61 protein-coding genes and 2 pseudogenes are annotated in these 57,579 nt (G+C 33.5%); 26 read left to right on the top strand and 37 right to left on the bottom strand.

Annotated features, from left to right (window positions below; translation table 11 throughout):
• Positions 1-484 (top strand): hypothetical protein (locus tag OQH62_RS06055; protein ID WP_323053621.1); only part of this gene is annotated, 484 nt, incomplete at its 5' end.
• Between the two features lie 5 nt (positions 485-489).
• Positions 490-1,314, top strand: coding sequence for a hypothetical protein (locus OQH62_RS06050; RefSeq protein WP_266015247.1), 825 nt, complete (start codon positions 490-492; stop codon positions 1,312-1,314).
• A 577-nt stretch (positions 1,315-1,891) separates the two neighbouring features.
• Here OQH62_RS06050 and OQH62_RS06045 read toward each other — a convergent pair.
• Positions 1,892-3,768, bottom strand: a pseudogene (locus OQH62_RS06045) (mechanosensitive ion channel family protein); the annotation flags it as partial.
• Positions 3,765-4,400: a carbonic anhydrase gene (locus OQH62_RS06040; protein WP_266015242.1), complete on the bottom strand. Its 636-nt coding sequence runs from the start codon at positions 4,398-4,400 to the stop codon at positions 3,765-3,767. The pseudogene OQH62_RS06045 and the gene OQH62_RS06040, both read right to left, overlap by 4 nt.
• 160 nt (positions 4,401-4,560) lie before the next feature.
• On the opposite strand from OQH62_RS06040, the gene OQH62_RS06035 reads away from it, so the two are divergent.
• From OQH62_RS06035 to OQH62_RS06005, 7 genes are all read left to right on the top strand, one after another.
• The gene (locus OQH62_RS06035; RefSeq protein WP_266015239.1) at positions 4,561-5,256 is read left to right on the top strand and encodes a Bax inhibitor-1/YccA family protein; all 696 of its coding nucleotides are present in this window, start codon (positions 4,561-4,563) and stop codon (positions 5,254-5,256) included.
• A 108-nt stretch (positions 5,257-5,364) separates the two neighbouring features.
• On the top strand, positions 5,365-5,733 hold the full coding sequence (secG, locus tag OQH62_RS06030; RefSeq protein ID WP_266015236.1) for a preprotein translocase subunit SecG: 369 nt from the start codon (positions 5,365-5,367) through the stop codon (positions 5,731-5,733).
• Positions 5,723-6,280, top strand: a complete 558-nt coding sequence (gene frr, locus OQH62_RS06025; RefSeq protein WP_266015233.1) for a ribosome recycling factor — start codon at positions 5,723-5,725, stop codon at positions 6,278-6,280. The genes secG and frr overlap by 11 nt, the downstream gene beginning before the upstream one ends.
• Before the next feature lie 2 nt (positions 6,281-6,282).
• Positions 6,283-6,894, top strand: a complete 612-nt coding sequence (pyrE, locus tag OQH62_RS06020; RefSeq protein WP_266015230.1) for an orotate phosphoribosyltransferase — start codon at positions 6,283-6,285, stop codon at positions 6,892-6,894.
• On the top strand, positions 6,894-7,301 hold the full coding sequence (locus tag OQH62_RS06015; RefSeq protein ID WP_266015227.1) for an RDD family protein: 408 nt from the start codon (positions 6,894-6,896) through the stop codon (positions 7,299-7,301). Before pyrE ends, OQH62_RS06015 begins: the two co-directional genes overlap by 1 nt.
• 26 nt (positions 7,302-7,327) lie before the next feature.
• Positions 7,328-8,350, top strand: coding sequence for a ribonucleotide-diphosphate reductase subunit beta (locus OQH62_RS06010; protein WP_266015224.1), 1,023 nt, complete (start codon positions 7,328-7,330; stop codon positions 8,348-8,350).
• On the top strand, positions 8,340-9,743 hold the full coding sequence (locus OQH62_RS06005) for a nicotinate phosphoribosyltransferase (protein WP_266015221.1): 1,404 nt from the start codon (positions 8,340-8,342) through the stop codon (positions 9,741-9,743). Before OQH62_RS06010 ends, OQH62_RS06005 begins: the two co-directional genes overlap by 11 nt.
• Positions 9,744-10,656: 913 nt before the next feature.
• Here the strand turns inward: OQH62_RS06005 and OQH62_RS06000 are convergent.
• From OQH62_RS06000 to OQH62_RS05985, 4 genes are all read right to left on the bottom strand, one after another.
• The gene (locus OQH62_RS06000) at positions 10,657-11,586 is read right to left on the bottom strand and encodes an Abi family protein (protein ID WP_266015193.1); all 930 of its coding nucleotides are present in this window, start codon (positions 11,584-11,586) and stop codon (positions 10,657-10,659) included.
• 10 nt (positions 11,587-11,596) lie between these two features.
• Entirely contained in the window at positions 11,597-14,335 is a 2,739-nt protein-coding gene (locus OQH62_RS05995; RefSeq protein WP_266015191.1) for an Eco57I restriction-modification methylase domain-containing protein, read from the bottom strand.
• Positions 14,336-14,625: 290 nt separating this feature from the next.
• Positions 14,626-15,261 carry a hypothetical protein gene (locus OQH62_RS05990; RefSeq protein WP_266015189.1) on the bottom strand — a complete coding sequence of 212 codons (636 nt, stop codon included), beginning with the start codon at positions 15,259-15,261 and terminating at the stop codon, positions 14,626-14,628.
• A 311-nt stretch (positions 15,262-15,572) separates the two neighbouring features.
• Positions 15,573-16,133, bottom strand: coding sequence for a gamma carbonic anhydrase family protein (locus OQH62_RS05985; protein WP_266015187.1), 561 nt, complete (start codon positions 16,131-16,133; stop codon positions 15,573-15,575).
• Positions 16,134-16,225: 92 nt separating this feature from the next.
• On the opposite strand from OQH62_RS05985, the gene OQH62_RS05980 reads away from it, so the two are divergent.
• Positions 16,226-16,855, top strand: coding sequence for a protein-L-isoaspartate(D-aspartate) O-methyltransferase (locus tag OQH62_RS05980; protein ID WP_266015185.1), 630 nt, complete (start codon positions 16,226-16,228; stop codon positions 16,853-16,855).
• 7 nt (positions 16,856-16,862) lie between these two features.
• Here OQH62_RS05980 and OQH62_RS05975 read toward each other — a convergent pair whose 3' ends face one another.
• The 3 genes from OQH62_RS05975 to OQH62_RS05965 are packed head-to-tail and all read right to left on the bottom strand — an operon-like array spanning position 16,863 to position 19,308.
• Positions 16,863-18,074 carry an aspartate aminotransferase family protein gene (locus OQH62_RS05975; RefSeq protein ID WP_266015184.1) on the bottom strand — a complete coding sequence of 404 codons (1,212 nt, stop codon included), beginning with the start codon at positions 18,072-18,074 and terminating at the stop codon, positions 16,863-16,865.
• A complete protein-coding gene (gene argB, locus OQH62_RS05970) occupies positions 18,071-18,922 on the bottom strand; it encodes an acetylglutamate kinase (RefSeq protein WP_266015182.1) in 852 nt (283 codons plus the stop codon). Before argB ends, OQH62_RS05975 begins: the two co-directional genes overlap by 4 nt.
• Before the next feature lie 29 nt (positions 18,923-18,951).
• Positions 18,952-19,308 (bottom strand): hypothetical protein, encoded by a 357-nt coding sequence (locus OQH62_RS05965; protein WP_266015181.1) that lies wholly within the window; start codon positions 19,306-19,308, stop codon positions 18,952-18,954.
• A 532-nt stretch (positions 19,309-19,840) separates the two neighbouring features.
• Between OQH62_RS05965 and OQH62_RS05960 the strand changes: the two genes are divergently transcribed.
• Positions 19,841-21,244, top strand: coding sequence for an alanine/glycine:cation symporter family protein (locus OQH62_RS05960; protein WP_416333348.1), 1,404 nt, complete (start codon positions 19,841-19,843; stop codon positions 21,242-21,244).
• A 671-nt stretch (positions 21,245-21,915) separates the two neighbouring features.
• On the opposite strand, the gene OQH62_RS05955 is transcribed toward OQH62_RS05960, so the two are convergent.
• Both OQH62_RS05955 and argC read right to left on the bottom strand, forming a co-directional pair.
• Positions 21,916-22,386, bottom strand: coding sequence for a GNAT family N-acetyltransferase (locus OQH62_RS05955; protein ID WP_266015177.1), 471 nt, complete (start codon positions 22,384-22,386; stop codon positions 21,916-21,918).
• Between the two features lie 9 nt (positions 22,387-22,395).
• On the bottom strand, positions 22,396-23,427 hold the full coding sequence (argC, locus tag OQH62_RS05950) for an N-acetyl-gamma-glutamyl-phosphate reductase (protein WP_266015176.1): 1,032 nt from the start codon (positions 23,425-23,427) through the stop codon (positions 22,396-22,398).
• Between the two features lie 92 nt (positions 23,428-23,519).
• On the opposite strand from argC, the gene OQH62_RS05945 reads away from it, so the two are divergent.
• The 4 genes from OQH62_RS05945 (at position 23,520) to OQH62_RS05930 (ending at position 24,906) form a co-directional block, all read left to right on the top strand.
• Positions 23,520-23,786, top strand: a complete 267-nt coding sequence (locus OQH62_RS05945) for a hypothetical protein (protein ID WP_323053622.1) — start codon at positions 23,520-23,522, stop codon at positions 23,784-23,786.
• 41 nt (positions 23,787-23,827) lie between these two features.
• Positions 23,828-24,076, top strand: coding sequence for a type ISP restriction/modification enzyme (locus OQH62_RS05940; protein WP_266015175.1), 249 nt, complete (start codon positions 23,828-23,830; stop codon positions 24,074-24,076).
• 96 nt (positions 24,077-24,172) lie between these two features.
• Complete coding sequence (locus OQH62_RS05935) at positions 24,173-24,751, top strand: NAD(P)H-dependent oxidoreductase (protein ID WP_266015174.1); 579 nt, start codon at positions 24,173-24,175, stop codon at positions 24,749-24,751.
• Positions 24,752-24,804: 53 nt separating this feature from the next.
• Positions 24,805-24,906: a twin-arginine translocation signal domain-containing protein gene (locus OQH62_RS05930; protein ID WP_266015172.1), complete on the top strand. Its 102-nt coding sequence runs from the start codon at positions 24,805-24,807 to the stop codon at positions 24,904-24,906.
• A gap of 20 nt (positions 24,907-24,926) precedes the next feature.
• On the opposite strand, the gene OQH62_RS05925 is transcribed toward OQH62_RS05930, so the two are convergent.
• The 14 genes and pseudogenes from OQH62_RS05925 to OQH62_RS05865 form a co-directional block, all read right to left on the bottom strand.
• A complete protein-coding gene (locus OQH62_RS05925; RefSeq protein WP_323053625.1) occupies positions 24,927-26,309 on the bottom strand; it encodes an N-6 DNA methylase in 1,383 nt (460 codons plus the stop codon).
• Between the two features lie 131 nt (positions 26,310-26,440).
• Positions 26,441-27,511, bottom strand: a complete 1,071-nt coding sequence (locus OQH62_RS05920) for a Fic family protein (RefSeq protein WP_266015169.1) — start codon at positions 27,509-27,511, stop codon at positions 26,441-26,443.
• 106 nt (positions 27,512-27,617) lie between these two features.
• Positions 27,618-27,953 carry an endoribonuclease MazF gene (gene mazF / locus OQH62_RS05915; protein WP_266015167.1) on the bottom strand — a complete coding sequence of 112 codons (336 nt, stop codon included), beginning with the start codon at positions 27,951-27,953 and terminating at the stop codon, positions 27,618-27,620.
• Positions 27,953-28,189, bottom strand: a complete 237-nt coding sequence (locus OQH62_RS05910; protein WP_266015165.1) for an AbrB/MazE/SpoVT family DNA-binding domain-containing protein — start codon at positions 28,187-28,189, stop codon at positions 27,953-27,955. The genes mazF and OQH62_RS05910 overlap by 1 nt, the downstream gene beginning before the upstream one ends.
• 46 nt (positions 28,190-28,235) lie before the next feature.
• A pseudogene (locus OQH62_RS05905) lies at positions 28,236-28,919 on the bottom strand (restriction endonuclease subunit S).
• A gap of 97 nt (positions 28,920-29,016) precedes the next feature.
• A complete protein-coding gene (locus OQH62_RS05900) occupies positions 29,017-29,559 on the bottom strand; it encodes a restriction endonuclease subunit S (RefSeq protein ID WP_266015163.1) in 543 nt (180 codons plus the stop codon).
• Between the two features lie 118 nt (positions 29,560-29,677).
• Positions 29,678-30,124, bottom strand: coding sequence for a TIR domain-containing protein (locus OQH62_RS05895; protein WP_266015162.1), 447 nt, complete (start codon positions 30,122-30,124; stop codon positions 29,678-29,680).
• Positions 30,121-30,522, bottom strand: coding sequence for a hypothetical protein (locus tag OQH62_RS05890; RefSeq protein WP_266015161.1), 402 nt, complete (start codon positions 30,520-30,522; stop codon positions 30,121-30,123). Before OQH62_RS05890 ends, OQH62_RS05895 begins: the two co-directional genes overlap by 4 nt.
• 10 nt (positions 30,523-30,532) lie before the next feature.
• Positions 30,533-31,126 (bottom strand): DUF6037 family protein, encoded by a 594-nt coding sequence (locus tag OQH62_RS05885; protein ID WP_266015160.1) that lies wholly within the window; start codon positions 31,124-31,126, stop codon positions 30,533-30,535.
• Between the two features lie 148 nt (positions 31,127-31,274).
• Positions 31,275-31,622, bottom strand: a complete 348-nt coding sequence (locus OQH62_RS05880; RefSeq protein WP_266015159.1) for a hypothetical protein — start codon at positions 31,620-31,622, stop codon at positions 31,275-31,277.
• On the bottom strand, positions 31,597-31,752 hold the full coding sequence (locus tag OQH62_RS05875) for a hypothetical protein (protein WP_266015158.1): 156 nt from the start codon (positions 31,750-31,752) through the stop codon (positions 31,597-31,599). Before OQH62_RS05875 ends, OQH62_RS05880 begins: the two co-directional genes overlap by 26 nt.
• Positions 31,753-31,799: 47 nt before the next feature.
• Entirely contained in the window at positions 31,800-31,994 is a 195-nt protein-coding gene (locus OQH62_RS08825; protein WP_416333347.1) for a DUF3037 domain-containing protein, read from the bottom strand.
• Entirely contained in the window at positions 31,936-32,790 is an 855-nt protein-coding gene (locus tag OQH62_RS05870) for a hypothetical protein (RefSeq protein WP_266015157.1), read from the bottom strand. Before OQH62_RS05870 ends, OQH62_RS08825 begins: the two co-directional genes overlap by 59 nt.
• Positions 32,791-32,846: 56 nt before the next feature.
• Positions 32,847-33,269: a type I restriction-modification enzyme R subunit C-terminal domain-containing protein gene (locus OQH62_RS05865; protein WP_266015253.1), complete on the bottom strand. Its 423-nt coding sequence runs from the start codon at positions 33,267-33,269 to the stop codon at positions 32,847-32,849.
• Between the two features lie 221 nt (positions 33,270-33,490).
• Between OQH62_RS05865 and OQH62_RS05860 the strand changes: the two genes are divergently transcribed.
• Genes OQH62_RS05860 through OQH62_RS05850 form a run of 3 tightly spaced genes read left to right on the top strand, consistent with a single transcriptional unit; the run spans position 33,491 to position 36,311 of the window.
• Positions 33,491-34,276: a DNA-methyltransferase gene (locus OQH62_RS05860; protein WP_266015250.1), complete on the top strand. Its 786-nt coding sequence runs from the start codon at positions 33,491-33,493 to the stop codon at positions 34,274-34,276.
• Positions 34,273-35,055, top strand: coding sequence for a DNA-methyltransferase (locus OQH62_RS05855; protein ID WP_266015155.1), 783 nt, complete (start codon positions 34,273-34,275; stop codon positions 35,053-35,055). Before OQH62_RS05860 ends, OQH62_RS05855 begins: the two co-directional genes overlap by 4 nt.
• The gene (locus tag OQH62_RS05850; protein ID WP_266015153.1) at positions 35,052-36,311 is read left to right on the top strand and encodes a hypothetical protein; all 1,260 of its coding nucleotides are present in this window, start codon (positions 35,052-35,054) and stop codon (positions 36,309-36,311) included. Before OQH62_RS05855 ends, OQH62_RS05850 begins: the two co-directional genes overlap by 4 nt.
• A 9-nt stretch (positions 36,312-36,320) precedes the next feature.
• Here OQH62_RS05850 and OQH62_RS05845 read toward each other — a convergent pair whose 3' ends face one another.
• Entirely contained in the window at positions 36,321-37,988 is a 1,668-nt protein-coding gene (locus OQH62_RS05845) for a DEAD/DEAH box helicase family protein (protein ID WP_266015151.1), read from the bottom strand.
• Positions 37,989-38,134: 146 nt separating this feature from the next.
• On the opposite strand from OQH62_RS05845, the gene OQH62_RS05840 reads away from it, so the two are divergent.
• From OQH62_RS05840 to OQH62_RS05830, 3 genes are all read left to right on the top strand, one after another.
• Positions 38,135-39,139 carry a lysozyme inhibitor LprI family protein gene (locus tag OQH62_RS05840; protein WP_266015149.1) on the top strand — a complete coding sequence of 335 codons (1,005 nt, stop codon included), beginning with the start codon at positions 38,135-38,137 and terminating at the stop codon, positions 39,137-39,139.
• Between the two features lie 7 nt (positions 39,140-39,146).
• Positions 39,147-39,506 (top strand): methionine-R-sulfoxide reductase, encoded by a 360-nt coding sequence (locus OQH62_RS05835; protein WP_266015249.1) that lies wholly within the window; start codon positions 39,147-39,149, stop codon positions 39,504-39,506.
• 233 nt (positions 39,507-39,739) lie between these two features.
• The gene (locus OQH62_RS05830; protein ID WP_266015147.1) at positions 39,740-40,021 is read left to right on the top strand and encodes a hypothetical protein; all 282 of its coding nucleotides are present in this window, start codon (positions 39,740-39,742) and stop codon (positions 40,019-40,021) included.
• A 104-nt stretch (positions 40,022-40,125) separates the two neighbouring features.
• Here the strand turns inward: OQH62_RS05830 and OQH62_RS05825 are convergent, their stop codons facing one another.
• The 4 genes from OQH62_RS05825 to OQH62_RS05810 are packed head-to-tail and all read right to left on the bottom strand — an operon-like array spanning position 40,126 to position 43,893.
• Positions 40,126-41,688 carry a M48 family metalloprotease gene (locus OQH62_RS05825; RefSeq protein WP_266015145.1) on the bottom strand — a complete coding sequence of 521 codons (1,563 nt, stop codon included), beginning with the start codon at positions 41,686-41,688 and terminating at the stop codon, positions 40,126-40,128.
• Positions 41,689-41,718: 30 nt separating this feature from the next.
• The gene (locus OQH62_RS05820; protein WP_266015143.1) at positions 41,719-42,324 is read right to left on the bottom strand and encodes a LemA family protein; all 606 of its coding nucleotides are present in this window, start codon (positions 42,322-42,324) and stop codon (positions 41,719-41,721) included.
• 57 nt (positions 42,325-42,381) lie between these two features.
• The gene (locus OQH62_RS05815) at positions 42,382-43,713 is read right to left on the bottom strand and encodes an MFS transporter (protein WP_323053626.1); all 1,332 of its coding nucleotides are present in this window, start codon (positions 43,711-43,713) and stop codon (positions 42,382-42,384) included.
• Positions 43,714-43,719: 6 nt separating this feature from the next.
• Positions 43,720-43,893 (bottom strand): hypothetical protein, encoded by a 174-nt coding sequence (locus OQH62_RS05810; protein WP_266015139.1) that lies wholly within the window; start codon positions 43,891-43,893, stop codon positions 43,720-43,722.
• A 159-nt stretch (positions 43,894-44,052) separates the two neighbouring features.
• Between OQH62_RS05810 and OQH62_RS05805 the strand changes: the two genes are divergently transcribed.
• The 5 genes from OQH62_RS05805 to OQH62_RS05785 all read left to right on the top strand — a co-directional run bounded on the left by OQH62_RS05805 (position 44,053) and on the right by OQH62_RS05785 (position 49,167).
• Positions 44,053-44,520 carry an Rrf2 family transcriptional regulator gene (locus tag OQH62_RS05805; protein ID WP_266015136.1) on the top strand — a complete coding sequence of 156 codons (468 nt, stop codon included), beginning with the start codon at positions 44,053-44,055 and terminating at the stop codon, positions 44,518-44,520.
• 80 nt (positions 44,521-44,600) lie between these two features.
• On the top strand, positions 44,601-46,016 hold the full coding sequence (locus OQH62_RS05800; RefSeq protein ID WP_266015132.1) for a hypothetical protein: 1,416 nt from the start codon (positions 44,601-44,603) through the stop codon (positions 46,014-46,016).
• Positions 46,013-46,960, top strand: a complete 948-nt coding sequence (locus OQH62_RS05795; protein ID WP_266015130.1) for a DNA adenine methylase — start codon at positions 46,013-46,015, stop codon at positions 46,958-46,960. The genes OQH62_RS05800 and OQH62_RS05795 overlap by 4 nt, the downstream gene beginning before the upstream one ends.
• Entirely contained in the window at positions 46,941-48,029 is a 1,089-nt protein-coding gene (locus OQH62_RS05790; RefSeq protein WP_266015128.1) for a DNA adenine methylase, read from the top strand. Before OQH62_RS05795 ends, OQH62_RS05790 begins: the two co-directional genes overlap by 20 nt.
• Before the next feature lie 100 nt (positions 48,030-48,129).
• On the top strand, positions 48,130-49,167 hold the full coding sequence (locus tag OQH62_RS05785) for an alpha/beta hydrolase (RefSeq protein ID WP_266015127.1): 1,038 nt from the start codon (positions 48,130-48,132) through the stop codon (positions 49,165-49,167).
• 1,311 nt (positions 49,168-50,478) lie between these two features.
• On the opposite strand, the gene OQH62_RS05780 is transcribed toward OQH62_RS05785, so the two are convergent.
• The 7 genes from OQH62_RS05780 to OQH62_RS05750 form a co-directional block, all read right to left on the bottom strand.
• Entirely contained in the window at positions 50,479-50,898 is a 420-nt protein-coding gene (locus OQH62_RS05780) for a hypothetical protein (protein ID WP_266015124.1), read from the bottom strand.
• Between the two features lie 557 nt (positions 50,899-51,455).
• Positions 51,456-51,857: a hypothetical protein gene (locus OQH62_RS05775; protein ID WP_266015122.1), complete on the bottom strand. Its 402-nt coding sequence runs from the start codon at positions 51,855-51,857 to the stop codon at positions 51,456-51,458.
• A complete protein-coding gene (locus tag OQH62_RS05770) occupies positions 51,854-52,324 on the bottom strand; it encodes a TIGR02594 family protein (RefSeq protein ID WP_266015120.1) in 471 nt (156 codons plus the stop codon). Before OQH62_RS05770 ends, OQH62_RS05775 begins: the two co-directional genes overlap by 4 nt.
• Positions 52,297-55,218, bottom strand: a complete 2,922-nt coding sequence (locus tag OQH62_RS05765; RefSeq protein WP_266015115.1) for a hypothetical protein — start codon at positions 55,216-55,218, stop codon at positions 52,297-52,299. Before OQH62_RS05765 ends, OQH62_RS05770 begins: the two co-directional genes overlap by 28 nt.
• Entirely contained in the window at positions 55,218-55,691 is a 474-nt protein-coding gene (locus OQH62_RS05760; RefSeq protein WP_266015112.1) for a hypothetical protein, read from the bottom strand. The genes OQH62_RS05765 and OQH62_RS05760 overlap by 1 nt, the downstream gene beginning before the upstream one ends.
• 13 nt (positions 55,692-55,704) lie before the next feature.
• Positions 55,705-55,974: a hypothetical protein gene (locus OQH62_RS05755; RefSeq protein ID WP_266015108.1), complete on the bottom strand. Its 270-nt coding sequence runs from the start codon at positions 55,972-55,974 to the stop codon at positions 55,705-55,707.
• Between the two features lie 47 nt (positions 55,975-56,021).
• Positions 56,022-57,248 carry a lysozyme inhibitor LprI family protein gene (locus OQH62_RS05750; RefSeq protein ID WP_266015105.1) on the bottom strand — a complete coding sequence of 409 codons (1,227 nt, stop codon included), beginning with the start codon at positions 57,246-57,248 and terminating at the stop codon, positions 56,022-56,024.
• Positions 57,249-57,579: the final 331 nt, after the last annotated feature.

Below are 57,579 nucleotides of genomic sequence, written 5' to 3'. Positions count from 1 at the left end.
GTATGTGGCGAGATTTAAATTTTTAACTCGCGATGAAGTGATTGCGTATGCTGTACCTGATGAAGAAAGCGAACTTAAAATATACACTCATACAGATGGAACCCAATATTATTTTAATGAAGAAGGACTTAGAATTTATAGTGGGATCTGTGGTTTAAATGTTACAAATTGTTATTCGAACCCAAAAACTCAAAAACACAGTTATGAAAGTCAAAGAAGATTACAAGAAGTAATGAGCGTTGTAGGAAGCGATCCGTATCATAATTTTCTTGGTTATACAGTGAAAAGAAATGTAGGAACATCTCGTTATGGCAGTTTTGTTTATTTTACTTACGGAGTAGCTGTTATTAATGAACGACTCGGATCTCATTATAAAATCCATTCGAGTAATGTTTTAAATTATAATAAGGTTATTAAAGAGCTTCGCAATGCTTATAAAAACGATATGGAATATTATTTAAATCAATTGAATAGAGGGAGGTAGAACCAATGACTATTAATTCTCACGGAAATATTCAAAATCAATTCTTTGTAACAAAAAAAGAAACTGAAAATATAGAGAAGCATAATAATATACAAAATTTAGATGAAGAATATTCGCACAAACAACTTGAGATGAAACAGTATGTAAGAAACTGGACAGAGAGTCCTTGGGGCGCTCACTTATCAGGTTATGCTGAAAATGGAGACATTACTATTTGGGGTAAATTTACAGGCAGAGATAAATCTATGAGTGAAAAAGAAGTAAAAAGTTTTAGACAATTTTTTGAAGATAATAAAGTTTTTGGACTTGGAATATTTGCAGGAGAAGAATTTGATCATTTGTTTAATTCAACTTTAAATATTGAAGAATTTAAAGAAAAATATATTCAAGCTAAAGAGGAATTTGAGACTAAATGGAGAGAGATTGTACAAAAAGAACTTGAACAAGAACAACAAATATTGCATCAAAACCCCACCTCACAATCTCAAAACAATGAACTTTCTCAAACCAAAGACTCACAAATAAATGAAGACTCTAAAAAACCTTTTAAAGCTATAGAAGTAAAAAGTATAAGTAAGACTTACATACAGAATGATTTCTATCACAATATCCAACAGTTTAAAAACCAACAAATGGAGAATATACTTTCTATACTTTGGGAACAAAACTCAAATTCTACTCAATACAATTCTAAGAAACTCAAGGAATTTCTTAAAGAAGATTCTCAATTTGACTTTTTGCTTAACGCAACTTTTCAGGACGAAAGGATTATAAATTCTAAAAATGTAAAAGAACTTCTTGCTTTAAAGAAGGTAGATATTGAAGTGTAAAACGGAATTAAGTAAAAAATAGAAATTAGGGTAAAATGATTTCTTTGTCTTGACGATATAATTCCTTTTGCTCAAAATAATTGGACTATAAGGACAAAGATAATAATTAGATATTATATAATGCAAGAACACGACACGCATTTTAAATTCTTATAAAAAGTTGAGAATTTTATTAGAATAGCATCAAGCATAATTGCTATAAGAAAATTGATTCAATATAAGAGGATTAATAGTGGTAGAGGAATTATTTATTGACGTCAATGAGTCTTTTATTTATTACATTTTTCAATAAAGCAAGATTAAGAAAAACGAATTATTTTATTTCTAGTGTCGCCACATACGCAGTATAAGTAATAATGCAAAAACCAATTGCTATTACTCCAATATTCCATTTTAATCCTCTTTAATCTTAATGGCGTGTTTGTTTTATAGAGTTTATTTTGTATTTCTTTTGTAGTAAGATCTCTAGCTAATTCTCCTAGTCTAGTTGTTCTTTAGATATTCTTAGACATTTAATTATACTTTTCATCTTCAATCTGCTTTTAATGAAAAAGCGATTAGGTGTTAGTATTATCGCTTTTATAAGTTTTGCAAATATGGAGAGGAAGGCATATTTTCTATATAAATACTACGACTTGGAAAAGCAAAATTAAGACCATTTTTTTCTATAATTTTCATTATCTCAAACATTAAAATCTCTTTGGCGTTTCTAAAATCGCCTGCAGAAATTGACTTGATGTAAAAATAAAGCTCTATATTGATACTATTATCTGCAAATTCACATAAATTCACATAGCAAGCATTTTTATAGCCTTCTAAATCGTCAAGAGAAACTAAATTCTCTCGATATTTTGTTGTTTCATTGCTATATTTTAATGCATTATCATCTTCTTGTGCTACCAAATCACTTGTATGTAAAAGTTCTTTGAGATCTTTTATACAATTTTGGAGTTTTTCTGGTGTTGCATCATAACTCACTCCCAATAACATTTTTATATGACGACCCAAACGTCTTCTACTCCAATTTTTGACATTTGCTCCCATAATAATTGAGTTAGGTAAAAAGACTAAAGCATTATCGAAAGTGCGAATGGTTGTTTTTCTTAGTCCTGTTTCTACGACTGTACCTTCAATTCCAGAAACTTCTATACAGTCACCTTGGTTAAAGCTGTTGTCAAATAAAAGAAGAATGGAAGCAAAAAAATTAGCGATAATATCTTTTGTGGCTAGAGCCACAGCTAAGCCTCCTATTCCTAAAGAAGCAATAATCGCTGAAATATTAAAACCGAGTTTAGCAAGGATATATAAAGATGCTATAATAATAATGACAAAATAAAGTATTTTTACTATGAGATTGACCACTTCTTTTTTTCCGCTTTTTTGAGCAAGTTTAGAGATGAAAATCACTCCATAACTATCTGTAACTCTTAAGACAAGCCAAGTAATTAAAATAGCGTAAATTATATGAAAAAAATTATTTAAATTAATATTTAAAGGTGCTGGATATGTCGCTATTGTAAGACATAAAGAAAGAGCATAAAAGGTGAGTAAGAACATTACAGGCTTTTTAATACTTTCGACAAAAGTGATTTTTATGTCATCTGCTAAAGCTTTATTTTCATAAAAAATACGAACAAGAAAGAAGTAGATGATGTTCGAGAAAGCTCGCTTCAGCGAGATGAAAAAGATGAGTACGAGTATTGATAGAATAACTTTGCCAACATTGACAAAATTTATATTCGCAAAGGTATTAATGCGATCTATCCATACTTGGAGTTCTAAAAGAGAAAAGAGATAATTACTTTCGAGTAGATTCGCATTTAAACGTAAATATTTTAGAATTTGAGTGTAAGATTGTGTTGCATTTTCAATTTTTTCTTCTATATTTTGAAGATGTTCAAGCTCTTCTAGTGAAGTAATTTTAGCTTTGTATTCGTTTATATCAAGTTTAGAGCTTTGCAAGTTTTCTATTGCTCTATCTGTAGTTTCAATAATGCTTTTGCTGTTTGCTGCTTCATTAAAAAGTTGTTCAAGTTTAAGTAAAGAAGAGTAAAAATTCTCTACTTTATCAAAATATTCAAGTTTTGCTTTAGTATCTGCATAAACAAAGGCACTTTCATTTTTATTGTTTTGTATTTGCAGGAGTTGCTGTTTCTTTTTTAAAAAAAATTCTCTAGCTTTCGTATCGATTGTTTGTTTAACTATCATATTTGGTATTTGTATTAGTATAGATTTTTTACGCTTTTCAAATTCGTTTAAAGAAGTATTATAGGTACTAGAATTTTCATCATTATTTTTCTTAAATTCCTTAATATACTGATTGAGTTGGACATATTCTTCTGCTAAAGTATAAACACCTGCATTTTCTTCACTCACATTAATATCGAGAAATTCAAGTCCTTGTGCAAATGTACAGAGACTTAAAAAAATGAGGCTGATACAAATTTTTTTCATTCATTTTCCTTTTTTTGAATTAGCGCAAAGGTTTTTGTTTTATAATCGTATTCATAAATTTCACCTGTTTCGATTATATAGTACCAAGCATTTACTTTCAATTCACCTTTTTCAAAGTTTTCTTTTATACCCGGATAAGTAAGTATGTTGTCAAAAGAATTGACAAGATTGAGTTTTTCTGTAAGCCAAGTGCGCATAGCTAAATCTTCTTTTGCAAAGAATGTTACGTTCTTTTTAACATTTTCAAGTAAAGTAAGCCATTTTTTAACATTTGGAATATTCTCAAACTTTTCTTCTGAATAATAAAGCATATTACAACCACCGCAATTGCTGTGCCCACAAACAATAATATTCTTCACATTTAAAAAATTCATAGCATATTCAATGGCTGAGGTGGTCGCTAAATAATCTTCTCCAACACGGTAAGGCGGTATAATATTTGCGATATTACGTACAACGAAAAGTTCGCCCGGTCCTGTATTGGTGATTAAATTTGGGATAACTCTTGAATCAGAACAGCCTATAAAAAGTGTATGTGGATTTTGTTTATTTTTCAAACTTTCAAAAAGTTTTTTGTGCTCTTGAAAATCTTGTTGCATAAATTTAATTGCACCGCTAATTATATTTTCCATAATGCAATAAAAACCTTATTTTAGATTTTTGAAAAACTTTTATTATAGCAGAAATTCCCAATATAAAATTTTGAATGCAAAGTTTTTTTGTGATTTGTTAAATTTCTTTTGATACAATAGCCACCTAGAAATTAAAACCACATATTTAAGGAGTAAAGTTATGAGTCTTTATGATAGGGATTATTCAAAAACAAGGTCGTTTGATAATGCACGTTCAAGCGAATTGAGTGTTTTTATTAAACAAACATACCAGCTTTTTGCAGCTTCATTGTTAGCCGCAACTGTTGGTGCTTATGTTGGAATTTATGCTCTAGCAAGTCTTTTTATAGAATCTCAAGTAACTTTTTGGTTGCTTTTTGCTGTTCAAATAGGTCTTATTTTTGCTTTGCAGTGGAAGAAAAAAGAGACTCCGCTGAATCTTATTTTGCTTTTTGCTTTTACTTTTGTTTCAGGACTAACTCTCACCCCTTTGTTAATCTCTGTACTTGTTTTACCAGCAGGTGGAGTTATCGTAGCTCAAGCCTTTGCTTTGACAACAGTTGCTTTTGCAGGATTAAGTGTTTTTGCTATGAATACAAAAAAAGATTTCACTGTAATGGGTAAAGCTTTGTTTATTGTTTTACTTATTGTTGTGGCTGCTTCTTTGCTTAATCTTTTTTTCCAAAGTAGTTTGCTTCATCTTACAATTTCTGCTGTAGCTGCAGTGCTTTTCTCTTTTTATATTCTTTATGATACACAGAATATTATTCGTGGAAACTATGAAACACCTATTGAAGGTGCTGTAGCATTGTATCTTGATTTTGTCAATCTTTTTATTTCTTTGTTAAATATTTTAAGGTCTTTCAATAGTCGTTAATCTGGTAAATCTTCACAAAAATTTTTCTTGTGAAGATTCCAAAATTTCAAATTTTTTCAAGTTTCTTTCGTTACAATTCTTCATTCATTTACAATTTTTAGGAAAGTTATGATTACACTTTTAACTGTCTTTCAATTTATTATCGTCGTTGTTATATGTATAGCTGTTTTACTTCAAAAAAGTTCAAGTATAGGTCTTGGCGCATATAGCGGAAGCAATGAGAGTCTTTTTGGTGCTAAAGGACCTGCTGGATTTCTAGCTAAATTTACTTTTATAATGGGTTTAATACTGATTGCGAATACTATAGCTTTGGGGTATCTTTATAATAGTGTAAGTAGAAATTCTTTAGCTGAAAAAATCGAAAACAATATTTCTATTCCAAGCATTCCTTCAACAGTGTCGAATTCTCTAAATGCCCCAGTCGCACCTGCTGTGCCAAATGAGAATAATACCACAAAGGAAAAGAATGCTCAATGATATTTTTACCAAGCAAAAGAAACAAAATGAGAAAAGTTTAGAAGCTTTGAAAAAAGATTTTTTAACTTTAAGAACGGGCAAGGTTAATACTCGTATTGTCGATACTATTAGCGTTGATTATTATGGAGCACCAACCCCACTAAATCAAGTTGCAACTATACTCGCAAATGATGCAACAACTCTTTCTATTACTCCTTGGGAGAAAACTTTATTAAAAAGTATAGAAAGTGCCATTGCAGCAGTAAATATAGGAGTAAATCCCAATAACGATGGAGAGAGTGTCAAGCTTTTTTTTCCTCCTATGACAAAAGAGCAAAGAGAAGAAAACGTTAAACAGGCTAAGGGTATGGGGGAGAAAGCAAAAATTTCTATTCGTAACGTACGTAAAGACGCAAATGATTCGGTAAAAAAGCTTGAAAAAGAGAAGCTTATATCAGAGGATGAAGCAAAAAAAGCTTATGATGAGATACAAAAACTCACAGATTCTTATATTGCAAAAGTCGATGAAAATGTAAAAAGTAAAGAGATTGAGCTTTTAAAAGTCTAATGATGAATCTAGAACAAAGTTATAAAGAATGCAAAGCCCTTTTAGAAGGTCATTTTTTGCTCAGCTCCGGAAAACACTCTCAATTTTACTTGCAAAGTGCTAAACTTTTAGAAAATCCGCAATTTGCAGCACAGTTTTGTGAGCAATTATCAAAAGTAATTACTGATTTTAGACTTGAGTTTGATAGTATTTGCTCTCCAGCTTTAGGAGGATTATTGGTAGGATATGAACTTGCAAGAGCGAGTAACAAACGTTTTATTTTTACTGAAAGATTAAATGGTGTAATGACTTTAAGAAGAGGTTTTGAGGTTGCAAAAGGTGAAAAATTTCTTATTTGTGAAGATATTATTACTACGGGAACAAGTGCCTGCGAGAGTGCAAACATTATAGAGGATTTAGGTGGTCAAGTTGTTGGTTTTGCAGCTTTAGCGAATCGGGGTTTTTGTGCCGTTACAAATTTACAAACAACTTCGAAACGCAGTGCAAAACTCCCAGAGAAGTTGCCATTCTTTGCTTTGGGGAATTTCGAATTTGAAATTTATGATGAGGATAAATGCCCACTTTGTAAAAATGGTTCTTTTCCAGTAAAACCGGGCAGTCGTGGCAATACATAATGAAAACTAAGGCGAAGATAGCCTCAAGATGGTTACGATTTCGTGCTTTATTAATAGATGTTTTTCTTATTTATATGCCGATTTTGTATTTATTTTATTTTTGGCTTGGTAAAGAAGTCTTGTTAAACAATCAATTCATAAGCACTTTGAGTACTGTACTCTTTGGATTTATTCAAGCTTTATTTTTTGTTTTTAAAGCTCAAACTCCAGGTTTAAAAGCGTATGATTTGTATTTGATTGACTTAAAGACAGGAAAGAAAATCAGTTTTTTAAGAGCAATGTTGCGTTATGTTTTTTTTGTGGTAAGTTTTGGATTGCTTCTTGGTTTTTTTATAAGTTTTTTAAGAAAAGACAGTTTGAGTTTGCACGATATAATAACACAAAGTTGCATAGTTTCTAAAATTTGACATATACAAAAAAAAAGGGGGGGGGGATGCAAAGGAAAAGGATTTATAATCCTAATTCTAATGAGAGTTTGACAGAGAGAAAAATTTTTGAAGGAAATCCGCACGGAATTTTAAATTTTACAAAAGCAAAATATACTTGGGCTTTAAAACTTTGGGATTTAATGGAATCAAATACTTGGTTTCCAAAGGAGGTTGATACTACAAGAGATGCATTAGATTATCGTTGTAATCTTACTTCTGGTGAGAAAAGAATGTATGATTTGGTGTGGTCTCAGCTTATTTCTATGGACAGCTTTCAAACGAATAATCTTACTGATAACATCAACCCTTATATAACAGCACCTGAAATTAATGCTGTTTTGGCTAGACAAGCCTATGAGGAAGCAAATCATTCCAAATCTTATGCTGTTATGGTTGAAGCAGTATGTGAGAATACCGATTTAATTTATGAGATGGAGAAGCACGATAAAATTTTGCGTGAAAAAAACGAATTTATTTCGAATATCTATCAAGAATTAGCTGGAGATGTTGATGAAAATAAACTCCTTTTAGCTATGATAGCCAATCAAATTTTAGAAGGGGTCTATTTTTACAGTGGTTTTACAGCAATTTATGCTTTAGCAAGATCTGGAAAAATGCTTGGTTCTGCTCAGATGATACGTTTTATTCAAAGAGATGAAATTACACATTTGCTTTTGTTTCAAAATATGATAAATTCTGTAATCAAAGAAAGACCAAAGCTTTTTAATAAAGAAAACATTGACAAAATTTATGAAATGTTTCAAAGAGCCGGTGAGCTTGAGATTAAATGGGGTAAATACATCACTCAAAATCAAATTATGGGTTTTACAGATGATTTGATTGAAGAGTATATCCACTATCTTGTCGATCAAAGATTGGTTGCTATAAACCTTCAAAGAATCTATAATGCTAAACATCCTATTAAATGGGTAGATGATTTTTCTAAATTTAACGATCAAAAAAGTAATTTTTTTGAAAGTAAAGTAACTAATTATTCTAAAGGCAGCATAAGTTTTGATGACTTCTAAACAACCTTTTGAATTAGCCTTGCTTTGTGATTTTTATGAATTTACAATGGCACAGGGCTATTTTTTGAGTGGTTTGAAAGACACTGTATGCTATTTTGATATTTTTTTTCGAAAAATTCCTGATAAAAATGGTTTTGCTCTTTTTGCAGGACTTGATGATGTTTTAAATTTTGTTGAAAATTTGCATTTTACTCAGAGTGATATTCAATATTTACGTTCTCAAAAACTTTTCTGCGAAGAATTCTTGTGCTATTTGAGTGAATTTGCTTTCAATGGAGAGATTTATGCCTTAAAAGAAGGGGAGGTAGTTTTTCCAAATGAACCTTTGATGATAATTAAAGCCAATGCCATAGAAGCTCAACTTTTAGAAAGTTTTTTCTTGCTTAGTCTTAATCACCAAAGTCTTATAGCTACAAAAGCAAATCGTCTTGTTAGAAGTGCTCAAGGCAGAGCCGTGCTTGAATTTGGTTCTCGTAGAGCTCACGGGAGTGAGGCTGCCCTTAAAGGAGCAAGAGCGGCAATAATAGGTGGTTGTAGCGGTACTTCTTGTACCTTAGCAGGAAAATTATATCAAGCAAATACTAGCGGTACTATGGCGCATTCTTGGGTGCAGATGTTTGAAAATGAATTTGAAGCTTTTTGTCGTTTTTTAGAGCTTTATCCACACAATCCAAGTTTGTTAATTGATACTTATGAATATAAGAAAGGTTTGAGTAATGCAATAAAAGCTTTTCACCGCTTTGGTATTACTGATGGTAGCGTGCGCATCGATTCTGGTGATTTGCTTGTTTTAAGTCAAGCAATTCGCAAAATCTTAGACGATTCCGGTTTAAAGGAATGCAAAATCATAGCTTCAAATACTTTAGATGAATTTCAAATACAAAATTTAGTTGCAAAAAATGCTCCTGTTGATGTTTTTGGAGTGGGCGAAAGGCTTATTACAGCAAAGAGTGATCCTGTTTTTGGTTGTGTGTATAAGCTTGTTGCTGCGCAAAAGGACGGTTGTATAAGACCTAAGATTAAAATTAGTGAGGATGTGGAAAAAACAACAATCCCGCATTTTAAAAAATTATATAGAATTTATAATACAACTACAAATACAATTCTCTATGATGAGCTTTGTATTTATAATGAAGAAATGCCAAATCTCCCTCAGGGTTTGGCAGCAAAAGAGCTTTTACACCTTGTTTTTAAAGACAGAAAACGTCAAATTCGAAGACAAACTTTACAGGAAACAGCTTGCTATGCTAAAGAGCAAATCTCAAAACTTGATAAAAGTTTATTGAAGCTTGAAACAGATACGAAATTCAAAGTGAAACTTTCTCAAAAACTTTACAATTTACAACAAAGTTTAGTAAATAAAATCTTGCCACCATTATCAAGCCAAAAATAAAGTGATTCTATCGCCTCCAATTCATCAAGTAATTTTTTCAAATATCTAATAACTAAGTAAAAGAATACCATTAGGATACAGATTTCGTCTTTTTCTATGATCGCATTGTATTTCTTTATTATCAATTTGGGATTCTCGTTTAATATCTCTTTTATTTGTAAATATCACCTCTTGAACTTGCCTTGTAAGCATAGATAAGAATTTGCTCTTCAATAATTTCATACAGAAAGCAGTATTTGCCAAGTTTTAGGCGATATTTATTTTTCTCTCCTTTTAATTTTGCAATATCAAGCAAGTTTTGATAGGGATTTTGTGCAATTTGTCTAAAGCTTTTTGGTGCTAAATCCCTATTTTCTCTAAAAATTTATTAAACTCCTTACTTGTTTTAACTTGGTAAGGCATTGCAAATACTTTCTTTCAAGCTCTTCTAAACTTATAGCTTTGCTATTTTTTAACTCTTTTCGGGCTTTTTTCCACGCTTTGCGATCTGCTTTGGTCTCACACACTTTTTTTGTAATATTTGCATTAATGCCTTTAACACCTTTGATGAGCTTAATAGCACTAATGATTTGCTCTTTATTTTGGCTACTTATTTTCTACACTTAAAGTCATATTTTCTCCTTGTGCATTAATCTTAACATTATACACAAATGAAGTTTTAAGATTCTATAATGCGTATTTCTGTTTCTGTAAGATTATAGAGTTGATACACTAATATATCAATGCGGGATTCTAGTTTGCTTGTGTCAAAGGTGGAATCTTTTGTTTTAAAGGTTAGGATTTTGTAAATTTTATGGTTGGTCGGATTCTTTTAAAAGCAAGTTAGTGAAATAAAAAAGGGAGATAAACCTTAAGCCTATCTCCCCGCTAAATGCTTTCGCATTTTTGTTCAGCGAAATAATTGTAAGATACATTAGCTAACAAAATGCTGAAAAAATAGACGAAATCCTATTTTTTCAAATGCTAGATATTGCGAGATAATGAAATTATTTTTAGTAAAATAATCTTTGTTTTTTCTAAAACGCCTTAAAACGCATACAAATTCTTTCCTCTTGGCTTTTTGCATATTTTTTGATATGCAAAGTTTATTAAAAAGCATTATTAAGGCTATAAAATCGTGTAAAGCAGGATTGAAACAAAGTTTTTCCCTAGTAGATGTTGGTATATGTTTATTTTTTGCTAATTCACCTTGTAGATTTTTATTAGGCTTAAACTTTGGGTTGTAAGGGTGTTGAATAGTGTTAAGTATGCAGTTGTTATGAGCTGAAGCATTGCGTAATATACGCACACAATATGCCAAAGAGTAAAAATATTGACATTCTTTATTTGGATAAGTATCAAAGTAAAATTTATAAAACTTCAAAAACTCGCCAAAGCTTAAAATCTCTACGAGATTCCATAAAGCAAAATTGTTTTGGTATTTTTGGGCAAGATGATTAATGAAAGAAATATTGTTTGCTTTATCTCCAATTTGTTTCCCTATATTTTCGTTATCGGCAAGGAATTTTTTAACAATATCATATCCATTTTCGCTTTTGTTTTTACAAAAATGAGCATTGAGAGACACTTTTAATAAATGTTCAACATCAAGGCTCAAATTAAGAATAAATCTCCTCAAGTGCATATCTAAAGTTGAAAATTCTACCAAATAAGCAAAATCAAGGTTTATATATTTTCCATTATATTTTTCATAATTTTTTGCATAAGATTTGATTTTAAAGAAGTAATTATTATATGTAAGAAAATCTATGGCTTTTTGTTTTGGGAATATATTGAATTTAATTCCTAAATTTTCTAAATAATTTACTTGTTCTCCAATAGTTAGCTTTGGTTTGTTTATCATTTTTGCCTTTTCATTTTTCTATAATGTATATCTCCTCATCAGTGAGATTATACAATTTATACACCAATTTATCAATTTCATTTTCAAGTTCTAGGCTATTGGAATCTTTATTCTCTGCCTTGAGTGTTAGAATCCTATCCACTAAAGCAATGATTTTATTTGCGATTTTTTGGTTTGTCTTTGTGATTTTTGGGATAGGGATTTTGTCTGTTGCATAAGAATTTAAGTGCATTGTGCGGATAGAATTTGAAAAAATAAATTTATACACATACCAATTTATCAATTTAGAATTTATAATAGCCCACGCTAATTTTAGGTTTAATTTTCCAAAAACAAGCTGATTAATGGTATTCAAAACTAAAAAATCTTTATTATTTGGAATACAAGCAATAATCTTAATATGATTTTTTGGTTTTGTAATATGTGCGACAATGTCTTGTGCTAAAAGTGCATTGTCTAAAATTTCTCCTCCGCTCTCTATCGTATCGCTAAACCCCTTTATATCAACAATTCGAAAGCGATTAATTTGTTTTCCACCGATATATGCGTATGTCCCATTTTCCTTGAGATTTGATTGTGAAGATGCTCCTCTAATGTTTTTACAATATTTTTCTAATTTTTCATTATTTTGATTAAGTTTTATTCCTAAATTCAACTCCTCCTCACTCATTCCATTGATAAAAAGCCCAAAGAGTTTAATCAGGGATTTGTCAATCGTTAAACTTTGGCTTATGTTGGCTTTGGAATCTTGAGCGTTTGCATTATCTTGTAAAAGCAGATTTTCATAGCTTGTGTATTCTTGCCCTTTGGTTCTAGCAAAAATCACCATTTCTAAAAGCACATAATCCCACGCTTTGCCACAATCTGCAAGCAAATACATACTAGGAGCAATAAAATCTCTTAACTGCTCCCATTTAGCGACATAATTAAGGGATTTTGGCACAATGAGCGTGTTAATACCTTTTGGAGCTAAGATTCTATCGCTTAGGAATATGAAAAGTGCAGCGGTATTTGTCTGTGAAGTATTGTAAGTTTTTTTGTAGAGTTCGCGCTCATTTTTGCTTAAATCCACACCATACGGCGGATTCCCAATCACTAAATCAAAGCCTAGAAAATCTCCATTAGAATCTAGCACTTCAGGAAATGCAAACCGCCATTCAAAAGCGTCTTTATATTCTGCACCACTTAGGGCTAAGTCAAGCTTTTTACGCAAGGCTTGGATTTTTCCATAAGATTGCAAAGCCCTCTCTTGCTCCTCCTCGCTTAAAGCAGGAGTTCCAAAAACATTAAATTGTAAAGAGCCTAAACCCTCTAGCAAACTTGCATTATCAAGCAAATAATCATTAAATTGCTTGATATGAGATTCTACTGCTTTTTCTAGCTCTCTTTTTGTTTTAGGGTCTTTAAGCGTGAGAGTGAAAGTCTGCTTGATAATCTCAATTTGTGATTCAATGTCTTTTTTAGAAATTTTAAGCACATTTTGGTCGGCATTTTTGTAGTCAAAAACAAGTTGTTTGTATTTTTTGATTTGCTCTTTTATGTTGGGAATGATTTTTAAAGAATCATTAAGGTTAAAGCGGGAGACTAAACTATTCCCACACTTAATATTGATGTCAATATTGGGCAAAGTTTGGAGCTTGTGGGTTTTAGAATCTTTATCTTTTGTGAAGTTAAGATAATAAGCGTTTTTGAGGAGTTCTATCCACAGGCGAAGTCTCGCGATATTGCACGAGTTGGGATTAATATCCACGCCAAAGAGGTTATTTTCAATGATAGATTTTTTGAGTTCAAAAAGGGATTTTTGGATTTGATGGTTTTTGTTTTGTTCGCTTTGGGGTCTTTTGTAAGCAAAGTTCTCTTTGTCAATTTTGAGATAAATTTCATCATCTTTAATCTCCAAACTCTCACAATCAATCTCTAAAAGCCCAAGTTTGTAATAAATATTTACCATTTCACTTAGGGCGGAGACAAGGAAATGTCCGCTACCCACGCTTGGGTCGCAGATTCTAATGCTTTGTAAAAGCTTTTTGTATTTGTCTTTAATGTGTGTGCTAGATTCTGTTCTCTTGCGCTTTTCTCTGTGGATTTCTTCTTCTATATCCTCTAATGTTTTTGCATTCCACGCGGGATTGTAGGCATTAAACTTCTCCACTACAATTTTTGATAAAGATTCCCTGCACATATAGCTTGTGATAAAGCTAGGCGTGTAGAAACTGCCCTCCTTGTAGCCATTGAGCTTTTCAAAGACTGCGCCTAAGACGCTAGATTGGATAAGCTCTTTATTGTTGTAAGATTCTTCGCTAGGAGTTTGGAGAGAGATATTTCGGGCTTCACCCTCAAGATGACAAGAATCAGACTTTTTGCCAAAGTCAAAGGCATTTAAAAAATCAAAAAGATAGACGAGAAAAGCACATTTGCTCCCCGCTTTGTGTGTGCTTTGCGTGGATTGGAACACTTCAATTTCTAAAGTATCATCAAGCAAGGCAATATCTAAAATCTCTAACTTTTCATCTTTGATAAACAGCGAGGAGTTGAGGTAGGGCAGGAAGTTAAAGCCTCTATCGTTTGTGCGGCTTTCATAGTCTTTTGCCAAAACTTCAAAGAAAAGGTGGCTTAAGTCTTTGAAACTCTTAATTTTTGCGCCACTTAGGAAATTTAGGGCTTTGTCAAATTCATTAAAGGCAAGGAGATTGGCTTCAATGAGTTTGAGAAACAAAATCCGATTAAGCCACAGCAAAATATGGCTCATCACCACTTCAAAATCGCTTGGCTTGTTGTGAGATGCTAATTTTAAAGCAATATGATGTGCAAAGCTTGTATCTTGTGTGCTATCGCATTCAATCGTGATTTTGCCATTTTTTTCATATTCTCTCAGTCCTAAAATATGCAGCAGCTCTTTATAAAATCTAGGATTAAGTGCGTTGGCGTCTCTTTGAAATTCATTGTGTAAAAAGTCTCGCTGCAGAAGCTTGTGTGCGAGGTTGAAATGTTTGTCATTGCGTAAATCAAAGAAAGTGTATTTAAGCGCAGAGTTTTCTACTAAACTCTCTTCTGCCCCCCCCCATTTATTTGCTGCTCTAAAATCTTTTGTAATTCAGCGTAAAAATCTTGTTGGTTGTCGATGAGAGTGCCTTTTTCATTTAGCCTTTTATAAAGCTTCAAAATTTCTTTATTTTTGTAAAAATGTCTTTCAAATTCTCGTGCGTTAAAGACAAAAAAGCGCGTAAAATCTGTAATGATAATGTATTTTAAGCTAATGTTTCTCCCTAAGCCTTGCTCATTGCCCTCGCGCTCACGAAAATAATACAAAATACACTCGTGCAAAGCTTTGCAATTTGGATTATTGGGGCTAAACATTTCGGCTGTATTATTTGGCTTCTTGGCTTCAATGAGGATTTCAACTTGGGAATCTTTAAGCAAAGCCAAGTCAATTTCACTTCTGCCTTGCTGCTTATAAGAGGGTTGAGCGTGGAATCCTAACTCTTTAAGAAAGAGAGCAAGGGCGTTTGACACAATAGCGGGTTCATTTTGCCCTTTATTTTCATCAAGAGATTCTAAATATTGTGCTACTTTTTCTTTAAAGTCCTCTAGCCCTGATGTTTTAGTCTGTGCATAGTCTTTATCAAAAGAGGTGAGAAAGTCCTTTGGTGTGAGAGATTCAAAATTTAGAGGCATATCTGTCCTTTTTGTATCTACTTAATTGCTTGGTTTGGATTTAGAATCACAAATTAAAGCATAATTCTAATGAGAAACTCGTCCATTATACGTTATTTACATGGCAAAAGATTGCCTAAATAGTATATGGACTATTCTTTCATAGCAGTATAGCAAAATTTACTCATTCAAAAGTATTGCATCGTTTTAAGGTCAGAATCTTTTAGTATTTTTCATTATGAGGAAGATGTTTTCTGCTATGAGGATTCGTTTTATTTAAAAGATTTTAAATACCATTTAACCTTTTCTTTAAATCCTCTAGTCTTGATGTTTTATTTATGTATAGTCCCACATTCTTTTAAAAAATCATTTTTAAATCTTACATAGTTTAATGCTGAATGCTTAAGAAAAGCGATTTCTTCTTCTTTAAGCTCACGCACAAATTTTGCAGGATTTCCTAAAATAAGGGATTTTGGTGGAAATTTTTTGCCTTTTGTAACAACACTTCCAGCGCCCACTATACTATCATCGTCTATCAAAGCATCATCCATTACAACTGCATTCATACCGATTAAAACACGATTTTTTATAGTACAAGCGTGTATAACGCAGTTGTGTCCTATTGTAACATCATCTCCTATGGAAGTAGGATAGCCTTTGTCTATGATATTGCCATCTGAATTGTATTCTCTATGCCATACGTGGATAGTCGTTAAATCCTGTACATTAGTTCTTTTTCCTATTTTAATGTAATTAACATCTCCTCTTAATACACAATTAAACCATATACTACTATCTTCATCTATCTCAACTTCACCTATGACTTTTGCTCCTTGTGCAATAAAAACATTATGAGCTATTTTTGGGTTTTTATCTTTAAAAGCAATCAACATTGTAACTCCTTATCGTGTTTATAAAGTATAACTAAGTTTAACTCTATTTTAACTTTTTTCGTTACAATTTTTTTGAAAATTTAGGAGAGATGATGAACGTATTTGAGCAAAAACGTTGTCAGGCTATGGCAGAAGAAATTGCTGAAAAAATTTTTATTAACACAGAGCTTTTTAATGCCTTTTCCAATGTACCCCGTGAAATTTTTTCTCCGCTTAAAGCTCACGCTTACAGACTTGATGCCTTGCCCTTAGCAAGCTCCCAGTGGATCAGTTCTCCTTTAACTGTAGCAAAAATGACTATGGCTTTAAATTATAAAAATGCCGACAGTGTTCTTGAAATAGGCTGTGGAAGTGGGTATCAAGCAGCGATTTTAAGCAAGGTAATACGACGTGTTTTCACAATAGAACGTATAGAAAAACTTGCTAAAAATGCGGCTGATATTTTTAGAAAATTGGGTTTTTTAAATATAAATGTTAAGTTTGAAGATGGACAAAATGGTTGGAAAAACTATGCTCCTTATGATAGAATTTTATTTTCCGCTTATGCTACGCACATTCCAGAGCTTCTGCTAGACCAGCTTGCAGATGGTGGGATTTTAGTTGCTCCTATTTTTCACAATGGTAAGCAATTTATCACCCGTTTGACAAAAAATGGCACCGATTTACATAAAGAGATTTTAGAGGAATGCTTTTTTGTCCCTATAGTAGATGGAAAAGAATAAACAGAAATTATTTTTTGCTGTTTGATTTATCTTGTGTATCGAAAGACTTGAAAATATTTCTTAAGATAGTAAGAGCTTCATCAATATGTTTTTTTGTAATGATTAAAGGCGGTAAAAAGCGCAAGTCATTTTGCCCACAAGAAAGAAGTAAAAGTCCATTGTCTTTACATTTTGTAAGCACATCACCTACTTTAATGCTTTTTTTCAGACCTAAACCTTGCATAAAACCTAAACCTTGACGTTTTGTACAGAAATGAAATTCTTGGGCAAGTTTATCGAGGCTTTGCTCTAAATAAGGAGTAAGTTTTTGTACATTTTCAAGTATTTTTTCACTTTTAAAAATCTCAAAGACAGCATTCACTCCCGCACATACTAAAGGATTTCCTCCATAAGTGCTTCCGTGATCTCCAAGCTCTAGGGAAGAATGAGAGATTTTTTTGTTTAAAACAAAAGCTCCAACACTTAGACCACAGCCCAAAGCCTTAGCACTAGCGACAATATCAGGCATAATTTCACTATGTTCGTAAGCAAAGAATTTTCCACTTCTGCCCATTCCACATTGAATTTCATCAGCGATTAAAACAAGGTTTTTTTCATCGCATAGTTTTCTTAATTCTTTGTAAAATTCTTTGTTTGCAGGAGTGATTCCACCTTCACCTTGTACACTTTCTAAAAGAATGGCACATGTTTTTTCATTGACAAGTTTTTTTACGCTTGTAATATCATTATAATTTGCAAATCGTACCCCGCTAATTAAGGGTTTAAAATCTTTTTGGTATTTAGGATTTGCTGTTAAGGATAAAGCTCCTAAGGTACGTCCGTGAAAAGAATTCTTAAAAGCGATGAAATTTCCGCCCTTAATACCATTTTTAAAAGCATATTTTCTTGCAGCTTTTAAGCTTCCTTCTATGGCTTCTGTGCCCGAATTTGTAAAAAATACCGACTCTAAACCACAAGCTTTGCTTAAATTCAAAGCCGCTTTAGCAATGTGTTCATTATAGTAAAGATTGCTTGTGTGTATGACTTTGTCGATTTGCTTTTTTAAGGCATTGTTAAATTTGCTATGATTATAGCCTAAAGCACAAACGCCTATACCGCTTGAAAAATCTAAGTACTTCTTATTTTTTTCATCATACAGATACACTCCTTTGCCTTTTTGTAAAAGCAAATCAAATTTTTTATAGGTTTGGACAAGGTGTTTTTCGTCTTTTTGTTTCATTGTGTCTCTCTTATTACTAAAGTACCTATGCCTTCATTTGTAAAAAATTCAAGCAATAAAGAATGTTTCACTCTGCCATCAAGTATATGTACCCTTGAAACACCATTTTCACAAGCTTCTATGCAAGATTGTAGTTTGACAAGCATTCCGTCTTGAATTTGTGTGAGTAAGAGCTTTGCATTTTGTGTGTTAATCTTTGAAATCAAAGTGCTTTTGTCTTCATAATTTTCATATAAACCTTCTGTATCGCTTAAAAACACTAGTTTTTCGGCTTTTAGAGCTTTTGCTATTTCGCAAGCCACATCATCAGCGTTGATATTGTAAGTGTTAAAATTCCTGTCCATTCCAATAGGAGCGATAATTGGTAAAAAATCTTTTTCTAAAAGTTCGTTAAGAATTGTTGTATTTATTTTTGTGATTGTTCCAACAAAACCCAGATTTTCATCTTTTTTTTCACATTCTAAAAACCCGCCGTCTTTACCACAAAGTCCTATAGCCTTTACTCCTAAACATTGCAAGTGGTGTACCAAGCTTTTATTTATCGTATTTAAGACCATTTCTGCTATTTTTGTAGTCGCTTCATTGCTTATTCTTAAGCCATTTTTAAATTCTGTTTTCACTTGAAGTTTAGAGCAAAGATGAGAAATTTCTTTGCCTCCTCCGTGAATAATCACAGGTTTTAAACCTACAAGCTTTAAAAGAGCTATGTCTTGCATAACAGAATGTTTTAATTCTTCATTTTCCATAGCTGAACCACCGTATTTAATCAGTATGATTTTACCGCTGAATTTCTGTATATAAGGTAAGGCTTCTATTAAAACATTTGCTTTTTCAAGATATTTTTGCATAGTTTTTCTTTCAAATAATTTTTTGTTGTTTAGGTAATATTTTTCAACTCCCCCTTAAAAAGAGCTTTAAGGGTGTGTATGATTAACCATAAAAAAATAAGTGTTACAAACACTAAAAACACAAGTGAGAAAAGAAGGAAAATAGTTCGCATAGAATCACTATTTAAATTGATATTTACACTTGAAAATTCCATAAGATCTTGAGTGATTTTAAGACTCGCAACACACATAGCTGCTAGTGGGAAGCTAATTGCCCACCAAGTAACCTTAAAAGGACAACAAGTTTTTACTTGATAGATTTGAGGTAAAAGAGCAAGAAATAAGAAAATTCCTAAAAAGCTCACGGGTAAAGAGCTAACAGAAGTTCTTGTATCCTTTTGAGTCATTATAGTCCTTTTTATGTTTTCAATTTAAAATTATTAAGCGGCTTTAATTATACATAAAAATACTTTTAAGGAATGCTAAAAAGCATTGAAAATAGATCGATTTTTTGATTAGTATTGAGATTGTATGCAAGAATTGCTTTGTATATTAATAATTAAGTGTTTTTGAGTTTAGTTTAATATGGAATTTTCTCTTTGATGCAGATTGATGAGAGGGAATTAGCGGTAAAAGCACAAAAGAGATTTTGATAAATTGATAGAAGATAGAGGAGTAGTGTTCAAGCTCTGATAAATTTTATAGGGTTGGAACAAGTGAGGGACGATAATGCTTTGTGTGCTGCTATTGAATCTATGATTAGCACAAAATACAAAAATGGTAAAGACAAGTTCTTGAAGTTTTTTGCGGCAGGTAATGAAAGCGGTTAAAGGGTTAATCCTGCGTGTTAATGAGCTTTTAAAAGAAAAATTAAGCTAATACAATATAGAATGCAGAAATATTCGCATTTATAGCTTTTTACCAAGACAATTTTTAGGAATATTTATGGAACTATTAACAAATTTAATTAATGAAGCAAACAATTTTCTTTATACCTATTTTTTGGTTTTTGCATTATTGCTCTGTGGTCTTTATTTCACTATTCGCACGGATTTTATACAGCTTCGCTTTTTGCCATCGGCTTTTTTTGTTTTGTTAGAGAAAAGCCATAAGGAGCATATCTCTCCCTTTGGGGCATTGATGATTTCTACGGCATCACGTGTAGGTATTGGAAATATCGTAGGGGTTGCGGTGGCAATTAGCAGTGGTGGAGCTGGAGCCTTATTTTGGATGTGGGTAACTGCTATTTTAGGTGGGGCAAGTGCATTTGTTGAAAGCACCTTAGCCCAAGTGTATAAACAAAAAGATGGAGAAAATGGTTATAAAGGCGGTCCTGCTTATTATATTCAAAGCGCTTTAGACTCTAGGGCTTTTGGGATTGTTTTTGCTATTTCGCTTATCTTGTGTTTTACCTATGGATTTAATGGTTTACAGGCTTATACTTTGACTTCTAGTTTTGAGATTTTTGTTGGGAGTGAGGCTTATAATAATGGGCAAACAACCATATTTATAGGTGTGTTATTGGCTCTTTTGTGTGCGGTATTTTTCTTTGGGAGTAATAAAACCTCTGCTAAAATTACTTCTATTCTTGTCCCCGTTATGGCTTTTGGTTATTTAATCGTTTCTTTGGTAATTGTTAGTTTGAATCTAGGAGCGATTCCAGGGATTTTTACTGAAGTATTTGCTAAAGCCTTTGATTTTGAAGCTATTTTTGGAGGATTTGCAGCAAGTGCGATAGTTATAGGGATAAAAAAAGGATTGTTTTCTAATGAAGCGGGTATGGGTAGTGCGCCTAATGCAGCAGCTACAGCACATACTACCCACCCTGCTAAACAAGGAATGGTGCAAACTCTCTCTGTGTTTATTGACACTCTCATCATTTGTTCAGCAAGTGCGATCGTGGTGCTATGTAGTAGTGAAAATCTAAGTGGAGTTTCTGGAATGCCTTTGGTGCAAAAGGTTATGCAAGGTCATTTAGGCAGTGTGGGTTTATATTTTGTAAGTGTTGCTATTGTGCTTTTTGCCTTTACTTCACTCATTGGAAATTATTTTTATGCAGAAATAAATTTTAAGTTTATTACACACAATAAAATAGCTTTACAGATTTTTAGAATAACTGCTGTAGTGATGGTTTTTATTGGAGCGCAGCTTAATCTTGGATTGGCTTGGGATTTAGCTGATGTGATTATGGGAATTATGGCGTTAGTGAATATAATAGGGATTTTGTTATTAGGAAATATTGCTATAAAAGTTTTAAAAGATTATGAAAAGCAAAGAAAAGAGGGTAAGAATCCAGTCTTTAAAGCAGAAGAAGTAGGGATTAAAAATACGCAATGTTGGTAGAAAGTTTGCTAGGATTGATTTAAGTCTTAGAGTGTTCCTAGGAAATGCTAAAGGCAAATTATCATTCTAACTGACTTTATAGGGTTTATTAAATTATGATCTGTCTTGTTAGTGCTTGCTTTGCTGACACTTGATCACCTAAGTGCTAAAGACTTTAATTGATTAAAATTGCAAGAAGTGTAGATTTAAGTAAAAAATCTTTATAAGTGATTGTGTGAATTATATGATGAGGTTTTTAGATATTTTAAGCGGATAATCTAAGTAATTTATGGGATTTTCTCCCTTACTTTCTTGTATTTGCGTATAGTCTAAAATCGCATTGGCATAATGCACATTTAAGGTGTATTCGGCAATATTTTTGAAATGAAACTCACTCTTTTAGTTCTATTTCCACCGCATCGTTTTTGAGTTTTTCTAATCTATCTTTATGCCTTTAACCTCTATAATCACGGGATTTTTTAAAGTACTTGTTTGTAATAAAAGCTTTATTCAGGGTAGTTTTCCTGAACCGCCTCTTTTTGAAGGATATTGTCAGGGCAAAATCTATTTCTTCATCAATTTTGCCTATTTTATAAAAATACTCAATACTAATTTTCTTAGCTGTGCTTTTGCTTTATCTTCAATTTTTTCTTCTATGCTTTTTTGTCATACTTTTTCTTGTATGAAACTCTTTATTTATTAAATTTAGTTTGATTGTTTTCATTTAAAGACCAGTCGTAATAATTTGCATCCTTTCTTAGAGTAAAACCATAATGCGACCAAAATGTATTGCCTAAATCATTTGTTTTAAAGGCGATGAGAGCGATTTTGTTAATATTTTCTTTTTTTAAAGCATCTAAACAATACTGTGTCATTTGATGTGCTATACCCATTTTTCGAAAATAAGGATGTACGCAAACGTGGTAAAAGGCTCCTGTTCTTCCATCGTGTCCGCAAAGTATGCTCCCTACAATAGCCCCTTTTTCGAAGCCATTCTTTTCTTCCTCTAGTAGAGCTATGCAACTTAAGTCAGGATTTCTTCGTAAAAATCGAGCAATATTGTCCTTGCTATCATCAACGCTTCTTATGCCAAAGCCCTTGATTTCACACCAAAGTTTAAAAACCGCTTCATAATCTTTTTCTCTCATCGCTTGTATTATCATCTTTGTCCTTCAACACATTGCTAAATTTGTAAGTCCTTGACTTTCTTTAAAGCCAAACATTATATTCATATTTTGCACGGCTTGACCGGCAGCACCTTTGATGAGATTATCAAGTGCAGCTATGACAATAACTCGTTTTGTTCTTTGATCAACACTAAGATGAATATCGGTATAGTTTGTTCCCCTTACAAAACGCGTTTGAGGAAGAACAGAATCTAAAAGCCTTATGAATTGACATTTTTTATAGTATTTTTGATAAAGCTTTCTTAATTCTTTTTCACTAAGTTCTGTGAGCAAATTTGCATAAGAAGTTGTTAAAATTCCTCTTTGCATAGGGATTAAATGAGGAGTAAATTGAAGAGTGATTTTTTCTTTAGCCCCGTAGCTTAAATGTTCTTCTATTTCTGGAGTGTGGCGGTGGCTTGTAAGAGCATAAGCTTTAAGATTTTCATTCACTTCGCAAAAAAGATTTTCTGTTTTTGCATTTTTCCCCGCCCCACTTACTCCGCTTTTTGCATCAATAATAAGAGAATTTGTATCGACTACACCTTCTTGAAGCAGGGGATATAAACTTAAAATCGAAGCTGTGGTATAACAGCCCGGATTAGCTATCAAATCTGCTTTTTCAATCTCTGCTTTATAAAGTTCGCAAAGTCCATAAACAGCTTTATTTAAGAGTTTTAAATTTCTGTGAGTAAAACTATAATATGTTTCATAATTCTTAGGATTTTTAAGACGAAAATCAGCACTTAAATCAATAATTTTCATATTTTTAAGGATATTTTCATTCAATAAAGAGGCTGTAAAATTATGTGGTGTGGCTGTAAAAAGCACATCAATTTTTTTGCTTAAATTTTCTAAATCTTCATTTTCAAAATGTAAATTTAAAGGAGTGTGAGGATAAAGAGAAGTGTAGTGTTTTCCTGTATGATTTTGCGAAGCTACAAAAGTAATTTGTACTTTTGAATGAAGAAGGAGAATCCGTACAAGTTCATTGCCAACATAGCCACTTGCTCCTAAGACTCCAACTTTTAGTCTCATTTTTTCTCCTTAATTTAATAAAATATTATAGTTAAAAAAACTTAATTTTAAAGCTATAAACAAGATACTATAAGAAAGACTTGTTTTATTTTTTGTATCATACGATTCTGAGCGGCGCAAAAATAGAATTTTATATAATTTATCAAGAGAATTTTGAAAAAGACATCAAAGGACTTTTTGGGCTAAAAAGAATCCAAAATGCTTATATTTCTTATAAACTGATTGAACAATGTTGTGTGGAGGATTATTTAAGCGTTGAGAGTGGCAAACACCCTGATTGGAATGTGCAAGAACAAGGAATGGATTGGCCTCTTGATATTAAAAACGAACACGCAGAGATTCTAAAAATAGCTCCGTAAGAGAAAAGCTCATTAAAAGAGGAGAAGTGAAAAGGTAAGTAATGATTTATTATTTTTTAAATATATTTCCAAAGATTCTGTTTGCAGAACTTATTAATGATTCCTTACACTTTTGCGGAGTGAGTGAGGCGGTTTGGACATATAAAATCGGCGGTTATCAAGTTTTAGATAAATATCTCAAAAGCCACAAAGGCGAGGAAATAAACTACAAGCATTTTGAAAAAGTCATTCAAAGCTTGCATAAAAGCCTAGAGATAGAATCACGCATTGCAGAGATAAAATTAGTGTAGATTTAAAAAATCCAAAAATTAATTTTACTTCCTTAACAAACACTAGGTATCAGGTTTTATAATTACAGAATCTATTTCTAGTTTTAAGGAGAATAAATGGCAAAGATTTTACTTTTAAATGGTGGCAAAGTCTTTGGAAACTCTGGCGGGAGGCTTAGCCAAACTTTACACGATGTCGCAAAGCAGACTTTACAAGGTTTAGGCTATGAAACTTTGCAAACGCACATTGACAAAGGCTATGAACCACAAACAGAGGTGCAAAAGTGGCTAGAAAGTCAGGCGATAATCTATCAAATGCCCGGTTGGTGGATGGGTGAGCCGTGGATTGTGAAAAAATACATTGATGAAGTGGGTATTGCAGCGGCTGGGAAGTTTTTCACTAGCGATGGGCGACATAGTGATAATCCAACCAAAGGCTATGGCACAGGCGGACTTTTGAAAGATAAGAAATATATGTTTAGCCTTACTTGGAATGCCCCACTTGAAGGGTTTAATGAGCCTAATGACTTCTTTAATGGTGTTGGTGTAGAGAGTGTGTATTTGCATAAGGCACACGAGTTTATGGGAATGCAAGGATTACCAAGTTTTATCTGTAATGATGTCGTCAAAAATCTGCAAGTAGAACAATATATCAAAGACTATGAGGCGCATTTAAAGCGTGTGTTTAGCAAATAGAGGGTTAAGAAAGTCATATTTTCTACAAAGAGATTCTAAATAAAGGAGTAGTAATGACAAATCGTAGGCAGTTTTTAAAGACTTCGGCACAACTTGCAGGAGTGGCGGCACTTGGGGCTTATCAAAAATTAATAGAGGGTGTGAAGTTTGTATAGAAACTCTCATAAGCAAAACATTACCTTACCCCTAATCCCTCCACTTCCTTAAGTGCGCCTTTAAGATGTGTGCTGATTTGACAACTCAAATCTTTTGGGCTTGGCAGATTCTCTAAATCTTCCAAACTCTCATCTTTAAGCCAAAAAATATCCAAATTCATCTTATCACGCCTCTTAATCTCTCCAATGTCAAAAGTGCTGAATCGCTCACTTTCCTTTCGCTTCTCTATCGCCCCTACACAAAAACAAGCTTCAAAATCTCTCAAATGCTCTTTACTTAGCGGATTGCTCACAAGACTTAGGTTAAAATTCGTGCGCATATCATACACCCACACGCTTTGTGTTGCGTCCTCACTCAAAGCGACTTTGTCAAAAAACAGCACATTCGCTTTCACACCTTGCGCGTAAAAAATCCCTGTGGGCAGCCGCAAAATCGTATGCAAATTAAAATCCTCTAAAAGCTTCTTACGCACTCTCTCTCCCGCTCCTCCTTCAAAAAGCACATTATCGGGTAGCACCACTGCGGCTTTGCCTCCAACCTTTAGAAGATTCATAATGTGTTGTAAGAAATTCAGCTGCTTATTAGAAGTCGTGGCGAAAAAATCCTCGCGGCTGTATTCCTCCTTTTGGCTTTTCACCTTGCCATTTTCCGCTAGGATTTTACTTGCCGACTTTTTGCCAAAGGGCGGATTAGTCAGCACCCTATCAAATCGCCGATTTCCTAGCTCACTAAGAGAATCCCCAATCTCTATGACGCTTCCCTCGCCTCCGATTCCGTGCAGATACAAATTCATCGCACACAAAGATGCCACTAAAGGCGTGATGTCCTTGCCATAAAGCCGCTTACTCCTTAGCTTCTTAAGCTCCTCTTTATCTTTTGTTTGCGCTTTCATCACTTCATACGCACTAAGCAAAAACCCGCCTGTGCCACACGCCGGGTCGCACACTTCCATATTTGGCTGCAGTTCCATTAGCCCCATGATAGAATCAATCAGCACTCTAGGCGTGAAATACTGCCCTGCTCCCGCTTTGGTTTCTGTGGCGTTTTTGGCAAGTAGCCCCTCATAAATCGCACCCTTTATATCCACCTTAAGCCCGAGCCAAGTTTCACTATCCACCATTGTAAAAAGCTTTTTGAGATTGGCGGGTTCTTTGATTTTATTTTGCGCGTCATTATAGATAAGCCCGATGATACCCTCTTGTTTTGAGAGCTTAAGAAGCGCAGCATTATACGCACTCTCTAGCTCCAGCCCATCTAGGCATATGAGTCGCTCCCATTTGCACTCTTGCGGGATTTTGCTACTCTCCCCTATGCTTTCCCTCTCACTTTCCATTTTTAAAAACAGCAAATAACTCACCTGCGCGACATAATCCGTATAACTCACGCCACTATCACGCAAAATCGTTGCAAAATTTCACACCTTTGAGATAATCGCCTTTTCACTCATCTTTGCTCCTTTAAATTCTATGAATGTTAAAAACTTCTCAAATTTTTAACACATTTTCATAATTAGGTTAAAAACTCAATCAAAATTTAACCTATCCCTTTGATAAAAAGCTCACACAACTTCTCATTGACATAATAATGATTCCTACCTATTTTCACACACTGCACGATTTTAAGCTCCTCGCAAGTTTTAAGATATTTTGAAGCAGTTTGCCTCGTAATTTTAAGCTTATCCCTAATAGATTCTATCCTAGTGTATGGGTGAATAAATAAAGTCTCTAAGAAGTCTTTTGTATAAAATTCTGTGTGGGTTTTAAGCAAATCTTTTGTTTGTTGCATAAGACTTTGAATAGCTTTTATTGTTGCAGTTGTTGAATTTGATGTATGCTCTACGCCTTTTAATATATAGCTTATCCATTCTTCCCACGCATTTTCATCACGCACTTTTTGTAAAAGTTCATAATATTCTGCCTTATGCCGCACAATATAACCGCTTAGGTAGAGTATAGGCAAGTCCAAAAGCCCTTTATACACAAGATATAGGACATTAATAATCCTCCCGCTTCTGCCATTGCCATCATAAAAGGGGTGTATGCTCTCAAACTGATAATGAATAATTGCCATTTTGATAAGCGGGTCTAAGTCTTGCATACTATCATCATTTATATATTGCTCTAAATTGCTCATTAAACGCACTATATCCTCATAATGCTGTGGAGGAATATGCTTTATCTCATTTGTAGCGGGATTTTTAAGCATTGTGCCGCTTTGTCGTCTAAATCCCGCATTATTGCGTTCAAGCCTTTTTTGAATAGCTAAAATATGCGAAGTTTTAAAAATCTCATCTTTTTTAATGAGTTCAAATCCTTTAATTAAAGCACTTTGATAATTTTGCACTTCTTTAGTAGCTTGAGTTAATTTACCCTCATCAACTTGCGACAAAAAAAGCTCATCGTGGGTAGTAATGATATTTTCTATCTCACTAGAATCCTTTGCTTCTTGTAAAGCTAACGCATTAATTAATATATACCGATTAGGGATGGTCCTTGCTATGCCTCTTAGCTCACTCAAAGCCCTTGAGGCAGTTACAAGTAGTTTATAAATGTTCTCACTTATAGGAATTTCCAATGGAAGTTCATTTGGGATAAATTCTTTCATCACTCGCCTTGAATAGGTTAAAAAAACATAAATTTTTTAACATTATAGCCAAATGTGTTAAAAACTTCTCAAATTTTTAACACATTTATTTTCCCCAATTACCATTTCAAATCCCAAGCAATAAGGCAAGATTACATTTCACTTGCTCTAGCACTTCTCTTTCACACTGCTGGATAAAGCTCACTCCCCTTGCCTTAAAATCCACATTTTTGAGCTGGTCGCTTAAAACCACTCCCTCTTTATCTCCAATCACACAAAGCACTTCAAAAGGATAGCCTTTTACCCTGCTTGTAAGCGGCACACAAAGGCATAAGCCACTTTTTTGATTATATTCTTTTGGACTTAGGACAAGTGCGGGTCTCTTGCCCTTTTGCTCGTGTCCGCTCTGCGGAGTGAAGTTAAGCCAAATCAAATCGCCACTTTGTGGGATATAATTTGCCATTACCATTCCTTGCCTGTGGTGTCGTTTTCCCAAACGCTGTCTATATTGAGGTTATTTTTATTCATTGCTTTACAGAGTTGTTTTAAATCCTTTTGCTTTTCAATAATGAGCTTTTCATCTTGAATGCTAAGTTTGAGTTTAGAATCTTGGCTCAATCCTAAGGCTTCCAAAAAACCGCTAGGGATACGCAAGGCTAAGGAATTACCCCATTTATTAAGTTTTGCTTCGCTTGTCATTGTGTCTCCTTGTATCATTATTGATACGATTATACATATTTATGCCTTAAATTTTATCATTCTCCAATTCCCCCTTAAACGCTTGGGTTAAAAGAGCGGATTTGAGCTTATGGAGTTTGTCTAAACTTTGTTGCACAAACTGCGTTAAATTCTCTAAATGCGCAAATTTAGATTCTAAAATCTGCACGATTTGCTTTTGGGTTTTAAGCTGCGGCACTATCACTTGCAATTCATAAACTTGACTTCTACTAATTCCGGGCTTTACGCCCCTTGCAAATTGTTTTAGATTTAAATGTTTGAGCAAATGGTATAAAAACGCCAAATCATATTTTTCTTTATCAAAATTAACATAATATGCAACATCAAGCACCCAACAAGGAGAGGAAGTCAATACAACACTTCCTGCACTCCCTTTTCTCCCCACGATAATAGAATTTTAACTCACCATAAATTCATCACTATAATCTTTAATACCATTTGCCGCATATACAGGATATTTCCCATTGGTTTTTCTTTTTTCTTGACTTAAAGCCTTGCCATATACAAACTCACACACTTCGCCTAGTGTTTTAAGCTGCCAACCTTGTGGGAGGGTGTCATATTGAGATTCTGCGCCCACTTCGTGGTGTGAAAAATCGGAGAAAGCAGGAGCAGTAGTGTCTCCTGCCCGATTTTTTGCTAGAAGTGGAGAGTGCGCAGGCTCTCCCTTTGTGCAAAAGAAAGGGAGCATTTCTTTTGTTAAAGGGAGCGGGGAGGGATTAGATTTTCTTTGTGAAAAAGAAAGCGTGGAAGTAGGTGCAGTGGTTTGAGATTCTGTAAGTTTGTCGCTAAAGGCATAGTGGAGCAAGGGCTTTAAGTCTTGGAATGTCTGTGGAGACTTGGTTTAAATGATAGATTGCCTTATCAATGTGGGCAAAGGCATTTTCAAGCTTCTCTACGATGAGTTTTTGTGTTTCAAGCGGTGGTAGGGGGATAGGAAGTTTAGCATACTCTGAAATCCAATATCTTTTATGTGTATCGCTTCTGTGTTGAATAATTTGCATAAAATAAAACACAAATTTTATATCTGCAATTTCTGTTGCGTGGAGAATTTTCATTGCCGATGATTTTACTTTAAAATGAAAATCCACAAATTTAGAATCTGTTGTGAAATCATCAAATATAATTACAGGTATTTGAGTGAAAATATTTTCTGTATCGTTTGTATATCCTAGCAAAAAGCTTTTTCCAGCAGTCAGAACAGGGATTTCATATTCATTGCTATATTGAGTGTTTTTTACTATATATTTTGTGGGTTGCTCGTATTTTAAGCATTCGCCGAGTGTTTTAATCCGCCAATCTTGCGGGAGATTGTGAAAGGAACTAGGCATTAGTTAAAATCTTTCTATTATTTTGGTAATAAATGAAAAAAAGTAATAATTGCTAAAATTCCAAAAAACTTAAAAAATGAAAATGAACTTTTAGGTTTGGTCGTATATTTTTGAGATTTTATTTTTTGCCTTTATTTTCAATTATGGTTTTATTTATCCAAGATTCTAAATTATTGCTAATATCTTGATACGCATTGTTAGGCTTTGGTTCATAATAAGGAATTTTAAATCTATTTTCACCCTTTTTTGTTGTTTTACCCTCATTATCTTTGAGGTTATGGATAAAGATTCCAAAAATAGGGATTCCTAACTCTTTAGCTCTTTTGACTTCATATTCTACCCATTTTCTTGTATGTGTTCTCTCGCCTATCAATACTATCACACAATCACAATCTTTCATTTGTTTATCTATCCAATTTTTGATATTTTGTTCATCTTTTTTTCTAGTTTGCTCCCAATCATTAGGATTACAAATCTTTTCATTCTCAACAACGCCCATATTTCGTATTTGTTGCACTCTCCAATTATCTAAATCATAATGAAAACTAAAAAAGACTTTTTTCATAAAACACTCCATAAAAGAAAACTACAACCCCCTACCAATCCATAAAAAAGCCAAATAGAGTGGGATAAAAATACTTTGATATAAGATAAAAATCCTTTTTGATAATTTTCAAAACTACTAAAATCAAAGTCTTTAATTATACTCTGTTCTTTTATCACTTCGGCATAAAAATCCCTAAACTTTCGCTCTTGCCAAAGATAATACATATCCAATAAACAACAAAGGCACAAAGGAATAAAAACAACGAAAATAATATACTTATTTTGATTTGCTGCATACACAGCAAAAAGAGCGGAGATGATAGTAATGCAGATTGTTTTCATCTGTGAGGAATTTGTATTCATTCTTGTAATCACATTTTGGATAAATTCTAAAAATTTCATTCTCTCTTGTGTCATTTTATTCACCTTATTTGATATTTTTCAAATCAGAGAATTTATTATTGGCATATGTGCGGTCATCTGAATATCGCACACTAATATTTTTACCCTGTATAGCCTTATAAATATCTGGATACAGCAATCTTGTTTTTTCTCTATTTTTCTCGCTGTAACCTCTTTTACTACCATTATTATTCCAATCAATAAAACCACAGGGAAAAATTTTATCTTGTTCCTCACATTGATATACCCTTGAGATAACCAACTTAGAATTCTCATCTAAAACGGGTATTTTGGCTTCTTTTGGAATTTTAGAATCTAACTCTTTAAAAAATATATTTATAAAAAAGGGATTGTCGCCACCCTTTTTAATGTGTAACATTTCTTTTAAAGTTTCATACTTCTCTTTTTCTAACAAAGTTTCCAAAATAAAACCTTTATTGATGTCTAATGATAAAGTTAGAGGCGAATATTTTTTTACAAGTAATAGTTGAAAAGGATTTACTCCAATATCAAACAAAATAGAAAATTCAATACTATTATGAGTGTAATCAAAAATAGTATGGCTTAACTCTTGCTTTTTCATACTTTTATATAACTCTACTAATCCATTCATTTTCATTGTATTGTCCTTAATTTTTTATATTCATCAATTCTACACTAAATTTTATAATTCCACCCCCAACCCCCTCAACCTCTCCACAAGTTCCACCACTTGCGTATAAGGGCTTTGCCTTTGTGCTTCATTGTGGTGATTGATTGCTATTTCATTAAGCAGTCTGTAAGATACTCTCAAAATACCTTTCGCTCTCTTCATCGTTAAGATAAGAAGCATAAGAAATATGATTAGGTGTTAAAAATTCCTCTTCACACAACTTGATTTCTTCTTCATTCACAGAGACAATCCCTAAAAGACTAATATTCATTTTAGTATAATTCCCACCTTTTAGGCTAAAATATATTGTGTCAAGAATATCAGATTTATCGCCTATACTACCAAATTTGCCATAATATTTTTTCTCTGTTTTTTTAATAGCATAAAAAGAATAGTCATTGTCGGACTTGAGGATAAGCTTATTTTGAAATTTCTTTTCATATAACGATTTTTGTTGTTTCATTTGCTTCTTTGTATCTGTCTTTTTGTGTTTTGGTATGGAATTTGTAGCCTATGTAGTCTTCATAAAGTAGATTTGCCACTTCATTTATACCCTGCTCACTGACTATGGAATCTACCTCACTAAAGCGCAAATTGTTATCATACCAAGATTGTGCATTTGTCTCTTGCCTGATACTTTCTAGGAAAAAGGTAAAGCCTTTTTATCAATGGAGGGAAATTTTAAAAGATGTTTAATATGTTCTTGGCTTTTATCAATATAGATTTGCTTTTTATTGCCCTGCTCGTCCCATAGCCAAATGCCTACATTGAAAAATTCATCGCTTCTGATATGTGGAAAGTATTTTATCACTCTGTAAGTGTAGATTTTGCGCATTAAAAATCCTTTTTGATTGCTCTCTTTTGGTAATAATTTGTGCTAAATATCCCTGCTCCTCTGATTGTGTTTCAAGTAAATGTGTAATTTTACAAACACTTTGAATAATATTATCTAACTGAAGTTTATCAACTTTTGAACGCAAATGCTTAATATTTTTTCTCTCTACTTCGTTAAAAAGATAATGATGAAAACAGCATTTATCAAAATAAATTTCATTTGCACAAAACATTTGCGTTTTTGATTTTAAATCCTCAAAGAGATAGAGCGAATCTAATGCTAAACCAAAGCCAATCAACCAATATTTTTTATTAGAATCTTCCAAAATATTAGGATTTTCTTTATCTCTATCCGTATTCATCAATCTTGCGTCATAATGAATGGCTAAGCGTTTAAATTCTTGGGTAAAGTTTATTTGTGAGAGGGACTTACTCGCATTAGGTATGAACTCTACACCTAGATTCAAACCCTTTGAAACCTTAAGATTTTCATACACTTGTCTTTCCCTTTCATTTGAACTATTTTCGTATTTCTGCGCAAGCTTAAGTGTCTCATCATTGACTTCAAGCAAACAAAAATTTGGGATACAAGAGACATTTAAAGCTTGGAGATAAAAATAAGAAAAAATTTCAGCAAAAAGCTCTTTAGATGAGGTAAAGGGTTTATCATTTGTATCAAAAATTTTTATTCTTGTCTTTAAGATATAATCTTTTCCGTCATCTGCGACAATATGTAAAGGGCAAGTCATTCCATAGCCCATTACTCTTTGTATTTTATTAATTAACTTTGCTTCCACTTCTCTAACACCTCAACTCAAATGAATGAATTATATCCTTTTTTATTTATATTTTCTTAACTCACCAATGCCAAGCTTAATTCCTCCACAAGTTTTGACAAGGAGTCTTTAAAGATTTCTTTTGCTCTATATATCCCGCCTAAATCCGCGCAAATCTCTTGAATATCTTTTACTTCCACAAAGCCATTTGCGATAATATGCTCCTTGATGAGGTTTAAAAACTCCTCTTGCTCTGCACTGAAGTTTATGCCCTTTTGGATACATCGCCCACGCCATAGATTATAATGCGAGTTTGCCACATTTGCAAAGTCTTGCAAGGTGTCATCAAACTTTAGCGCATAGCGCACAAGAGAGATAAGATTTGTCAAGTTTTTGCTCGGATTTTTGCTTACTTTGTCCTTATCACGCAGCCTATACGCATTCCATAAGCTTGGTATATCCATACAAGCACGCTCAAGCTTCACTTTTAGCTCGTTAATCGCTCATAAGTCAAATGGCGGTTTTTATAATCCTGCGCATTTCTACAAAAGAAGCACGAAAACAAAAATGATAAAACTACAATAAATAAGGGATTTTGGCTTGATTTGTATCTATCCTAAATTTTTGATAGAATATAAATTTTGTTGCGGAGAACATAATGACACAAAGCTTGAGCCTTTATAAGCCCCACAATCAAATCTTTTACAAATCTAGTGCCACAATGAACGAATTACAAGATAATAGTGTGGAATTAATCATCACTTCTCCGCCTTATTTTAATATCAAAGATTATGCAAAAAATGGCTATCAAACTCTACAACATTCAGAATCTTCAAAAGAGGATTTAGGTGCAATTAATGATTACAAAGATTATATTAAGGGCTTATTGGAAGTTTGGAGGGAATGTTATAGAGTATTAGTGCCAAATGGCAAACTTTGTATTAATGTGCCTTTAATGCCAATGCTCAAAAAGGACTTAAACACACATTACAATCGCCATATTTTTGATTTACAAAGCGATATTCAACACAGCATTTTAGAATCTACCCATTTATTTTTGCTTGATTTGTATATTTGGAATCGCACGAATACAACAAAAGGCTTAATGTTTGGGAGCTATCCTTATCCACGCAATTTTTACGCACAAAACACGAGTGAATTTATAAGCGTTTATGTTAAAAATGGCAAACCAAATAATAAGATTCCACAAGAGATAAAAGAGCAAAGCAAACTTACGCAAAAAGAGTGGGTAGAATATACAAAACAAATTTGGGATATTCCTATTCCAAATAAAAGCGATAGTGCTTTTGGTAAGCATTCAGCCATTATGCCCGAAGCTATCCCTTATCGTTTGATTAAGCTTTATTCTTTTGTAGGAGATGTTGTGCTAGACCCTTTTGCTGGAAGTGGCACGACATTAAAAGTTGCTAAACAACTCAAAAGAAATTATATAGGATATGAACTCTATGCGCACTATAAAAGTGTCATAGAGGAAAAACTGCAATGAAAAAAGCTTTAGAGTTAAACACAATCCACATACAAGATTGCTTTAGTTTTCTGCAATCTTTAGATGATAAAAGCATAGACCTTGCCATAATTGACCCTCCATATAACCTCAAAGTAGCACAATGGGATAGTTTTAAGAGCGAGGAAGCATTCTTAGAATTTAGTTTCAAGTGGATAGATTTATTATTAAAGAAAATGAAAAAAAGCGGGAGTTTTTATATCTTTAATACGCCTTATCATTGTGCTTTGTTTTTACATTATTTGCAAGGTAAAGCAATTTTTCAAAACTTTATCACTTGGTATAAAAAAGATGGCTTGAGTTATACAAAAAAAAGATTTGTCAATAACCAAGAGAGCATTTTATTCTACACAATGGATTCTAAAGATTATTATTTTAATTGTGATTGTGTCCGCATTGCATACCAAAGCACAGTTCGTATTCAACACGCTACCAAAAATGGAATTTTAAAAAATGGTAAGCGTTGGTATCCAAATCCCAATGGTAAATTATGCCCTGATGTATGGGAGATAGTGAGCCAAAGACATAAGCAAAAGGTTAATGGCAAGGTGCAAAAGCTTAACCACCCTACGCCCAAGCCAAGAGAAATGATTGAGCGAATGATTAAGGCAAGTAGTAAAGAGGGAGATTTAGTGCTAGATTTATTTGCAGGAAGTGGCACGACAAGTATAGTAGCTAGAGAGTTAGGTAGGCATAGTATAGGTTGTGAGTTGAATAGAGAGTATTTGGATTTTAGTTTAGAAAGAAAGGAGAGTGAATGACACAAGAAGAGTTTAAAAACAAATTAATAGGAATAAATCCTGCATTAGATTGTTTGAAATTTCTTTATCATAGAGTGCTTAGAGATGATTATAGAGGAACGCATAAATTACAACATTATCGCTGGAGTGCAGAATATATTAAAATAGTTTTAAAGCATTTACCAAAAAATAATTTATTACTCCATACACAAGGTGATATATATGATGATTATATTTATAGCAATGAGGAGCAAAAGTTTTGCGAATATTTGAATAGAATTAATAAGGATTTGTTAAGTCTTAATGCAAGTATTACAGATATGGGTATGCGTAAGATTATTTTTGTCAATCTACAAAGAATGGGATTTATTGATAGATTTAACAAAAAGAAAGAATTATGTAATATAAATAGAAAATATCAATATAAATATGTCAAAATCACACAAAGAGGTTTAGATTTTATTAATTCAAAAGATATTTTTGAGGAACAAAGACACTTAGGTATTGCTTTGGATTTTGTCTTTGATGGGGTAGTGCAAGATGTGTTAGATATTTTAAATACACTTGAACCACAATATATAAGTGTTAGTGAAATGATGTTTTTTATAACTTATCTTGGCAAAGAGTATCAAGGTAGCATATTAACAAAAGATAAAATTGTAGAATTTATCAACGAATTTAGAAGCTTAAAAGCAAGGGCTAAAGTTGTAGAAGATGTCGTAAGTGAATTTTGTTTGCCTGAAAACTTTGTAGGCAACAAGACAGACAAGCGAGATTTTCATAATTGGAAAAACGAAACACAAAGTATGTTTAATAGCTTTGATTTGATGTCTTTATTTGAGTATGATACAGCAAAGCAAAGACTACTACTTAAAGCCAGCATAAATGGCGAAAATATCACATTTAAACGCAGTAATCTAATTAAGTCAGAGTATTTTAAACAACACGAAGTGCAAAAAGATGTCCGCTTTGAACTTCATCATATCGTGCCTTTTTATTATGCAAAGGATATTGATGCGCTAAAAGCCATTGATAATTGGCAAAACCTAATCTATATTGATGCAAATTCTCATAAGATTTTCAGCCTTGATAAAAGTGCTAAAAAAGCAATAAGATTAAACTTCAAAGATTTGGACGCTGTGCTTGATAATTTGATAGGCGATGAAATCGTATTAAAATATATGGACAATATAAAATACAAAGCAGAATTACAACAAAGGTTAGTAAGATACAATCAAAATTTACTAGGAATAAAGCAAACAAAAATGATACATTAAAAAGACTAGCTAATAAGATTTTATATCACGCATAAAAATCAGCACTTCTAAAGGCTTAATGTCTGTGCCTGTGGCTATCATATCCACCGTAACTGCGATTCTAAACTTCTTAGAAGTCCTAAAGGCGTTGATAAGCTCTTGCGGGTTTTGATTGCCGATATTATAGGTGATTTTTTGCGCAAACTCATTGCCCTCATTAAACACCTCTCGCGCAAGGCGCACGATTTCTTCTGCGTGATGGTCGTCTTTGGCAAAAATCAAAGTTTTGGGGAGATAAGTTGGCTCACGCGTAGGAAAAAGTGCGGTAAAGACTTTGTCTTTATAAGTTTGCAAAATCGTGCGGATTTGGCTAGGAACAAGCACAGAGCGGTCTAAATCTACTTTAGAATACTCCAAATCCTCCTCTAACATCTCATAGCCGATTTTTCGCGTGTCCTTTTCCCTAAAGGGAATTTGAAATTCCGCATTTACTTCAATAATGCTACCTTGCTCACTAATGTCGGTTTTGATTCTAAAGATTTCATAGCCCACATTGACTTTATCAAGAATGGATTTTTCTAAATCATATTGCGCCACAACATTTTGAGCAAAAAATCCTAAGGTATGCTTAGAGGGTGTCGCACTTAAGCCCACTAAAAATGCGTCAAAATACTCTAGCACCTGCCGCCATATCCCATAAATACTCCTGTGGGATTCATCAATGATGATAAAATCAAAAGTATCAATGCCAATTTTGGGATTATAAGTAACTTCTTTGGGTTTAGAATCTTCGCTCTCAAAAGCGGAATGTTCCTCGTTTGCGCTATCAAACTCCGCTTCTCCGCGCAAAATAGAATACAGCCGCTGAATCGTAGTAATCACAACTTTAGATTCTTTAGGAATGCAATTACTTTCCAAATGCACTACATTATAAATCTCGCTAAAATGCCGCTTATCTGTGCTTGGACTGAAATTGTCAAATTCTTTTTTCGCTTGTTTGCCAAGATTATTCCTATCTACAAGAAACAAAATCCGCTTTGCCTTTGCAAGACTTAAGAGCCGATAGGTAAAGTTACAAGCGGTGAAAGTCTTACCCGCTCCTGTTGCCATATGAATTAAAGCTCTTTGCTTGTTGTGTTTCAATGAACGCTCTAAGCCCTCTATTGCGTCTTTTTGACAAGCTCTTAAGGCTTTGCAATCTTTAGTATTCAAAGGCGGGAGATATAAGATTCTATCCCTTAGAGTGGGTTTGCCACTATGTTTATCATCGTGCAGCTTTTCTAAAAGCTCTTTTGGTGTGTGAAAGACAAAAATCTTTCTTGCGCGTGGGTTTGGCTCACGCAAATCCGTGAAATAAATTTCATTGGCGTTGCTTTGATATAAAAAGGGCAAGGTGTCGTGATAAGAGGCAATGTGTGCGGGGAGATTATGAGCATAGGCTTTTGCTTGATTTTCTGCTCCACTTAAAGCAAGACTAGACTTTTTCGCCTCTATCACTCCACACGCTTTGCCCTCTACAATAAGCAAATAATCCGCCCTCGTGCCATTTGCTAGGATAAATTCTCTTATCGCAAGATTGGATTTGAGTGTGGAATCCCCTAAAAATTGGGCATAATCTTTAAAGTCTTTTAATACAAACCCTGCTTCTAGCAAAAGTTTATCAATGCTTTGTCTTGCTTGTTGTTCTGGCTTGTCCAAAACTGCCCCTTTTTGTGTTTATTATATTTTACAATAAAACTTTATACACAAAAATCGCGGTTACCATTCAATTATTAACACATCATAAGAAATTTAAAAGTATCATTGCACATATTGATTCTATACCCTATAAAAGAGTTCCAACAATGAAAAATAAGTCTCAATTTTTGAAAATATTATGTGCCACTTTGTTTGCAGGAATGCTTCTAGCAAACATTGGCGTTGCAAGCCAAAATAATACAACAAAACAAACCAACGCTACCTTATTGGAACATTGGAGTGATATAGAGGAATTTTCCCACTTTGATTACTTCTATGCCCCATATTCTGGCATATCAAGGCTAAGTAGCAATGCTTTTAGTATAAAGATTCTAAAGCGCAATGAAAATGCTTTACAACTAGGTTTTTTGCTTCAAAGAGTAATAAATGGCGGGGCAAGATTCAGAGATTGGGGCAATGAGGGTTCTTGCTACAAAGAAGATGAAAGCAAAGATGGACACATTGCGCTTTTGCAGCCTTTAAGCTCTACAAAAGCACAGATTCTCTTTCCTACTTTTCCACAATGCAAACTTATGGCGCAAAGAGATTCTAAGCACTTAAGCATAAATATAGAGGAGCAAAAGGCAAATAAAGCCTGTGCATTTTTGCTTCAAAAATGCGAATCTGATGTGGGAGAAGAGTATTATATCCCAGATGAATATTACAAGCTTAAAGCTGGATTTGACTGCACAAAGGCAAGAAGTGCGAGTGAAAAGAGCATTTGTTCTAATCCCTCTCTAGCAGACCAAGATAGAGTCACTAATGTCTTGTATCTTGGTGCAAGAGAATATATAAAGAATCTCACTTTAGAAGAAGTAATCTCATACACATACAAAGACAATCAAGCATCTATCAATATCAATGAGTTAGATTCAAAACTTATAAACACTCTGCAACAAGAGCTAGAGACGCGAAAAACTCTTATATTAAAAGAGCTTTTAAACACTCAAAGAGCGTATTTAAAAAAGAGAGAATCTTGCAGAGGAAATGCAAAGTGCATAAAAAAAGTGATGAGTGAGAGATTTGATGAGCTAGACTATCCTTTTCCAAGAGAAGAAATAAGGAATATAGACGAAGCATTGCAAAAATTTATATCTCAAAGAAAGGATTAATATGAAAATGCCGCCATTAAACGAACAAGAACGTGCAGTTCTTTTGCATAAAGCCACTGAAGCACCCTTTAGCGGTATTTATACAAATCATTTTGAAGAGGGCACATATCTCTGCCGACAATGTGGTGCGCCACTTTATGATTCTGTATCTAAGTTTCCTACCCATTGCGGGTGGGCAAGTTTTGATGATGAAATCAAAGGCGCTATAAAACGCATACCCGATAGTGATGGTGTGCGCACAGAAATCATCTGCGCTCATTGTGACGGACATTTAGGGCATATATTTGAAAATGAGGGCTTTACACCCAAGAATACACGTCATTGTGTCAATTCACTCTCGCTTAGCTTTTGCAAAACTCAACAATAAAAAGCAAAGAACAGAATCTAGCTCATACGAGCGAGTTCTTCGCTTAAAAATTTCTTCCAATGTTCAGGCGTAAAGGCTTTAGCAGTAATAAATATATCCTTATCGCCGCGTCCTGAAATATTAGCAACGATTTTTTACCCTTTACCTTTTTGCATAGTGCTTATTGATTTTGTGGGTATATACGGAATATTTTTTGCTTTATCTCCTGCAAAATTTACTCGAGGAGTATGACTATGCTAGATGCTATGCAAAACACCATTTTGAACAAAACAGATTCCACAAATAAACGCGCCAGCTCACCATCAGCCGAAGTAAGTAAGCTTGAGAGCAAGTTTGAAGATATGTTTGTCAAAGCCGCACAGGCTAAGACTGCAAAAAATACAGAATCCACACAAAAAGCCCAAAATAAGGCGAAGTTAACCGAGCAAGATTCTAAAATGCCCACTAAAAATGCGAAAGCTACGCAAGGTAAAAACACTTACAATGGCACAGGAATAATAACTGCTCATAATTAATCTTTAGAATCTTTCAGATTTATCTCATTGATTTACTTAAAGAGTGTTTTATCAAAAAACAAATCATAAGAGAATCAAGTAATACACCTTGATTTTAGTGTGTATCAAATCTTCGCACCCATTTGTTCTAAATGTGCAATTCTTTGCTCCAAAGGTGGGTGCGTATCAAATATCATAGAGCAGCAGGGCAGGAAAAACATATGTGCATAAGAGTATGCCTTTGGGCTAGTAAGGTAAGTAAGCTTTTTGGGAGCATTTTCTTTTGCTTGATAAGCACTTGAAGTTCGGGCGATTTTTTGTAGAGCAGATTTTAAACCTTGTGGATTGCGCGTGTATTGCACACTTGAAGCATCGGCTAGAAATTCCTTTTGGCGCGAAATCGCTGCTTGAATGATTTGTGCAAAGAGCATACCCACATATCCAAGTGCAAAAAACACTAACGCAATTGCTACAATACCAACAAAGCCTTTGCTATCATTTTTAGAATTTGAGGTTTTCCTAGAAGCACTACGTGTTGCCCCCTCAAGCAATATTCTGCCTACTATCATCACACAGCTTAGGGCAAATACAAGGGAGAATATGCGTAAATTAAGAGCGACATCGTGATGAAAAGCGTGGGAAAATTCGTGTCCTATTACGGCTTGGAGTTCATCTCTGCTAAGGGAATTTAATGCGCCTTGAGTTACAAAAATCGCTATTTTTTCATTCTTTTTACCAAAATGCTCCCCGCTACACATTGCATTGATACCTTTTTCGTTTTTTAAGATAAACACGCGTGGTAGAGGACAACTTGAGGCAATTGCCATTTCTGTGATGAGGTTAAGAAGCGTTTGCTCTTTTGGTCGTAATTGAGTAGATTGTATAATTTCTGTAGCATTAAGTGTGCGAGCGAGTTTATCAATGCTTCCTCTACTAAGAGAAAAAGTTTGAAAGATAAAGGCACAAAAAATCACAACGACTAAGATAAATGCTAAGCCTGCAGAGAGGATAAAGCCCATTGCTTTACTTTGAAAATGATGTGTTGTTTCAACTGGAAAGAGGAATTCAGAATATGGAAAGTGATATCCTGGAGAGACATATCCGGAATGAGGAGCTGGAGTATTAGAATTAAAAACGTCAAAATTGTCTAGTATCGTAAAAATCAGTCCAAAACAGCTAAAAGCGGTTAAAAAAATTAAAAAAAGCATTGCAAAAAAGAGGAGGTTACACCAAGTAATTTTAGACATTGCAATGTCTTTATGCTCCCAAAAGCTATTTGTGAGCTTTACTTTTCTGCCAAGAATAAAACGTGTGAGAAAAAACAAAATGAGCGCACAAAATGCCACAAAAACTAAAATTGTAATGAAAATAATGAAATTTTGGGCATTAGAGACATACAAAATAGGTATATTTGCACTTAGCAGCGCGTCCATATCTTTAAAAAAATTCCTGCAAAATTCTATAAAATCTACTATTTGAATCGCAGAATTAAGAAGCAAAAGCAAAATAAGTAGCGCAAGAATAACGTAAGTAATTTCAAGTAAAATATTCTTTTTGTCTTTAAATTTCTCAATCAACCATATCAATACACCAATATCCAGTGCTATAAGCATAATTTTTACAACAAGAGGCAAAGGCAAAAGAAAAGGATTTTCACAAATAAACGCAAGAATAGAATTTGTTTTCATAATTCCTATACTTCCTAAAGATTCTCAAGTTTAAAACTGTACTTTGGGTACTTGGTTTAACACTTCGTGTTTCTCATCAAACTCTAGCATTTCTAAATCTTTGGCAAATTTCACAAAAAATCCTGCGATGAAGTTGTTTGGAAAAATCTGCTTGTAGGTATTAAAACCCATCACATTATCATTATAAGCTTGCCGTGCAAAAGCGACTTTATTTTCAGTAGATGAAAGCTCCTCGTTGAGTTGTATCATTGTAGTGTTTGCTTTCAAATCCGGATAAGCTTCCAAAGTGATATTAAAGCCCTTAAGTGCATTTTGTAAAGAACTTTCGGCTTTATTAAGATTGTTAAGGGCATCAGGATTATTGTCTGCCACACTTTCAAGTGCAATTTTTGCGGTATTTCTTGCCTCTATCACTTTGGTTAAAGTCTCTTGTTCGTGGCTTAGGTATTTTTTAGCAACCTCAATCATATTTGGGATTAAGTCATAGCGACGTTTGAGCTGCACATCAATTTGTGCAAAAGCATTTTGTGCGCGGTTTTTCAACACTACGAGCTGATTATAAATGCTGATTATCAGTATTCCAAAAATAAACAACGTTCCAAAAACAATCGCAACGATAATCCAAAACGCACTCATCTTAACTCCTTTATGCGTAGATTAATATTGTTATTTTACTACAGATTCTCTAAAAATTCAAAGCGCTTGTATTGCCTTGCTTTTCTTGAGCAATCTCCAAACACATAAGCTTAAAATCAAGCTTATAAACCCTAAGATTCCTAGAGTATAAGAAAATGCTTGTAGATAGAGTAAAGGTGCATTTTCTAAAATCTGCGGATTATCAATGAGGCTTAGATTCCCACTTGCGATGCTTTCAATAAGGGCATTGGAATTCGCCTCATCTGTAATAAAATATGATAATTTTGCAGTGATAAATACTACCATAAGCGTACCATAGAGGCTCACTCCCACAGCTTCTGAACCTAAACGCAAGCAGTTAAACACTCCTGCGCCTAAGCCACTCTTAGAAGATTCTACACTGCTAAGAGCCAACCCATCAATCGCCCCTGCGTGCAATCCCATACCACAGCCGATAACAAAAAGTGCGACAAGTGTTATTGCCTGCAAAATAACCCCGCTTAAAGTGTGCAAAATGATTAAAAGCGCGAAGATTCCCACACTCATCATTAAGGACATTGTGAGGGCGAAAGTTTTAGAATTTATGCCTTTGTTTAGCATTTTACCAGCTAACATAGGGCAAAATAGCATAGGTGTAGTGAGGGCCAACATAAAAAGCCCAGAAAAAGAGGCAGATAACCCAAAGTTTATGGAGAGAAAAGTGGGGAAATAAGTGAGTAGCGCCACAAAGCTAAATCCCGCGATAATCGTTACAAGGCTAAATCCAAAAAATGAAGTATTTTTAAGCACTTCAAAATCTAAAAGTGGTTGAGGAATGTTTGAGCTTGGAGTGAGGTTTTTAAAGTGCAAGTTTCTTTGGTGCGCTCCAAAGACTATCCCTACAATGAGACAAAAGGCTAAGATTCCAAGTGTTTGAGACTCTTGCAAGGCGTGGATTTTTGTAATAAAGAGCATAAAGCTTGACATAAAAATGACAAAGAGAATCGCACCTGTTTTATCAAATGCAAAGGCATTTTGCTCTTTTTGTGTGTCTTTTGGCAGCATAGGAGAAAGGAGCAAAACAACCCCAAGAGTGAGAAAATGAAAAACAAAAATCGCACGCCACATAAATAAATCAATAAGGAATCCGCTTATCGTTGGTCCCAAAGTAATGCCAAGTCCCGCAGTCGTGCCAAAAAATGCAAAGGCTTTTACCCGCTCTTTGTCTTCAAAAGTGCGAATTAAAATGGCGCTGCCACACGCAAAGACACTTGCCCCACCAATACCTGCTAATGCCCTCCCAATATCAAGCCAAAGTAAGCTAGGAGCGAGGAATGATAACATTGAACCTAAAAGATAGGTTACCACTCCCGCTATCAAGCAAGTTTTTGCGCCCAATCTATCGCTTATTGCACCCTAAATAAGCGTAAAACACGCAAAGAATAGATTAAAGCTATTGACCACCCATTGCAAGAGCGTAGATTTGCTCCCAAGACTTTCTGCGATATAAGGTAGGGCAATGGCTGTGCCTGAAATTGAACTAGGCACGACAAACACGGCAAGTAAGATAGTAAAAAGAATAAAATTCATTGGAACTCCTTAGGATTCGGACTTGATGATTTAATGTAATAAATAATATTACAACTAAAAAATGCGAGAAGTGTAACGCACTTTAGTTATAATGTCAAGTATTACAATACAATTATTGTGGCTTGTGCTATAATGGCACAAACTAATAAAAGGAATCTTATGCAAATCCCCTCACGCTTTAGCATTGCTATTCATATCTGTTTATGCTTGGAGTTTTTCAATGCAGATTCGGAGTTTAATATGAATACAGATAAAACGCATTGTAAGAAAATGACAAGCGAGGCTTTGGCGGATTCTGTTGGTGTGAATAGCGTGATTATCCGTAATATCCTTGCTCAACTTAAATCCGCTGGACTAATAAGCGTAGAGCGAGGCAGTGGTGGGAGTAAATTAATCAAAAAACCACAAGAGTTAAGCCTTTTAGATATTTTTAACGCAGTGGATTCTATGGGCAAAGAGAGTGATGGCACGAATAGGCTTTTTAAGTTTCACGCTCACCCTAGCGAACTTTGTCCTTTGGGCAAAAATATTCATCTGATTTTGGATTCGTTCTTTGAAGCAGCTCAAGAGGCTTTAGAGTCTTATCTTGCCAAAGTAAGCTTAAGTGATTTGTTAAAAAATTTATAAATTTCTTGGATTAAGGCTTAATAAGAAATATAAACCAACTTAAGATATAATATTTATAGATTAACAACAGGGAAATAAATTTGAATCTATGGATATGCACAGAGGAGCGACCAAAGTTAAAAGTTTTGGAGCTGATTGTTCAGCGATTTTTAGCAGATTCTAAGTGGTGTGCGTTTGTGGATAATTTAAGAATCTTGCCTGTGGTGGAGGATTCTAAATTTAGCTTTGACTACGAAATCATCGGGGTAAAATGCAACCAAATACAGAAAATATTTTTAGAGATTGTAAGTGGTGCGAGTAGTTTTGTGGATTACCTAGTCTTTTTTCAAGAGCATAAGCCCACGCAAAATGATATACCCCTTTATCTCATAGAAGAAACAAAAACTGATGATAGTGAAAGCCGAAATACAGGAGTTTATCAGAGGATAACAAAATTTGTGTATGCTCACTTTTTCTATCCCAACTCTCAAAAAATTATGCTTTATAATTTAAAGGTTTTGCAAAAAGAAAAACCTACGCAGACTTCTATATTCGGCACGAGGATTTTAAGGACTTTAGGAGTTGAAATACTTGGAAAAAGTTTCAAAGATGATGATGGAATATTAAAACCCTTTGCAAATATTAAAGAATTAATTGAGTTTAAAACAAAAATGCGAAAAGCACCTAAGGGCAATGTGCCGATTGAAATTATAGAATCTTCTGAAAATAAAATTCAAGTTTCGGGGCGATTACTCAAGAGTGGCAGACTTGCACACGACCCAAATATTGGAGCAATAAGTGGGATTGCTAGCACATTAAGAAAACTTGGATTTAATGGAGAAATAGAGATTATTTCACACGGATTAAATCAAGCACAAGTAGGGACAAAAAACAAATTTATACAAATTGCCAATCTTTTAAATCTTTCTTTAGCTGGACTTACAATTCCTAAAATAGAAATACAAAATATTGGTGTCTGCAAAAAAGCATATTGGCATTATGAACAAGAGGGTGAAAAACTCGCAACTATTTTTATTCATTTGCTTATAGAAAATTTTTCAAGTGGCAAGGCAATTTTTGAAAACCACGCAGGTTGCGAAAAAGGCTATTTTATTACAAGTGATAATCAATATATCGCCTTGCAAAAATACCAAGACAGAGAGATTTATAAAGCTGGAAATAAAAATGCCATAGTTTTTATCCCTGATTTAATTTTGCTTGACCCAGAGAATTTAGAAATTATTAATATAGAGGGTAAGACTTATGAGAATAGACATAAGGGGATAGAGGAGTTAAAAAATTATGATTTTATAGAAAATGAGTATATAAAAAAGCATTATCCAACTTATAAGATTGTTCGTTCTGTTGTTTTATATGGAAGTTGTGAGAGTAAAATTATAGAAATTGAAATCGGCTTTTTGCTTAATAGCAAGGGTGAAATGGTTTTGGGCATAAAAGCTCCACAAATTTTTATTTTTTCACTTAAAAATTTGCTTGATTTTTGGAAAAAACAATGACTAAAGCACTTGATTCTTATGCTTCAAAACCTATTAAATCTCCCCTCAACTACATAGGAGGAAAATATAGAATCCTCTCTCAAATCCTGCCACTTTTTCCAAGCAAAAGTGATATTTTTGTAGATTTATTTTGCGGGGGTTGTAGTGTAGGGATTAATATCAATCAAGCGCAAAAAATCATTTGCAATGACAATCTTAAATTTCTCATTGATTTGTATGAGTTTTTGCAAAAAAGCAGCGCGGAATTTGTGGTTAAAGAAATCCATCATATCATTGCACAATACCATTTAAACCTACAAAACACTCAAGGCTATAATAATTTGCGCAATGCTTATAATGCTCACAAATCACCTCTTTTATTATTCGCACTCATTGCTTTTAGCTTTAATCATCAGATTCGCTTTAATAACGCACATCAGTTCAATAATCCCTTTGGCAAAAATCGCTCACATTTTAATCCCACAATGCAAGAAAATCTCTGTAATTTTATCTACACTTTACGGCATAAACCAATCCAATTTTTAAGCCTTGATTTTAGAGAAGCCCTAAATTCTCTAAGTTTAACGCAGCAAAGTTTTGTCTATGCTGACCCACCTTATCTTATCACGCAAGGCACTTATAACGATGGCAAAAGGGGCTTTAGCGGTTGGAACGAGGAGTTAGAAAAAAGCCTTTTGGAATCTCTTAATCAGCTTCACTCACAAGGCATTCAATTTGCACTTTCTAATGTGCTTATTCATAAAAATAAAGAAAATCATATTTTAAGACAATGGCTAGAGAGCAATAACTACAAAGTTCATTTTATTAATACGCATTACACTAATGCCAATTATCAAGCAAAATATAAAGACAAAATAGGAACAAAAGAAGTATTAATTACAAATTATAATCCTTTGCAAATATTCCAAAAAGGAAGAAAACCCGATGCGTTTTATAGGCAATAAAGAAGCCCTAAGTGCAAAGATTTATGCACTCTTGCAAAAACATCAAGTGATGAATCACACAAATAATCAAATTTTTTTTGATATGTTTGCTGGAAGCGCGAGTATAGGGAGGTTTTTTAAGGCAAAAGGATTGCAGGTTTATAGTTGCGATATGCTGTATTTTTCGTTTTGTTTGCAAAGGGCTTATTTGCAAAACAATCAAATCCCTACATTTGAGGGCTTAAGCAATATTATAGAATCTTCGCAAATTTTACCTCATTCTCTTTTTTCTAATGAAACTTCGCCCTATCAAAAAGTGCTTAGCTTTTTGAATACACTTCCAAGTACAAAAGGTTTTATCTTTCACAATTACGCCCCAAGCGGAAGCAAGAATCTGCCGCAACCTAGAATGTATTTTAGCGATACAAATGCTGGGAAAATAGATTCTATAAGAGCGCAAATTGAAACTTGGAGACAAAAGCAAGTTATCAGCGAAAATGAATATTTTATTCTTTTAGCCACACTGATAGAATCTGTCTCTTTGTTTGCAAATGTAGCGGGCGTATATGCGGCATTTTGTAAATCTTGGGATAAAAGAGCCTTAAAGGATTTCAAGCTTAAGGAAATAGAGATTTTGTGCAGCAATAAAGAGCATTTTTGTTTCTGTGGCGATAGTTTGGAGGTTTTAAATAATTTTACACAAACTTTTGACATACTCTACCTTGACCCGCCTTACAATCACCGCCAATATGCACCTAATTATCACCTTATTGAAACCATTGCTAAATATGATAATCCCAAAATCAAAGGTGTAGCAGGATTGCGGGAGTGGCAACATCAAAAAAGCACCTTTTGTAATGCCAAAACTGCCCTTGCAAGTTTGGAGCAAATCGCAAGTAGCAAAAAGTATAAAACCCTCGTGTTGAGCTACAATAGTGAGGGGATAATGCAAAAAGAAGAAATTAATGCCATTTTAAAACCCTTAGGAAAAGTGGCATTTGAGAGCTTTACCTATCCTCGCTTTAAAAGCAATGCAAAGAAGGGCGATAAATATATAAAAGAATATGTATGGATTGTGCAAGTGTCTTAAAATTCCAAAATAAACCTAATTTTCTCCTCTATCCCTTGACAAACACCAAGTATCAGGCTGTATAATATCAAATAAATTTTTAAAATCATAAGGAGAAGTAATGAAAAATAAGACACTCTCGCAGACATTTGGGCGTATCGTATTGGTGCTAATATTTTTGATAGGAGGTGCAGCTATGGCACAAGAGAAATGGGATAAGGTTTTTGCCAAAAGCAATGAAGTCAAGGTGCAAAAGGTGAAATTCACCAATCGTTATGGAATCACGCTCGCAGGGGATTTGTATCTACCTAAAAATATTAAAAAAGGCGATAAACTCCCAAGCATAGCAATCAGTGGTCCTTTTGGTGCAGTCAAGGAGCAGGCAAGCGGATTCTATGCGCAAGAATTAGCGCAAAAAGGTTTTATCACCCTTGCATTTGACGCTTCTTACACAGGGGAGAGCGGGGGCAAACCTCGCAATGTCGCCTCTCCTGATATAAACACAGAGGATTTTAGCGCAGCAGTAGATTTTCTAAGCAATTATGCGAATGTGGATTCTCAAAGAATTGGCGTTTTGGGCATTTGTGGATTTGGTGGATTTGCGCTTAATGTCGCTGCGATGGATACGCGCATTAAGGCAGTCGTGGCTTCCACAATGTATGATATGAGCCGCGTGAATGCCAATGGCTATAATGATTCTATGGATACAAAGGCACGTTATAAGCTTAAAGAAAGCCTCAACGCACAGCGCACAAAGGATTTTAAAAGTGGCACTTATGCCAAAGCAGGGGGCTTACCTCAAAAGCTTACAGGCGATGAGCCACAATTTATTAAGGATTATTTTGATTATTACAAAACGCCACGAGGTTTCCACGCGCGCTCTATTAACTCCAATGGTGGTTGGAATCTCACTTCATCTTTAAGCTTTATCAATATGCCAATCCTTGCATACAGCAGTGAGATACAAAGTGCGGTTTTAATCATTCACGGCGACAAGGCACATAGCAAGTATTTCAGTGAGGACGCTTACAAAAAGCTTAAGGGCAAAAACAAAGAATTGTTGCTTATTAAAGACGCCAATCACACGGATTTGTATGACAATGCCCAAAAGATTCCCTTTGATACAATCGCAATGTTTTTTAAGCAGAATCTGAAGTAATATTCTTAAGTTACTCAAAGACTTAATGGGACTTAATGAGAAATCTAGGCTAACTTAAGCTATAATATCCATAGATTGATAGTTAAGGTAAGGAGTGGGTTTGAATCTATGGATATGCAATGTTTTAACTCAAAATTGTTTTAATTCTATAAAATATTCAAAACAATCTATTGACACAACAGCAGTCTTTATTTGATTTTGAGCCTTTGCAACAGGAATTAAGCAGAGTGATAGTTTCTGCGAAAAACAAAATGTTAGCCCCAAAGAGCATTTTTGCGCAATCTTAAAGGCAAATCTCTTGCGTATAACGCTATACTAAAAGCCCATTGCGCTATCGTGGAGGCAAAACTCTAGCAGTGAGACTGGTTGTTGAACATTTTCCAGATGATATTCAAAGGCTTATTTCAACTTTTATGAGTGAGGGGGGGGGGGCGTAGAAATTGCAAGTGCAATTGAGCTAGACTTAGAATCTAAACCTTTGATGTTTTTGATATTTTGGTAAATTTTTGGCAGGTCTTGATTGCAGATTCTGCGGGTGTGAATAGCGTGATTATCCGCAATATCCTTGCTCAACTTAAATCTGCTGGTTTAGTGAGTGTGGAGCGAGGTAGTAAATTAATCAAAAAACCACAAAGCTAAGCCTTTTAGATATTTTTAACGCAGTGAATGAAAAACTCATTAATATTATGTTTCTTGCCTTATTTATGGGTAAAGTGCGATGAAATAGTGATGGTTTCACATTTTGCTCAAGTATACTTCGGGTATATGATAAAGATAAGATTGATATGCAAAAAATACCAAATAAATCCGTTATATTCGCTTTACTGCGAGGATATTATTAGGTGGAATTTATGATGAAAATAATACTTATCGTCGCTAGGCATATTTTCAAAGAAGAGAACAAAGAAAGTTATTCTAAAGATACTCAACTCACAAAATAATACGGGAAGTACGAAAAAATGTTCTATCTTGCAAAGAATCTCAATCGTAATATTGTACAAAATAGCCATGGTTCTAAGAGGAATCGGGTTTAATCCATATTTTATCTCTTAATAAAAATCTCAATGCTTTAAAAGAGCTGTCTCAAGCTACTGGAGAAAGTTTTTATGAGCCAAATAGTGTTTATGAATTTAAGAAATTATTTTTAAGATTGAGCAATGATGGCCAGGATGTAGATTCTAAGGAAATAGGTAAGAAATTATTTCAGATAAAACACATAAAATCTATGACCCTGACAATCCCGATAATCCATCTCAAAAATAGAATTGAGAGGATGACGAGTATTATATAATTGGTAATTATGTGATTCTCTTAGTAGCCTAGAATCTTATTGATTTTGTTGATTGCATTTTGCTCCATTTCGGAGATGACTTGTTTCTGTGTGCTTCTTTCTTGAGCAATTTTAGATTCTTGTTGCACGATTTGGGCTAAGGTCGCATTGATTTTGCTTTCATCTCGTGCTGCTTTTGCCTCTTCTAAATTGATTTCTAAGATTTTTTTGTCTAATTCTAGGGCTTTGATTTTAGATTTAAAAAATTCTCTTTTTTTATCAATTGCTTCTTTTTCTTTAAATTCCGCCTTTAGGGCTTGTTTTCGTTTTTTAAAACTTGCATTATTGAAAATTTCTGGCAAAATGCCTTTGATATGAGGCTTTGGAGCTTCGTGTGGTGCAGCAAAAAGCAGTGTAGAGAGAGCGAAAACAGATACTAAAAATAAAGTGATACTTTTCATCATTACTCCTTTATAAACAATGAAATAAAAACCCGAAAATTGTAATCAAAAAATGTTTAGGATAGCTTGAATTTTTTAAATTTTGACGATATTTCAAATTTACAAATTATATTGAAATTTCTCTCATTAAAAATCTGTGTTAATACATCTATGAGTGTATTGAAAGTAAGTGTTTGGTTCTGTAATCTATGAATTTTTATTTATTTACCAAGTAAAATAAGTACTATAAGTGCTTTAGAGAGTACTAGAGCACAAAAGTAAAGTTTAAATTATAAGGAAAAGAATAAAAGCTTGTACTCTTTATAATTTTTATTTGTCTGTGTTTTTATAATGCTTTTAGCGCACCCTTGCAAGAAGATTCCAGTCTTTGAGATAGAAACTATGAATATGCAAAATTATAGGGAAGTTCCTATATTTTTCACATCGTTATCTTAAAGTATAAAAAGATACAAAGGGCGTATTTTATACACTTGATAGCAATATATTTTCCTCTACTATTAAGGGTAAATTATAATTTTGGGTTGTATATCCTAAAAGATACACAAAGTCTCACACAATCACTGCTTAAAAAATATCACATCTTCAAGTTCGTTATATTTTTTGCACTTTTGTCCCGCATCTTTGCCGACAATCCTTAAACGCGTCTTTGTATCATTTTCATCAGCAGGTTTGCATTGTATCCTAAAACTTAGCAAACATTCATCAGCCACATTCCAATATTCAATGGCAAGATAATCTTTCCCCTCTTCATCCTCATTACTCTCTAGCCCAAACTCACTATATTTATCCACAGCCTTGCCACTAAGTAAAATCTTATTATCTTGCTTGAACTCAAAAGCAATTTCTTTTTTATTTAAATGAGTAATGGCTATTTCTATGCCATCATTGAGCCTGTTTTTATAACTATCCGCAAAGCATACGCCATATAATAAACATACCATTGTTATAAGTTTTTTCATTGTGTGTTACCTCCTCTTATTGTTTGGTTTTCATTGATTAAGGGTAAATTATAATTTGGATTATATCCTAAAGGATACACAAAGAATTGAAAAAAATCTTGTGGATAATCACTGCAATTTACCGAATCAGCTTGATTTCCCCCTAAACCAACCAAGTTTTTATTGTTTAATACACCAATTATAAAGGCAACATACCCTGTTCCATTTGCTCTTATTTTAACACCTATACACCCATACGCTGGTTTATCTAATTTCTGTCCCCAATTTTTCCAAGAAGCAGCTCTAGCACTATTTGTGCCTTTTAACCCTGCTTGTGTTATGACCCAATTTACAAAACTAGAGCACCAAGGTGTTTCATCATCTTGAAATTTACCCGTTGTTGTAGAGTGATATTCTATTATTCGTGGGTTATACTCTGCTTTTTCTATTTCTAAAACACCTAACTCTGCTCTAGCAATTTTTTCCAAGGCAATTCTCCTCCCTCATACCCCACCTCTACCTTAATCATTATCCTCCCTCTCTCATCTTTAAGACTTTCTACTATATCTTTGTATTTTTGTTTAAGACTTTCTAAGGTATGAAAGAATCCTTGAGAGTTTTTAGTCTTTATGGTACTAGTATTTGAGTTTAAAGTTTGATTGTTTGTATTTGAGGCATTATTTAAATTTTGCTTTGTATAAATTTTTGCTAATTCTTTTTCACTTAGGAGCTCATTATCTTTATTTTTAGCCAAATCAATACCTTTATAATCTCCATACTCATTTCCTGTATGAAGAGTATAAGCTGTAGTATTACTTTGATTAAGAGGATAAAGAGCATCTTTACTTTCATAGAGTCTAAAGAATTGTGTTCCTTTATCTTCTTGTTGTGTGTTTTTCTGTATTGTATTTTTTATAAAAACTAAAACTTGTTCTGCTAGATTTGATTCTTCTTTATCATTTAAATTAATGTAATAAGTCTTTTCTTCTATTTGATTTTCATTTGCTTGTTGTGTATGAGCGGTGTTTGTGTGATGAGATATACCACTTTGAGCAACAAAGCTATGGGTTACCTTTCCCCACTCTACTATATGAAGTTCTTTCCCATTAAATCTTAAAGAGAGGGGATATTCAAGTTTAAGCACTTGTTTGACTTTACTGCTTGGAGCATTAATATAAGCAAAGATATGAAGATAAGTAGCTTTATTTGTATCAAAGTATTCTTTTTTTAAAGTAAGTGTATAGTCTTCACCTATATAAGGACTATCATTTCCTTCTTGTGTAATCTTTCTGTAATCAAGTTTTTGAGGAAGAGTTTCATCTGTGCTTAAAATATATGCCCATTTTGTATTTGCTTTGGCTTCTTTGAGTTGTTCTTGTGAGATTTTTGTATTATAGTGAGCTTGAAATGTAAGAGTGTCATTGGCTTTATAATGTACATACTTCTTGTCTTTAAAACTTACACTTTGTACAAGAACTTTGCTCTTGTTTTGTAAAGGAGGCTCTTTTGTGCTCAGTTTTGCATCTGTAATGATATAGTGTTGAGAGAGTTTTGCTTGTCTGTTGATTTGAAAGTTTGGATTAGCTGTTGTGGTTTGGTGCTGTATGTTTGCATTTTCTGCCATTTCTTTAGTAGAGAGGACAATATGAGAGCTTTGTGTCCTTTGAGAGTGCTCATCTTGCTCAGGTAAATCTAAAACTGGATAAAAGAGGGCTGTATAATCACTTGTAATTGTGCTTGAGAGTTCTTTTCTGTTTTCGCAGTTATAAAGAAACAACTTGTCATTTTCTTTCAATCCATAAAGATGAAGATTTTGCACTATGACTTTAAAGTTTCCTTCATTGCTGCAATCAGTATTATGAGGTTTGGTGTTTTCATTGAGAAAAAGAGTAATGCCAGAATATCTTTGCCTACTATCATTGCCTAAGATATAGGTAGTGCTCTCTGCTAAGGTCTCTTTTGCAAAGTTATGGATTTCTATATAGCCTTTCTCATTTGCTTCTTTATAGACTTTAAGGATAGGAGATATGGCATTAGGCTCTTTGTCAAAGAGATAAGTCTCATTGGAGTTTCCTTGAATGGTTAAAGTATTGTTGCGCTGTTGCATAGATTGGCAAGAACCTTGCAATAAAAAAGCTTCTCTTTTCTCCTGATTATCTCTTGCATAGATAATCTCACTTTCATCGCTATTAAGCTTACTTATGTCTAGCTTTGCTCCTTCAAAGACTACTATACTTAAAAAGGTATTTTGACTTTGTTTAATGGTGTAGGTATCAGTATTTTCTGCTTGGGTTTTTGGTTTAAGACAGATGATAAGAAGTGGTGTTAAACTCTTTGTATCTTTTCTTTGATTGAGAGCAATATTGAGTTGTTCTGTATCTTTTACTTCATTTAAGACATAGATATTTTCTAAAGCATATTCAGACACACTGCCTTTAGCAAAGTTTGTGTTGATGTAGGTGAGGTAAGGGGAGAGGATTTGAGTGATGTTGTTTATAGATTTTTTGGTAAGATTTGAAACAATGTTAGAAATGTTACTTTTGCTTATTTTGCTCACTTGATTTTTTCCGTTAAACCTTATAAAATCTAAATCATTTTCATACCAAAGTGCCAACTTTAAAAGAGTATCTTCTTTTGTTTTAGCGGTAAAATTCTGAATATTTTTATTAAGTTCATATTCTCTATAGCGTATCGTTTCCTTTTTAATATTTAAATAAGAAAATATATCAAATATAAGTTTTATTTGATTAATATTTGGATTAGATAAATAAATATCTGCCTCATCACAACTTCTAGAAATATATCCTAAGTAAGTATTTATATTTGTTTTATATCTTATAATGAACCAAGGTAAAAACCTTGATTTTTTAATGATAGAATCTCGCATATTATCGTTTATGTTAACAAATCTACCGTGATAGTGTAAAGACACCAAAGAAGCCTTTTCTTTGCTGTATGCTAACAAATTTTCATTAATATTTTGCGATATATATTTTCTATATGAATCGAAAGTTTTTTCTAAAATCTTTCGAGCCTGTTCTTGTGTAAGTGAAAAATTAAATACTTTATTTTGCAAATAACCTTTCACTGCATTTGGTTCTGTAAAACTCTTTTGATTAGACCTATATCTTTCTATAATTTCATAGAAAGTTAGTTCTTCATCGCCTATTTTTAATTTTTTAGAATTATCGGGTAGGTATTCCTTCAAAAGCAATTTTGGGTTGCTGTTTGTTTTTAAATCAAGACCATACCCAACAGTTACATTACCAGCAATATGTATAGTATTTTCTTGTTTATAATTTAAATTCTCAAAAGCAATAAGAAGTCTTGCACATTCTTTTTTGTAGTCATCTTCAGTGAGTTCTTTAATATCATAAAGCATTATAGCGATTCCTTCTTATAGATTGTATTCCATTGAAATATAGTTCCATTACCGCACATTGTGTAGCATATAGAATCAAATGCTTCTTCATCTTTTTCAAACACGATACCTTGATTATTCTTAATAATATGAATTTTACAATGCGCAAAATCTTCATTGTCGCTAATTAATGTAGCAACGGTACGAGTGGAATCCAAAAAATGTATTTTGCCATTAAGCATACATTGACTTAATATCCTTCCAGCAACAGACTCGTAACTAAAATCGCATTTATTTTCTCTACATAATGCAATGTCAATCCAGCCAAAATATCCATTAAACTCTTCATTTCCTTCTTTTTCTCCATTGCTAGAGATTTCATATCTCCCCTCCCAAGACCAAGAAGTAGGCTTAGTCACCTCATTTAACTCTGCCTTCGCTAGATTTAAAAATATAAAAGAAATGTAAAATAATATACTTAATTTATGTATCATAGAATCTCCTTTCTCATTTTATAAACTCATCAATAATAGCTTTATTTTCTAAATTATCTAAAGCCTGTATATTGTTCTCGCTTTCAACTTCTCTTATCTCCCCAAATACACCAAGTTCATTTAAAACTGCGACAAGCCAAGTCCTAACTTGCAAATTAATCCCATAACCTATGGTTAAAATTTCCTTTGTATCACCATAAGGTTGTTTTCTAAAACCCTCTACAATCTTAAGTAAATTTGAGGTATCTTCTAAGTAATTTGTATTTTGCGTTGTTTCAAACATTGTTCTTTCCTGCTTCTAAATAAAGTGTGCTTTAATTTCTTGTTGTTTTATAATTTACTATTTTCATTTACTTTCTTGAAAAAAGTGCATTTTAGTTCTCTTTTGTTGCCTTCTAAGAGATAGATTCTGACATTTGGATATTTCTCTGATTCGTCCCAAAAAAAGCGATTACTTATTAAACGGATATAGTTTTTTTCTTTAAACTCCATAATACTATAAAATAATACTGTAAATTGTGGAAGTATGTTTTCTTGTTCACCCCTTTTTATATCCTCCTCGCTTTCAAAACTATATATTTCTCTTTCTTCAAACATTTTAAAATCAAAGCGTCTTGTTATTTTATTTCTAGGAAGTGCATAGGTAGTGAGAACAAAAGAAATCCTCTCACCTACTTCCATTGTCTTCCATAGATTTCCAAATGTATATGCTTCACTAAAATGCAAATCATCACCATAGATTCTATCACTTGCCTTTTCATTGAGTTGATTGCCTGTTAAGACATAAAGTGTTTGCGATGAATCGCCTTGTAAAAGCATTATTGTTTCCTTTTTTCCATCATTATTTATATCAAGTTCTTTGACATAAATTTGTAGCTCCGCATACCGGTCTTTATCATTGATAAACTTCTGTTTTTCTGTGAGTTTGCCATAGGTGCAATATTTGTAGTTGTAATCAGAGCCTAGACAGAATCCTAGTGTATATAGTGGGTCATTAGCTGAATATTTTATTTCTCTCCATTCGCTCAAATCCATATCACCTTTTCTTGCATACTCACACAGCTCTTTATTGTTAGAATCTAACACTTCACCGAGTAGTTTAAGTAAGGCAGTAATTCTTTTCTCATAGATAAGTCTAATGATACTTCTTTCATTCACAACTCTAGTAAACATTTTTTCATTATCTTTTATTCTCTGTATCAGTTCTTCGTCATACTCACCAAATAAATCCTCATAGATACTAGATAAATTATTTGAATTAATTTTATTTGCACTCTTAATAAATTTTCTTTGAGTTTGTAAAAGATTATCTAATCTTTGATTCTTATCGCTCAAACTTGACTTTCTTAGCTCATTTCTTAATTGAGTATAGACTTCAGACATATATCTATCCAAATTCTGTAACTCCCCACTCTCATCATTACATATCATCTTTTCTACTTTTGTGGTAGCTTTAGCACAATCAAAGCTAGGCTTAGCTACTTGAGCAGATTCTGCTTTTACTAAATTTATAAATATAAAAGAAATGTAAAAGAATATGCTTAATTTATGTATCATAGAATCTCCTTTTATAAAACTCATCAATAATAGCTTTATTTTCTAAATTATCTAAAGCTTGTATATACTCTTAGTCTCAACTTTCTCGCATTTGCCCAAATAAAAACCCATTTGATAAACGCTTTTTTGCATTCTATTGTGTGTTCTCTATTCTTAATCTTATCTATTATCTCCTTAGAGCTTGTACTAAAAAGTTAGATAATTTTTAAAAGCTTGATAACTTTAGATTGTTTCTCTTTAGAGTAGAGACATTTTTTCTCAATTCTGTGTAGTCTAAAACTATAGCTTTTCTCTAAAAAACAACTCAAATTCCTCACTCTGCCTTAATCTC

Origin of the sequence: Campylobacter sp. MIT 21-1684 (assembly GCF_026241315.1) — a bacterium.
Lineage (GTDB): Bacteria > Campylobacterota > Campylobacteria > Campylobacterales > Campylobacteraceae > Campylobacter_D.
The sequence above is the reverse complement of the archived record's forward strand: the minus strand, read 5'-3'. Positions and strand labels throughout refer to the sequence as shown.

Excerpts from the sequence above, each read along its gene's own strand:
- OQH62_RS06050 (WP_266015247.1), top strand. The coding sequence starts at position 490 with ATGACTATTAATTCTCACGGAAATATTCAAAATCAATTCTTTGTAACA.
- OQH62_RS06040 (WP_266015242.1), bottom strand. The coding sequence starts at position 4,400 with ATGGAAAATATAATTAGCGGTGCAATTAAATTTATGCAACAAGATTTT.
- OQH62_RS06035 (WP_266015239.1), top strand. The coding sequence starts at position 4,561 with ATGAGTCTTTATGATAGGGATTATTCAAAAACAAGGTCGTTTGATAAT.
- secG (WP_266015236.1), top strand. The coding sequence starts at position 5,365 with ATGATTACACTTTTAACTGTCTTTCAATTTATTATCGTCGTTGTTATA.
- frr (WP_266015233.1), top strand. The coding sequence starts at position 5,723 with ATGCTCAATGATATTTTTACCAAGCAAAAGAAACAAAATGAGAAAAGT.
- pyrE (WP_266015230.1), top strand. The coding sequence starts at position 6,283 with ATGAATCTAGAACAAAGTTATAAAGAATGCAAAGCCCTTTTAGAAGGT.
- OQH62_RS06015 (WP_266015227.1), top strand. The coding sequence starts at position 6,894 with ATGAAAACTAAGGCGAAGATAGCCTCAAGATGGTTACGATTTCGTGCT.
- OQH62_RS06010 (WP_266015224.1), top strand. The coding sequence starts at position 7,328 with ATGCAAAGGAAAAGGATTTATAATCCTAATTCTAATGAGAGTTTGACA.
- OQH62_RS06005 (WP_266015221.1), top strand. The coding sequence starts at position 8,340 with ATGACTTCTAAACAACCTTTTGAATTAGCCTTGCTTTGTGATTTTTAT.
- OQH62_RS06000 (WP_266015193.1), bottom strand. The coding sequence starts at position 11,586 with ATGATAAACAAACCAAAGCTAACTATTGGAGAACAAGTAAATTATTTA.
- OQH62_RS05995 (WP_266015191.1), bottom strand. The coding sequence starts at position 14,335 with ATGAGCCATATTTTGCTGTGGCTTAATCGGATTTTGTTTCTCAAACTC.
- OQH62_RS05990 (WP_266015189.1), bottom strand. The coding sequence starts at position 15,261 with ATGCCTCTAAATTTTGAATCTCTCACACCAAAGGACTTTCTCACCTCT.
- OQH62_RS05985 (WP_266015187.1), bottom strand. The coding sequence starts at position 16,133 with ATGTTGATTGCTTTTAAAGATAAAAACCCAAAAATAGCTCATAATGTT.
- OQH62_RS05980 (WP_266015185.1), top strand. The coding sequence starts at position 16,226 with ATGAACGTATTTGAGCAAAAACGTTGTCAGGCTATGGCAGAAGAAATT.
- OQH62_RS05975 (WP_266015184.1), bottom strand. The coding sequence starts at position 18,074 with ATGAAACAAAAAGACGAAAAACACCTTGTCCAAACCTATAAAAAATTT.
- argB (WP_266015182.1), bottom strand. The coding sequence starts at position 18,922 with ATGCAAAAATATCTTGAAAAAGCAAATGTTTTAATAGAAGCCTTACCT.
- OQH62_RS05965 (WP_266015181.1), bottom strand. The coding sequence starts at position 19,308 with ATGACTCAAAAGGATACAAGAACTTCTGTTAGCTCTTTACCCGTGAGC.
- OQH62_RS05955 (WP_266015177.1), bottom strand. The coding sequence starts at position 22,386 with ATGATAATACAAGCGATGAGAGAAAAAGATTATGAAGCGGTTTTTAAA.
- argC (WP_266015176.1), bottom strand. The coding sequence starts at position 23,427 with ATGAGACTAAAAGTTGGAGTCTTAGGAGCAAGTGGCTATGTTGGCAAT.
- OQH62_RS05940 (WP_266015175.1), top strand. The coding sequence starts at position 23,828 with ATGATTTATTATTTTTTAAATATATTTCCAAAGATTCTGTTTGCAGAA.
- OQH62_RS05935 (WP_266015174.1), top strand. The coding sequence starts at position 24,173 with ATGGCAAAGATTTTACTTTTAAATGGTGGCAAAGTCTTTGGAAACTCT.
- OQH62_RS05930 (WP_266015172.1), top strand. The coding sequence starts at position 24,805 with ATGACAAATCGTAGGCAGTTTTTAAAGACTTCGGCACAACTTGCAGGA.
- OQH62_RS05920 (WP_266015169.1), bottom strand. The coding sequence starts at position 27,511 with ATGAAAGAATTTATCCCAAATGAACTTCCATTGGAAATTCCTATAAGT.
- mazF (WP_266015167.1), bottom strand. The coding sequence starts at position 27,953 with ATGGCAAATTATATCCCACAAAGTGGCGATTTGATTTGGCTTAACTTC.
- OQH62_RS05910 (WP_266015165.1), bottom strand. The coding sequence starts at position 28,189 with ATGACAAGCGAAGCAAAACTTAATAAATGGGGTAATTCCTTAGCCTTG.
- OQH62_RS05900 (WP_266015163.1), bottom strand. The coding sequence starts at position 29,559 with ATGCCTAGTTCCTTTCACAATCTCCCGCAAGATTGGCGGATTAAAACA.
- OQH62_RS05895 (WP_266015162.1), bottom strand. The coding sequence starts at position 30,124 with ATGAAAAAAGTCTTTTTTAGTTTTCATTATGATTTAGATAATTGGAGA.
- OQH62_RS05890 (WP_266015161.1), bottom strand. The coding sequence starts at position 30,522 with ATGACACAAGAGAGAATGAAATTTTTAGAATTTATCCAAAATGTGATT.
- OQH62_RS05885 (WP_266015160.1), bottom strand. The coding sequence starts at position 31,126 with ATGAAAATGAATGGATTAGTAGAGTTATATAAAAGTATGAAAAAGCAA.
- OQH62_RS05880 (WP_266015159.1), bottom strand. The coding sequence starts at position 31,622 with ATGAAACAACAAAAATCGTTATATGAAAAGAAATTTCAAAATAAGCTT.
- OQH62_RS08825 (WP_416333347.1), bottom strand. The coding sequence starts at position 31,994 with ATGCGCAAAATCTACACTTACAGAGTGATAAAATACTTTCCACATATC.
- OQH62_RS05860 (WP_266015250.1), top strand. The coding sequence starts at position 33,491 with ATGAACGAATTACAAGATAATAGTGTGGAATTAATCATCACTTCTCCG.
- OQH62_RS05855 (WP_266015155.1), top strand. The coding sequence starts at position 34,273 with ATGAAAAAAGCTTTAGAGTTAAACACAATCCACATACAAGATTGCTTT.
- OQH62_RS05850 (WP_266015153.1), top strand. The coding sequence starts at position 35,052 with ATGACACAAGAAGAGTTTAAAAACAAATTAATAGGAATAAATCCTGCA.
- OQH62_RS05840 (WP_266015149.1), top strand. The coding sequence starts at position 38,135 with ATGAAAAATAAGTCTCAATTTTTGAAAATATTATGTGCCACTTTGTTT.
- OQH62_RS05835 (WP_266015249.1), top strand. The coding sequence starts at position 39,147 with ATGCCGCCATTAAACGAACAAGAACGTGCAGTTCTTTTGCATAAAGCC.
- OQH62_RS05830 (WP_266015147.1), top strand. The coding sequence starts at position 39,740 with ATGCTAGATGCTATGCAAAACACCATTTTGAACAAAACAGATTCCACA.
- OQH62_RS05825 (WP_266015145.1), bottom strand. The coding sequence starts at position 41,688 with ATGAAAACAAATTCTATTCTTGCGTTTATTTGTGAAAATCCTTTTCTT.
- OQH62_RS05820 (WP_266015143.1), bottom strand. The coding sequence starts at position 42,324 with ATGAGTGCGTTTTGGATTATCGTTGCGATTGTTTTTGGAACGTTGTTT.
- OQH62_RS05810 (WP_266015139.1), bottom strand. The coding sequence starts at position 43,893 with ATGAATTTTATTCTTTTTACTATCTTACTTGCCGTGTTTGTCGTGCCT.
- OQH62_RS05805 (WP_266015136.1), top strand. The coding sequence starts at position 44,053 with ATGCAAATCCCCTCACGCTTTAGCATTGCTATTCATATCTGTTTATGC.
- OQH62_RS05795 (WP_266015130.1), top strand. The coding sequence starts at position 46,013 with ATGACTAAAGCACTTGATTCTTATGCTTCAAAACCTATTAAATCTCCC.
- OQH62_RS05790 (WP_266015128.1), top strand. The coding sequence starts at position 46,941 with ATGCGTTTTATAGGCAATAAAGAAGCCCTAAGTGCAAAGATTTATGCA.
- OQH62_RS05785 (WP_266015127.1), top strand. The coding sequence starts at position 48,130 with ATGAAAAATAAGACACTCTCGCAGACATTTGGGCGTATCGTATTGGTG.
- OQH62_RS05780 (WP_266015124.1), bottom strand. The coding sequence starts at position 50,898 with ATGAAAAGTATCACTTTATTTTTAGTATCTGTTTTCGCTCTCTCTACA.
- OQH62_RS05775 (WP_266015122.1), bottom strand. The coding sequence starts at position 51,857 with ATGAAAAAACTTATAACAATGGTATGTTTATTATATGGCGTATGCTTT.
- OQH62_RS05765 (WP_266015115.1), bottom strand. The coding sequence starts at position 55,218 with ATGCTTTATGATATTAAAGAACTCACTGAAGATGACTACAAAAAAGAA.
- OQH62_RS05760 (WP_266015112.1), bottom strand. The coding sequence starts at position 55,691 with ATGATACATAAATTAAGTATATTATTTTACATTTCTTTTATATTTTTA.
- OQH62_RS05755 (WP_266015108.1), bottom strand. The coding sequence starts at position 55,974 with ATGTTTGAAACAACGCAAAATACAAATTACTTAGAAGATACCTCAAAT.
- OQH62_RS05750 (WP_266015105.1), bottom strand. The coding sequence starts at position 57,248 with ATGATACATAAATTAAGCATATTCTTTTACATTTCTTTTATATTTATA.